Annotated in this window: 21 protein-coding genes and 2 pseudogenes; 18 read left to right on the top strand and 5 right to left on the bottom strand. The window is 48.4% G+C overall.

Features of this window, described 5'->3' with window-relative positions; translation table 11 throughout:
• A pseudogene (locus tag Q1Q75_RS16170) lies at positions 1-658 on the top strand (hypothetical protein); the annotation flags it as partial.
• A gap of 181 nt (positions 659-839) precedes the next feature.
• Here the strand turns inward: Q1Q75_RS16170 and Q1Q75_RS16165 are convergent.
• Both Q1Q75_RS16165 and Q1Q75_RS16160 read right to left on the bottom strand, forming a co-directional pair.
• A complete protein-coding gene (locus Q1Q75_RS16165; protein ID WP_300672722.1) occupies positions 840-1,442 on the bottom strand; it encodes an alpha/beta hydrolase in 603 nt (200 codons plus the stop codon).
• A gap of 15 nt (positions 1,443-1,457) precedes the next feature.
• Positions 1,458-3,209: a GH3 auxin-responsive promoter family protein gene (locus Q1Q75_RS16160; RefSeq protein WP_300672720.1), complete on the bottom strand. Its 1,752-nt coding sequence runs from the start codon at positions 3,207-3,209 to the stop codon at positions 1,458-1,460.
• 873 nt (positions 3,210-4,082) lie between these two features.
• Between Q1Q75_RS16160 and Q1Q75_RS16155 the strand changes: the two genes are divergently transcribed.
• The 5 genes from Q1Q75_RS16155 to Q1Q75_RS16135 all read left to right on the top strand — a co-directional run bounded on the left by Q1Q75_RS16155 (position 4,083) and on the right by Q1Q75_RS16135 (position 14,903).
• Positions 4,083-4,295 carry a hypothetical protein gene (locus tag Q1Q75_RS16155; RefSeq protein ID WP_300672718.1) on the top strand — a complete coding sequence of 71 codons (213 nt, stop codon included), beginning with the start codon at positions 4,083-4,085 and terminating at the stop codon, positions 4,293-4,295.
• A 513-nt stretch (positions 4,296-4,808) separates the two neighbouring features.
• Complete coding sequence (locus tag Q1Q75_RS16150; protein ID WP_300672716.1) at positions 4,809-5,720, top strand: omptin family outer membrane protease; 912 nt, start codon at positions 4,809-4,811, stop codon at positions 5,718-5,720.
• A gap of 134 nt (positions 5,721-5,854) precedes the next feature.
• Complete coding sequence (locus Q1Q75_RS16145; protein ID WP_300672714.1) at positions 5,855-9,346, top strand: caspase family protein; 3,492 nt, start codon at positions 5,855-5,857, stop codon at positions 9,344-9,346.
• Positions 9,347-9,554: 208 nt separating this feature from the next.
• Entirely contained in the window at positions 9,555-12,593 is a 3,039-nt protein-coding gene (locus tag Q1Q75_RS16140) for a caspase family protein (protein WP_300672712.1), read from the top strand.
• 486 nt (positions 12,594-13,079) lie between these two features.
• Positions 13,080-14,903, top strand: coding sequence for an MBL fold metallo-hydrolase (locus Q1Q75_RS16135; RefSeq protein ID WP_300672710.1), 1,824 nt, complete (start codon positions 13,080-13,082; stop codon positions 14,901-14,903).
• A gap of 68 nt (positions 14,904-14,971) precedes the next feature.
• Here the strand turns inward: Q1Q75_RS16135 and Q1Q75_RS16130 are convergent, their stop codons facing one another.
• Positions 14,972-17,989 (bottom strand): PAS domain S-box protein, encoded by a 3,018-nt coding sequence (locus Q1Q75_RS16130; RefSeq protein ID WP_300672708.1) that lies wholly within the window; start codon positions 17,987-17,989, stop codon positions 14,972-14,974.
• A 2,377-nt stretch (positions 17,990-20,366) separates the two neighbouring features.
• Here Q1Q75_RS16130 and Q1Q75_RS16125 point away from each other — a divergent pair.
• The 10 genes from Q1Q75_RS16125 to Q1Q75_RS16080 all read left to right on the top strand — a co-directional run bounded on the left by Q1Q75_RS16125 (position 20,367) and on the right by Q1Q75_RS16080 (position 35,413).
• Entirely contained in the window at positions 20,367-21,077 is a 711-nt protein-coding gene (locus tag Q1Q75_RS16125) for a hypothetical protein (protein ID WP_300672706.1), read from the top strand.
• Position 21,078: 1 nt separating this feature from the next.
• On the top strand, positions 21,079-21,675 hold the full coding sequence (locus Q1Q75_RS16120; protein WP_300672704.1) for a hypothetical protein: 597 nt from the start codon (positions 21,079-21,081) through the stop codon (positions 21,673-21,675).
• A gap of 1,058 nt (positions 21,676-22,733) precedes the next feature.
• A complete protein-coding gene (locus Q1Q75_RS16115; protein WP_300672702.1) occupies positions 22,734-24,518 on the top strand; it encodes an adenine deaminase C-terminal domain-containing protein in 1,785 nt (594 codons plus the stop codon).
• An 11-nt stretch (positions 24,519-24,529) separates the two neighbouring features.
• Positions 24,530-26,275 (top strand): adenine deaminase, encoded by a 1,746-nt coding sequence (ade, locus tag Q1Q75_RS16110; protein ID WP_300672700.1) that lies wholly within the window; start codon positions 24,530-24,532, stop codon positions 26,273-26,275.
• A 28-nt stretch (positions 26,276-26,303) separates the two neighbouring features.
• Positions 26,304-27,860 (top strand): hypothetical protein, encoded by a 1,557-nt coding sequence (locus Q1Q75_RS16105; RefSeq protein WP_300672698.1) that lies wholly within the window; start codon positions 26,304-26,306, stop codon positions 27,858-27,860.
• Between the two features lie 402 nt (positions 27,861-28,262).
• Positions 28,263-31,478 (top strand): transporter substrate-binding domain-containing protein, encoded by a 3,216-nt coding sequence (locus Q1Q75_RS16100; protein ID WP_300672695.1) that lies wholly within the window; start codon positions 28,263-28,265, stop codon positions 31,476-31,478.
• A 26-nt stretch (positions 31,479-31,504) separates the two neighbouring features.
• On the top strand, positions 31,505-32,677 hold the full coding sequence (locus tag Q1Q75_RS16095) for a response regulator (RefSeq protein ID WP_300672693.1): 1,173 nt from the start codon (positions 31,505-31,507) through the stop codon (positions 32,675-32,677).
• On the top strand, positions 32,674-33,045 hold the full coding sequence (locus tag Q1Q75_RS16090) for a response regulator (protein ID WP_300672691.1): 372 nt from the start codon (positions 32,674-32,676) through the stop codon (positions 33,043-33,045). Before Q1Q75_RS16095 ends, Q1Q75_RS16090 begins: the two co-directional genes overlap by 4 nt.
• Positions 33,042-35,093 carry a response regulator gene (locus Q1Q75_RS16085; protein WP_300672689.1) on the top strand — a complete coding sequence of 684 codons (2,052 nt, stop codon included), beginning with the start codon at positions 33,042-33,044 and terminating at the stop codon, positions 35,091-35,093. The genes Q1Q75_RS16090 and Q1Q75_RS16085 overlap by 4 nt, the downstream gene beginning before the upstream one ends.
• Positions 35,094-35,251: 158 nt before the next feature.
• The gene (locus Q1Q75_RS16080; protein WP_300672687.1) at positions 35,252-35,413 is read left to right on the top strand and encodes a hypothetical protein; all 162 of its coding nucleotides are present in this window, start codon (positions 35,252-35,254) and stop codon (positions 35,411-35,413) included.
• Between the two features lie 287 nt (positions 35,414-35,700).
• On the opposite strand, the gene Q1Q75_RS16075 is transcribed toward Q1Q75_RS16080, so the two are convergent.
• The gene (locus Q1Q75_RS16075; RefSeq protein WP_300672685.1) at positions 35,701-36,807 is read right to left on the bottom strand and encodes a GGDEF domain-containing protein; all 1,107 of its coding nucleotides are present in this window, start codon (positions 36,805-36,807) and stop codon (positions 35,701-35,703) included.
• 886 nt (positions 36,808-37,693) lie between these two features.
• Between Q1Q75_RS16075 and Q1Q75_RS16070 the strand changes: the two genes are divergently transcribed.
• The gene (locus tag Q1Q75_RS16070) at positions 37,694-38,626 is read left to right on the top strand and encodes a peptidylprolyl isomerase (RefSeq protein WP_300672683.1); all 933 of its coding nucleotides are present in this window, start codon (positions 37,694-37,696) and stop codon (positions 38,624-38,626) included.
• A gap of 492 nt (positions 38,627-39,118) precedes the next feature.
• Entirely contained in the window at positions 39,119-40,132 is a 1,014-nt protein-coding gene (locus Q1Q75_RS16065) for a 3-oxoacyl-ACP synthase III family protein (protein WP_300672681.1), read from the top strand.
• Positions 40,133-40,273: 141 nt separating this feature from the next.
• Here the strand turns inward: Q1Q75_RS16065 and Q1Q75_RS16060 are convergent.
• A pseudogene (locus Q1Q75_RS16060) lies at positions 40,274-40,463 on the bottom strand (glucose-6-phosphate isomerase); the annotation flags it as partial.

Below are 40,463 nucleotides of genomic sequence, written 5' to 3'. Positions count from 1 at the left end.
CACAAAAGGCACGGAGTTCCCTGAAGGCCAACTGGAGCACTACCGAGAACGGTTTTCAAGCTTGTCCTGGTATGTAAAGGATATCAAGCAGACCTTTTCACGGATCTATAACCGGAAAAAGAATCGCCGGGGGACCCTCTGGGGCGAGCGGTTTAAAAGCGTGATAGTAGAGAAAGGTGAGACAGTTATTAACTGCTTGGCCTATATAGATTTAAACGCTGTGAGGGCGGGTATTGTAAAGCGGCCGGAGGACTACCGCTGGTGCTCCATCGGGCACCATGTGCAGACGGGAAACCGAGATGATTTTCTCTCCCTGGACTTCGGGCTGGTGGAGTTCGGGGTGGAGAGCGCTGAACGACTGCAAAAATACCGTGAATTTCTCTATCATGCGGGGTCGGTTAAAAAACGGGGCAAGGCCGCGATTGTGGCGCGGGTGTTTCAGTCAGAAAAGGAGAAAAATTTTGAGCTGGATCGCATCCGGCAGTTCAGGTCCCGAACCCGGTATTTTACCGACTCGGGAATTATCGGCTCCAAGTCTTTTGTTATCGGAACCTATGAAATCTTTAAGGATCGGCTTTATGGGAGCCGGGAACGCGTGCCAAAGCGGGTCAACGGCTTTGACGGCATGTACTCCATGAAACGATTGAGAGAGGCTTGACGGTTTTCTGTCGCTGCATAGCAAAAGTCTGCAATTGATAAGAACGAATTCAGCACCCATTCCTGTTGACGTGAGGGCATATGTCCTTCGCTATGGCATCTGGAAGGGCTGTTCCTGCATTGGCCTCTTCGGGCATCGATTTACAATTACACATTAACTTTAGATAGAATCACCGGGGTTATCATTTTTTTTGTGCTGGAATCAGCTGAGAAGAACACCTCATGATATGAGATTTACGGACCGGTGCCTGGTGCCTGTCCCTTGGTTTCTGTACCGAGTCCTGCAGAAGAAAAAGAGCCCGCAGATCCCCCCGGGCAACAGGCAAGGTGAGGGCCTCATCATCGGACAACATGCGTTCGAACATGGAACCCCGGATGACGGTGGATTCGCCGCACCCTATGCGATCAAAGGCGTAGACCGTGTACCCCTGATCATAAAAATCTTCTGCTGTACCATTGAACCATCCCCGGTGGCTTTGAAGACCGTGGTTATAAATAATAACCTTTCCGTTTGCGTTCTCCGCAGATGGCTTCCACCTTGTGTAGCGGATAAGAAATCGGAATCCGGAGTCTGGAATAAAGGGGATCTTCAGATACTCCTGGGTAAACTCAAAGGGCTCCCCGTTGATCCGCTCCTCATCAAAAGGGTTGTTCAACTGATGGTCGCTTGAAAAGGATCGGACCTGATGCAGGCATGAATGGTCCGCCCCCAGGGCGTCACCGGGCTGCAGCACGGCCAGCCAAAGCCCCAACACAAGCAGGTTGATCTGAACGAAATGTTTCATAGTCCCTCCTGGAATTTAGCTCGCTTTCTGATAGTCCGGTTGGATCACCCGAATGACCTCAAAGCTTTCGATCATGGTTATGTCCTGGGTGAGCAGGGTGGGTTTGAACTGAGCTTCGCGGCACCCCTGGCTGATTTTTTCGAGTCTCATTTTTTCGTAGGCCCCACTCGCCAGTTCCCGCAGCTCCACGGGGTGCAGCCGCATGGAGTCCCGTTTGACTCGGTATTCCATATTGACCTCCTTGAGGTTTTCATCAAGCAAGGCCGTGAATTTGGTTTTGGCGTTTTCAGGGGGAGAGGGCGAAAACTCGATATAGAGTACGTAGCGGCTTTTTTCTACATGGGCCAGGCCCATGTAGAAGGTGGTTTTGACGCCGAGGGTCGCTTTGGTTTTTTCCACGGCGTCGATAAGCTGCTGCTCGTAGAGTTTTTCGCCGGTGATGCTGGTGACCCCGCTTCCTTTTTGAACAAAGCGTATGGTGGGGACCTTTTCGTAGAAGCCCGTCACTTCGATGATGTCGTTGATGCGGTATCGGTAGAGACCGGCCAAGGTGGTAACGAGGATGTCATATTGTTCGCCCTGTTTCAACTGGTCCAGGGTGAGGACGTCAGGCTGGCTGCCATCATCGGTGAGGGGGACAAACTCGAAAAAATTCTGATCGAAGGTCAGGATTCCGGCATTGGAATCGCGCCAGAGGGGAATGGATCCCCGCACTTCAGAGGCGAGGTATCCGATGTCTCGGATGGTGATCTCACCGTACCAGGCTTTCATCTCCTGAAGGTAGATGCTGGAGTTGCCCCCTGTCCAGCATCCGGCCAGGAACAGGCTCGGCCAGTAGTGCTTCGGCAGCAGGCGGTTGTCCGGCTCTTCCCTGATGAGCCGTTCCAATCTCTCTGCCAGGTTGGGCCGGGGGGTGAGTCGTTTTTCAACAAGGGTTCTTGTCTTTTCGTCAAGGGTAAGGGTCTCGCAGAGGGTTCCCGATCGAATATCGCGGATCAGACGATCTTTCCATTCATCGGCTTTTTTTGCGAGGAGGACAAGGGTGCTCGCGTTGGCTGAATTGATCATGGTGATATCCTGGTCCAGGGAGCACCTGAGAATGGCATAATATTTCGAGCTGTAATCTTTGATGGCGAAGATCTCATAGGGCACCGGGTATTTATGCCGAATCACAGAGGGCAGTCCTTTCACCAGGTGACCTGATGTGGAACCGTAAGGCGTTCCGTCTTCCACGACACCCTCTTCAGCAGGTGAAACCACGGCGAGAATCTTGCCATTTTTCAACTCCGGGTAGTCTTTGTGGGTCTTGTAGGTAAAGATCCTGCCGGTGTTGATGTGGGACTTCTTCATGATCTCGCTGGTGATGGGGATGTATTTGGGGCTGCCCGTTGTACCGCTTGTGGCGGCATAGGAAACGGGCTTCCCGGGCACAAGGGCATTGCTTCCGCCGCTTGTATGGTGTTTGACATAGGGCGCTATGGTGTCCCAGGTTTGGACGGGAACCTGTTGTCGGAAATCCTGAATGGATTGGATGTGGCGAAAATTGTGGTCCATCCCAAATTGCGTGTTCCGATTTTTCCGGAGGATTTGCCTGAGAAGTTTTTTCTGATGCACCATGGGGTGCTTGCTTTTTTTCTTTAACCTGCGATACAGCACCCCCCCTGATAAATAGAGCGAAACCACAAAGATGAGGTGGATGATTTTCTGGGTGAGCGTTTCCATGACCCGTGACGGGATCGTGGGCGAGTTGCTGCTGTTTACTTTCATGACATCTCCTTCCATCATAATTCCATGTAGGGCAGGTTTATTCTCCAGCCTTTTGCAGCGTTTTCGCTGGCCAGCGGTATCAGGTGAGCGTCGCCGTTTAAACACCGGAACGAATAGATTTTTCAGGTGTGGCTCTGTTTCTTACGTCACGCCTTATGGCTGCGCAGGGTTCATAAAAGGATCGCATTGCATCGTGTCTGTGGTGTCGGTTGTCACTGGCAATGGTGTCGTCATTACCCGGGTAGGGGAGGCCCGGTTTCGTTAGAATCTCAGGTGAGGCAAGGGCAACCGCCCTATAAAATGAATGGTGCCAATGTAAGGTGATCATCGGCTTGGCGCAGATGTGCTACAGCGCTCATTTACGCCGGATTTGATGTGGAGCCAGCCGTCGCAGGATGTACAAATGAGTCACTGCCTGGGCCCATATCGATGAATCTTGCGCATTTTTCAAAGCATCATTTGTGCCATAAACAGATAAAGCGTGCCACAAATGCGGTATATGTCCGTTCTTATGAGGTATTTTATGGAGACAAAAGAAAAACGCTGAGAGTCAAGAAGCCGGAGCAGGGCTGGGGAAGACTTCCTCAGCCCTGTGTTTGATTGTTTTCAAAACACTGGTCATTGAAGGCCTTGGGATATTTTGGGGGAAAACCACCCAAAATGGGGGATGATTCCTCAGGGTATACATGGCAAAGGGCGCCTGTCGGAATAGAAGAGGTCTAACCCGGATATTTCATGAGAAAGCGATCATGCCAATGCAATAAGTATTTATTACAGTAAGTTATTATAAAAAGTGCAGATATTTCAATAATACAAAATGTAACCCACATTTTTTGGCTCGATTTTCTAACCCTTCGGGCTAAGGAACGAACATTGAATAACGTAGCCAAAATAGCCTCCGGCGGCCCTGCCGGGGGCCAAACTTTTGAAAAGTTTGACAAACAGGTTTTAAAAAGATTGCGGGCACCCGACACTAAAGACAACCTCGACATATTATTTATAATTGCTTTCACTATGCCTTCCCACCTTGAGGCAGAAGAGAAAGGTATTTCATCGCAAAAGTTTTTGCGGCTTGTCACGGCGTAGCCTTTAGGCGAAGACGGGAGCTTTTTTCAAAAAGCGACCCGCCGGAGGCAGGTTTTTTGGTCAACTTATTATGTGGTCGTTCCTAAACCATTGAGAACGTATCTTGCCTGTCCCCGCTACCCCTTGTCCTCAGCAGGTACAATGCCAATCCACTAAATTCATCATTTGACAATCAAGTAATAAAAAAGATAGAGAAGCTCCATTGACTAACAAGTATGAGGGCTTTTTTCCATAGGCCCGCCGCGCCCCACGTTAAAGGGGCAGGTGAGGGGCAGGGCAGCCGTTGATGCTATACTCCATAATGTGTAAGGAGATCTCAGAGATATGGAGACAACCCATCGCAATCCAACTCAATTCCAGCCACACCTGTCAAAAATAAAGAAATGTCATAATGCATTTTTGTCATGTCTGCGGGAATGTTCGCCGGTAGGTTTTCTTTTTTCCAACACCCCCATGATGCCGAGGCGCATAACCGGCGTGGCCCTGTTCCTGATCTTGGCAGGAACGCTGAACTTGCCATGCCAGGCGGTTGCAGCAGCCGTAAGCCCCACCCAACGTGTTGAATGGTTCTCCTCGTCACACCATTCCCTTTCCATGAGCCTCAACGCGGGAATTGTTAACGGGGAGTCCCATGAGATCGTCTATGGTGATGTCGGGGAAAAAGTCAGCGAGTTGATTTGGCGCCTTGAAAATGTTCCCGTGGTCGGCCTGTCCGCCTCGATTCCCTTGCCTTATGAAGCCACGCTGTCCCTCTCCGCATGGTCTCGCGTCGGGCGAGCTTCCTCCCTCGGTGATGACTACGATTGGTTGTCGGAACAACACCCCACAGATTGGTCAGATTATTCGGTCAGCCCCACCGTCCTGACCGACGGAGAGATGGCCGACGTGCAGCTCCGCATCCCTTTTTTTAAACAAGAGACCTGGGGGATGTCCGGACTGGTGGGTTTTCGATACGACCATTGGGGCTGGGAGGATCACGGCGGGACGTTCATCTATTCGTCCCCGGAAGGGTTTCGCGATCAACACGGCAACTTTGAAAACATTCCGGGGATCGCATTCGAGCAATGGATGTATGCACCTTACCTTGGATTTTGCGCCCACCTCAAGGTCCGCGACCTGACCCTGACCGGCAGCTTCGCGAAAAGCAACTGGGCATGGGCCAAAGACGAAGACCATCATCTTCTTCGCGGTATGGTCTCTCAAGAGACCTTTGACAACATCCGCTACCAGATGGTCGCCCTCGGGCTCTCGTATCCCCTCACGACCCACCTTGCCCTTTCCTCCAACCTGAGGATTCTCAAATACAGCCGAACCACGGGGGACATCTCCGTGGCAATCGCTGAAGGAACCTTCCGCTTCCCCGACCAAGCCGGGTTGCAACACAGTTCCTGGATGGGGTCTGTCTCCCTGGTGTACGGATTTTGATCCAACCGCCCGGCGGAGACCGATGGTAATGGCAGTAGGGGATGTCGTAAGGCACAGATGAAAGTCATCTTTTTACACATAGCGGAGCACTTATGACCACCAGGTATCGGGCATTGTTTCTTTTGGGATTATGTTTGGTTTTATCCGCATGTGCCAACCTGCAAACCGTGCACATTGAAACATCAGAAAAATCAATAAAAAATGGCCGCCTGGAAATGGCCCTGCCGGTTTTTCAAATCAACAGTGGCGTTGATTTTGGCAGCAACGCCTCCGAGTTAAGTATCGATAAAAAAATATTTTATATGGTCTCTGGGGATGGCCGCACGATACTGCTCCGGGACACCGCCTCTGGCAGGTTGTTGCAGACCCTCAACCTCCCCATAAAAAATACCATCCTGACATTATTGGAGATCAAGAAAGACACCTTACTGATCTCGGCAACAGACAGGCTCCTGGTCTTTAATGTCCGTACCGGACACATACTCTACGACAAAAAAAACAAATACTCTTTCTTCAAAGCAACCCTTAACCGAGACCGGACACAGGTTGCGCTTTTTAAAGGGGCCTATTTCCGGAAGGGAGGGATGATTACGGAGTCAAGGCTTGGCAGCAAATCTGACTACTACCCGTTTGTAGAGATACGTGACGTCAATACCTTGGATATTCTTCATATTTGCCCGGCTTTGGAACGATACGCATCATCCAGGCCATTTGTTCCCAATGCCGTAGAATTTTTAAATGACGGGACCCTGCTTATCGGATATGGATCGCACCTATACGCGTATGACCCCGCATTAAAAAAGAGAAAACGACTCACTAGTTTTTCAAATGATATCGAAAGCATCGTCAGCTTGACGCCCGAGCGTTTGATTGTTGTCACCGCCGGTGATGAGAATCAAACAACCGGTCGTTCCTATTTGTATCAGATGCCCGGTTTAAAAGAGGTTCGAAAAGATGAATATGTCATGAAGGAAACGGCTTTTGAAAAAAAAGATTGCCGCATGGTTCATACCGTGCCGGATCCCGTCTTCATTAACAATGCCTTGTTTGCGGCTCAAACGGGCAAAGCAGCGGCACCTCAAAATGGAAACGTGACCAACACAATAGGTGTCTTTGAGCTCAAAACCGGGCGCCTCCTTCGTACCTTGCCCAACAGGCATAATGATTCAATCAATGCCTTGTTCTACGCAAATGGAACGATCATCACAAACAGCAGGGCGTTGATTTCCAGTAACCCCTTAACCGGCAAACGGGTGTTTAATACCCCGCCGGCTTTTCCCCAGGATCAATTTACAGTTTACGATCAAACCGGGGTTGTTTTTTCACATGTCAAAGAGGGGCGTTTTGTCTTATACAAGCGAGGCAAAAATTCCAGTATCCATTTCATGGATGTGAACCTCAAAAAAAGATCCGTAAAAACATGTTCCCGGGACAACATAAAAGACTTCAGATATTCGGAAGGTATCCTCACGGTCTTAACCGAAAATGGATCCATCGAAACCCTCACCGATTTTAATGCCCCCAATCAAACCCCAAAAAAGAAGCCACCGTCTTTTGTGGGGAAAGACAGTCGCCTTCTGGATGGAAAGACGGGCGCATATGACTATGAACGCCGCACGATTCGCCATTATTTACCGGGGCATTTGGGGCGACCGACAGGGCTCAAGCTCCCCTTACCGGGGTACAATGAAAAGGGAGGTATTTTTGATGATGATTACCGGCTGGCTTTATCCAGAAGTGGCCGTTACCTGGTCATTTTTGGCGTATACATAGAAGAAGATTTTTTATCTTCCCTGTTTCATACGTCCGGAATTCATTCGTATCCGACCTTAAGCATCGTCGACCTGAAAAGCAAAAAACGGGTTGCGACCCTTGTGGATGAAAAAGAAGATACAAGCTGGGATTTTCGTCCCCCATGTTTTGCTTTTTCTGAAGATGAGAGCCTTTTCGCGGCGGGAACCCGATATGGGCGTGTTCATTTGGTCGACCTTGAGAAGGGCTCATCACGTGACATCAAAGTGGATATGCCCTTTATCAGAGATCTTGCGTTGAACACAAAAACGCAGGAGCTTGCCATGGTCCACAAATCCCTAAAAATTGTTTCCCTGAAGAATGGGAACGAAATTTCCACCCATGAATCAAATGGAAACCACATTGCTCATGTCACCTCCTCGGATGGGTATTGGATCACAATCGGTTTTGATCAATCAATCAATATCCTTTCTGGTGACAGTCACGAGCCCCTTTTGAGCGGATACATTAATTATCAGCAAGGGAATAATTCCGGTGTTATCTTTTCGACTCCGGACGGGTATTTTGATTTTATTGGAAATCCCGGGGATTTCATCCACTTCTCCATACCTGAAAAGCGGGTGTGGTACTCGTACAATCAATTGTACGAGCTTTTTTTTCGCCCTGATATCGTTAAAAATGTCTTAAATAAAGGCCCTTATGAACAGGATGTACGCCTCGTTAATCTGAAAGACTCCCTGCTGCTTCCCCCGCCTGAGGTAAACTTTTCGGTGAAACGTTCAAAAAACCGCCACCAGGCAACGCTTAAAATTCGGGCCAACAATTCCGGGGGAGGGATCGGCGATATCAGGGTGAAAAACAACGGGAAATTTGTTTACAGCTATCAGGGTCATTTTCGGTTAAATGAACCAAAAGACACGGCTTCACCAAAGGTTGTGGCTCAGGCAAACGCCCATCGAGGTCTCACATTAAAAGGGGCTGGAAAAACCGGGAAGGCTCCCGCTTCCAGCATAAAAATCCCGAACCCACTCAGCGTCACCGTGCCGTTGGCGTCCGGTAACAACCAGATCGTCGTTCAGGGCTTTAACGGTGCAGGGACCGTGTTATCCTCGCCTGTAGATCGTGTTGTAAAGGGCGGAAAAAACAAATCCCGGCCGAGGCTCTTCGTGTTATCCATCGGTATTGATCAATTTAAAGAACCCAATGCGACCCTTAAAAATGCGGTCAAAGATTCAAACGATGTTGAAGCCCTTTTACGGAAACATGCCGCTTTCAGGATTGGCGAAACCCTTGTATTGAACAACGCCAACGCTCAAAAAGAGACGATTATAAACGCCTTCAATCGCCTGGCCGAACAGATGAACCCGGAAGACTATTTTGTCATCTATTTTGCGACGCACGCTGAAGCGATCAACAACAAGCAATTCAGGTTGTATACCCACGATTACGATGGTGAAGCCACCCACGCCAATACCATCCTTTATGATGAATTGATGGCGATGCATGCAAAAAACCCGGCGCAACATCAATTGTTGATTTTAGACACGTGCCGGGCCGGTGGACTGAACCTTGCCATGGCTGATGTCTACAACATTCAAACCGAAACCTTTGCCTACTCCACCGGTATACACGTCATTGCAGGCTCGTCAACCTATCAGGACGCTCTTGACAACTACCATGACAACGGGTTGTTTACGCATGCGTTGCTGGAAGGATACCGCCATTTTTCGGATTCCGATATAAACAGCGACGGATTTTTAAGCATCGTTGAACTGGCCGACTATGCGAAAAAAAAGACGAACCAGTTTTCTCATGGCAGGCAGCAGGCTGTAAGCCATCACTTTGGTGATGATTTTCATATCATCAAAAAATAGTGGCCTGAATCCCTTGGCGCCATACGTTCATCCCTATTGGAATTCATGGCAAGATAGTCTTCGTATACCGGCAGTGAGGCACTCATCTCGAGAAATATCCGGGCTAATGGCGTATTCAGAAAACAGTTTCAACCTTATGGCCGGTAAGAACGTCATTCAGATTGGATATGAAATCGATTGCATCCGTTTTTTAAGGAGGGGGAAATGTATGAGGTATTTTAGGGTAATTGCTGTGGCTCTGTTATTTTTCACACTAACGGGCTGTGGCTTGCCAACGGTTCCCGTGCCTGATTATTACCTTCAGGCAGAAAAGATTAAATCAACAGACGTCTTTAAGAAACAGACCGTCGACCTGCATAAAAAGATAAAAGCAACGCTTGTCATTCAGCAACTTCATACGGGCAGTATTGGAACGCGTGCAACCGCTTTAGAATACTCGCCGGACGGGGAGCTTATTGTCACCTGCTCAGAAGATGGCCTGATAAAAATATGGGATGCTGAAAGTGGAAATCTTCTGCAAGATTTCGAAAATAAGGTGAAACGTGGCAAGGACAAAGAGATCAATGATGTTTCTTTTTCACCTGACGGAAAATACATAGTGACTGCAGGCGGCGATGGCCAGATAAAAATATGGGACATTATCACCGGGACCCTTCTTAAATCCTTTTCTCTTGACCCTTTATTTGCCCCTGAATACAAAAAAGACTATCTCTGGGCAAGGTGTGTTGATTATTCTCCTGACGGAAAAAGAGTGGTTGCCGGAGGGTGCGCGTCGGTTGGAGATTATATCTCTTATTACCCTTTAAAGGTTTGGGATATTTCCAGTGGCAAAGAGGTCCTTTCCATGGAAGGTATTACAAATGCCATCGGTAGTGTTAAATTCTCTCCAAACGGGAAACTTATTCTGTCAGGCTGTGACATCTTTGGCACCTACATGCAACTCTGGGATGCGCAGACGGGTTCGCTCTTAAGCACGATGAGTGGTCCAGACGATGCGGAAAGTGTCGCTTTTTCCCCGGACAGTCAGTTTGCTGCCGGGGGATTTCGAGGTGGCAACATCAGTGTTTGGAATCTTAAAACAGGGGCAAAGGTCCTTTCCCAAAAAATGGGTCGCAATGTTTCTCAAGTTAAGTTTTCACCTGACGGTCATTCTCTTTTTCTATGTGGTAGTTATTTTGATAAAATAAATTTGGCAAACGGGATGTCAGAGTCTATCGTCGGTAAAACAGGGGGTCGTGAATTCGATCTTTCCCCCGACGGAAAACAGTATACCGTTATAGATAGTGGCGAGATAACCACATGGACTATTGATAATAAAAAATTAGCCTTAAAATTTAAAAACAGCTCGGCTGGCACCTCTGGTGGAATCACTGAAGATGCCATCAGAAAAGGTGCAAGCAGAAGGGACTGTGGATTTTTTCATGGCTCAGATCAGCTTTTAATTGCAGAAGGTTTTGTAGATGGGCATTATTCCAAACACCATGTGAATGTCTCCAGAGGGGGTAAAATTATTTTATCCGTAAAGATACCTTTAGTGACCCAAATGGAATTTTCCAAAAATGGCGACTATCTTTTTGTATCTTCACATGGTGGCATGAAACGAATAGATATTAACAATCGAACGGTATCGGATTTCATTCATTGCAATGGCACTATTTTCGATTTTTCTCCGGACGGTAAATTTGTTATCAGTGGTAATGTCAATTCGGGCCTTGGGGGTATTGGGCTATGGAATGTCTATACCAATAAGCTTGTCAAGGCCTTTGACGGGCACAACGGGCGAGTTTACACCTTAAAATTTACTGAAAACGGCAGACGAGCCATCTCTACCGGTGCTGACGGGATGACCCGCTACTGGAATGTGGAGACAGGGAAGCTGATCTGTTCCAAAATGGAAAGCGAAAAGAAGAACGCGAAAGGCAACAGAGAATGGCTGGTTGTGACACCTTCCGGTCATTATGATAAATCGCCTGGCTTTGAGGGGGTTCACGTTGTCAAAGGGCTGAACGTGCTGGAGCTGGATCAGCTTTTTGATCTTTTTTATATTCCGGGCTTAATGGACCAGGTATTGAAAACAGGCGGCGCCCCAAAAATGGTCGCCGGAAAAACAATCGACATCATGATGGAGTCGCCTCCGCCGACAGTTACCATTCTTTCTCCCGAAGCACTGACATACGGAGGGAAAGATATTGCCACCAGCACGAAGGCCACCCTGGAGGTTGTTTTAAACGTTAAAAATAACGGTGGGGGGATCCAGGAGATTACCCTGTTTCATAACGGAAAACCTGTTGAGGGAAAACAGCGTGGGCTCAAAAAAGTCAGCCGTACTGACAGCAGGTCGCAGACCGTTGCCTTTCCGGTAACACTGCTTGATGGTGAAAACACCTTTATGGCGGTTGCAAAAAGCAAAACCGGCATTGAATCAAGGCCGTTTAACGCGTCTGTTTTATATAAAAATCCCGAGTTTGAAAAGCCGGATGCCTATTTTGTCATCGTGGGCATTAACAAATATAAAAATACAAAATACAACTTGAATTACGGCAGGGCAGATGCTGAAGCTATCAGTGCAGTTTTTCGAATGAGATCCAAAAAACTTTTTAAAACCCTGCATGTCACTGAACTGTTCGACAAGAAGGCAACAAAAAACAATATAAGCCGGGCACTTGATAACGTCGTTACGTCTGCAAAACCGAAAGATGTGTTCGTGCTCTATTATGCAGGCCATGGTGTCATGGTGGAGAATGAAAAAGGAACACCACATTTTTATATTGCGCCCCATGAAGTGACCTCCCTGTACCGGGAACAACATATCTGGGCAAACGGAATATCGGCTGAGCAACTTACCGGATATTCGAAAAAGATCAAAGCCAGAAAGCAGATGCTGATCATGGATGCATGCCAGGCGGGTGGTTTTGAGCAGACCTTTGCCATGCGTGGTGCCGTTGAGGAAAAAGCCCTGAAGCAGCTTAGTCGGTCGAGCGGGATTTACCTTCTGGCAGCCACACAGTCCGAGCAGTTCGCAACGGAATTTGCCAGTTTAAAACATGGTGTCTTCACCTATGCTCTCTTAAAAGGCCTGCAGGGTGAAGCGGACGGCAGCCCAAAAGACGGCAAGACAACCGTGCGTGAGTTGTCGGCGTTTATAGAAGATAAAGTGCCGGGACTCACCGAAACCCATCGCGGCAATGCGCAATACCCCAGCATTTACGGGCGGGGGCAGGATTTCCCCATACTTCTTTCCCACTAGCAGGGTCTCGTCCCCTCATTTCTCATCATTAAAAAAGCCCCGAACAGAATGACCTGTTCGGGGCTTTTTTAATAGTGACCCTGCGACTAATCGTTACCGGGTTTCATGGAAGTCCATGGTGTCGGGATGCGTGAAACGATAAGGCCAGAGACCAGGAGACGGGCAGGGAAGGGGGAAAGGGGGACAGGCACCATGCGCCAAGAACGCCAAACGCCCTCCGGCTTCATTCCGGAGGGCGTTTGTTGGTTGTGGGTGAAAGAATATAGACAACATGGAGAAAGAGCGTATATTGCCTAACCCTATATCTGCTATAACCCAGGGCAAGGGCTCCATCACAAGGGTTTGTCTTGGCGTTGAAATCGTTCTTTTTATTTTTTCATCACATCATGATTTAGCTTTAAATAACGACATGTTTCATAGAACCGTGTCTCTCTTCCAGACCAAGAGATACAACGCAGTCATAAAAAATAATTTGTGGGGTTCGCTTTGCTTAATGAAAAAATTTTAGTTGAAAATAATAAATGGCAGGACGTTTCAGGGACAAAACAGGCAAGAATTTTCCCGCATATGGTCACACCGGATATCATGTCTTCAAATTCTTTTGCCATTGAATCTGCAAACCAGTTCATCATCATTGATCCCGGCGGTTATACCACCCAGTGGGACTACCTTACCGGCATTGTGACTCCGCTATCTGAAAAAAAATCATTGCCCCTTATGATCTATCTTACTCATTGCCATGTGGATCACTGTCTGATGATCGGAAGGTGTACCGAGCTTAAAGCGACAAGGGATGTAAAGGTGGCAATACATGAAGCCGGTGCACAGATTCTTGCCAAGGGGGAGACAAAAATGTCCATGGCTGAGTTGTACGGATATTCATTGTCACCCTTTACACCGGATATAGTGTTGTTTCAAACAGAACAAAAAGCCCAAGCGCCTCTTTTGTCCTCTGATTTTGATGGTCAAATTGATGATCTGCACGATCAAACAGGCAGGCAATTTCTAAGACAACGCATGGATCTGGGCGGAGGCGATTTTTTAGAAATCTATCATACGCCGGGGCACAGCCCGGACAGTGTCTGCTACCGAATCGGTACACTCATTTTCATCTCCGATATGCTCTCAGCGGTAAATCCCATGGTGGCCGGTATTGTTGGGTGGGACAGGGAAAATTATATTGATTCCATCCGTAATCTGATCTGGCTTCTGGATTCATCTGATATTCAACTTTGTTTTCCCGGTCACGGAGGTCCTGTGACTGCAGAAAACGCCAAAAAAAAGATGATGCGGATTCTTGATAACTTAAAGGGGCTTGGCAGTTTAAAGGAATTCAACCGAGACAGTTTGACCGATGCAAAAATATACGCCCTTGATCTACTCGAAGAAGTCAGTGATGTCTTTACGATTCTTGCAGGCCGCCTCTATGCTCTCTCTTATCATTTGGATAAACTGGGAGAATCTGAAGAAGCAGAAAAATACCTGAACATGTTTGATGCCGATCAGGTTGAGTTTTATATCATTGATTTTAAAAGCGTGGTTGAGCAAGTAAATCAGGGCGAACTGATCGATCTTCATCTTGTCTTTGAAGCGGCCAATGCCATCCGGAAAATTATTAAGGTGTTTGACCAGAAAAAATTTGATGTCATTATCAGCAAATCCTACCTTCGGCGCGTCTCTTGCCTGCTGAAGGATTTTCTTACGGTGATAAGGGGCGTGGACGATGCAATAGACCTTGAAGAAATCAATCTAAATCATTTCTCCAATACGCTGATTAAGGAGATAAAAACCTGCCTTTACGATGACGAATCGATTTTCGATGCCCTTGGGGATGATTTTTTAACAGCCCTGGCAACCCGAATTGCCTACGTCCCGATTTTCAAAGAGCTTCAGATAGACGTCTTCCACGGAGAAGATATAAAACCTGTTTTTACAGATTACCAGCGATTTTCAGATGCCTTTAAAGGATTATTGGAGCTGATTGCTGTTGCGAAAGTGAAAAAATTGTCCCTATCAACATTCAGTGATGAAAATAGGACTGGCATAAAAATCATGATAGATGACTCCAATAACGACATAATCATGGAACGAAAATTTAAAATGCAGGTCAGAAAATTCCAGGTTTGTCAGGCTCTTTTATCCAGGATACACACCCCAGGGGAAAGAGGTTTTTGCCTGTCTTTTTGTCCTGATCGGTCAATGTTGGGGGAGGGGACCGCGATAACCAGGCACCCACAGGAGGCCCCAGGGGAGGGTGACGCTGTTCAAAAAGGGACAAAGGTTCGGCGTTTCGTGAAGAACGCCAGGTAGTTTTCAAACGAAAACTACCTACCCCGATGCCGAATGAACGAGTTATCTTCCTGAGCATCCGACGGGTCTCAATCCAAGGCATTTCGAATGGCTTTCGCCAGTTCATTTTGAACAATTGGTTTGTAAATAATGGCCTTCACACCCATTTCAGAGGCTCTTTCGGGGGAAATATTTTTGTTATAGCCTGTGCACAAGATGACGGGCATCTCTGGCTTTTCTTTAAGAATTTCGGCTGCCAATTGATCGCCGGTGAGCTTTGGCATGGTCATGTCAGAGATGACGAGATCATAGAGGTCGGGTTTTAGGAGAAAATGATTCAATGCTTCCAGGCTGTCGGTAAAGGTGGTTACGGAATAGCCCAAGCGCTCCAGGGTCAGTGCTCCCATTTTTACAATCGAGAGTTCATCGTCTATGAACAAAATTTTCTCCTTGCCTCGAAGCCTCTCTTTTGGCTCCAACAAAGGGTTTTCTTTTATATCTTTGACGACAGGAATATAGATCGTAAATACGGTCTTTTCGCCAGGGATGCTGTCAACGTCGATAAGGCCGTTATAACTGGTCACAATACCGTGGACCAAAGCCAGTCCCATGCCTGTACCTTCGCCAGGGTCTTTGGTCGTGAAGTACGGTTCAAAAATTAAATTGACGATATCAGGGGGGATCCCTTTGCCTGTATCAGAGACTTTTATTTCTATATAGTCCCCGGATGCCTTTTTTTTATCCTTCATCCGAGGCGCTTCATCAAGAACCACATCCTTAAGGCTTACATCAAGGACACCCCCCTTGTTCTCCATGCCATGAGCGGCATTTGTGCAAAGGTTCATAAAGACTTGATAAATCTGAGTTGGATTTCCCCTTATCAATGAATGACTCTGAATGTTCGATTTAATTTCAATTGTGGCTGGGATCGAAGAACGTATAAATTTGAGGACTTCTTTCGCGATGATATCAATCCGAATAGGATGGATTGCTTCATCTGATTTTCGAGCGAATGTAAGGATTTGTTTAACCAAATCCTTGGCTCTCTTTCCAGCAAAAAAAATTTCTTGTAAATTGTCTTCAAGGGGGCTGCCCTTTTTTACCTGTTCAATCGATAATTCGGTAAAGCCAATGATGGCGGCAAGAACATTGTTAAAATCATGGGCGATGCCGCCTGCAAGCGTTCCGATTGACTCCAGCTTATACGCCTGCTGCAGTTTTTCCTTTAAACGTTTTTGATCCGTGATATCGATACCAATACTAATGTGGGTTCCATCTTCCAGACGAACATTTGACCACATACATTCAATAGAATGGCCATATTTTGTTTTTACCTTAAATTCCTTCCATTCATTGGTTGCCCTCTGCATATATTCTATGGCTGTGGCACGATCATCCGGATCTGGATAGCAGGCTTCGAAAATATCAATTTTCTGAATTTCTTTATTTGTCCATCCAATGGTCGATTCGAATGATTTGTTTATTAAAACCAAATTGGATTTTAGATCATAAAGAGTTATTAAAGCCGGAATGTTATCAATAATGGCGTTTAAAATTTTTTGTTGGTGGATCTTTTTTCTTTCTGCGTCTTTTATTTCAGTGACATCACGTACGGTCACCACCGAACCCACACACAAATCATCTTTGTCTCGAATAGGCGCAAAATTATAACTGCCGATCCATGTTTCCCCTGTATCTTTGCGTCGAAGAGTGCGTTCCGCATTGATGACTAATTCACCTCGCAGCGCTCTTTTTACCGCCCACCTGTCAATCGGCACCAAGGTCCCGTCTAACAGGTAAATATCAAAAATATCCGTGTATTCAGGCAATTTTTTAAGGCACTCCTCCTTATTTACAAATCGATAGAAGGTTGCAAAAGCCTCATTGAATTCGATGGGCTGTCCTGTGATATCACTGATGAACACCGCGTCGGTCATGCTTTCCAATGCTGCTTTTAAGTGAGTCTGACTCTTTATTAAATTTTCCTCCGCCCGCTTGCGTTTTCTAATATTCATCGTCAGGACCAGAATGAATATGGCTTCGACAAGGGCAAACAGAAAAAAGCTCACAATATAAATCTTGTACCGGTCCCAAACCGTTTGGGTCTTAAATAAAATAGTTTTTTCATCAGGGATTCTCTTTATATCTATTCCAAAGCGCTTCAATTGTTGCCAATCGTACATATAGATACTGGGACCCAATGATAATGGCTGAACGGTGTCCAGGCTTTCGCCATTTAAAATACGAATGACCATGTTATTAACGCTTTTTGCAAGCAAATCAGTGCTGCACAAGTACCCTCCAATAATTCCATGTCCTACATAGGTATCCCATAGCCCATAAACAGGCACACTTGAAGATCGCGAAATGGCGTTCAATGCGTCTCTGGGGACAAAGGACTTGCCGGTCGCATCTTTAATGGTCAACAAATACAGAACAATTGAATGGGGAGGTAACTTTTTGATTTTCTTTAAAACATCCACCATGGGTAAGTGTGACAAATAATGAAAATTTAGTTGATCGGATAATTGTTGAAAATTTTGTTTTGCCTGTGCCTCCCATGAACGTCCCAGGCGAGATGTTCCCGCGACGACATAAACATCCCGCGTTTCGGGTTGAATTAATAAGGCCGATGTTAACGTCTTAAGTAAATCAATATGGAGATTGACACCGGTGACTTTTATTTTCATATTTTCAGGATCTATTTTTTTATCAATCAATGCATAAACAATGGGCGTTTTATCAAAGGTAGTCTTGCAATATTTTTGAATAAAATCCAATGCGGGAGACATGACAGCAATGACAATATCGGGCTTATTTATCCGGTATCGATGGTTTACTAAATCGGCCTGCTGTTTGATACTGGCTTCATCTTTGAATCTGGATTGTTCTAAATATTCTGTAAAATATTCCACCTGGATGTCTTGACTTAATTGTAAATTCCGGAAAGTTTGATCTAAAACGTCATAGGCGGGCATGCGTGGCTGTAATGAATATAAAATGAGTATTTTCTTTTTAGTCACTGCGGCCGAAGGCATGGCTGTGAACAAAAAAAATAGTAATAATATATTTATCAAGTGTATCTTAGGTGTCTTATTGCGGGTCATTTTATAATTTTTCCCCACCGTTGGAAAAAAGACTGGACGAGTTCTTAGTTTTCAGGTGACTTTTTGTATAGATTTAGGAAAAGACAATAGTAACGATTACAGCTTGTGCCTCCGGCGGCCCTGCCGGGGGCTAAACTTTTGCCTGATTTATAAAGGCGGGTTTAACAAACAGGCATCAAGAAATAATCCTGATTAAATTTCATCCTGCGCAAAATCCTCCGGCGTGACAAATCCGCCTGCGCCCATGTCATGCGTCTCCATTCGCCCCACGCCAATGGGCGATGGAGCGACAAGCAATCCGTCTTCACTCAGCTACGCCGTTACAAAGGGGAAAAACGCATTCGCAACCTGCTTTAAAGGTGTGGCTCTTGCCATCGGAGGCTTTTTTTGGAGCTGAATAGTTACAGACAAAAAACCTTTATTTATAGCCAGGCCACGACCAACGTGCACTTAAATTATATCTAAATATCATGATTTTAAGAAGGATAAATATTTTATGATTTTTGCGTGCCTTTGCCCTGAACCCGGTCAGGCTTTGTATTGAGCTCGCCGAGGCCCTAAGCCCAACGCAACGCAACGCGTCACCTGATGGACGCAGAGACTTGGAAGCGATTGGTGTATGCCGGGAACAACAAAATCAGCACGCATTCCGTTGTCGTGGGAATCATACGATTCATGTTTTATCCTGCGATATGGCAACAGTGATGGCTGTTATTTCATCGGCCTATTCAGGCATAGATTCACACTTATATATTAAGTTCAGACCGAACCACCGGTGGTTGTAAAGTTTTTTTGGGGGCAGGAATCACTCAAGAAAAAACCTCATGACATGAGATTCAAAATCAGAAGCTTTTCGCCTGTCCCCTAATTTCTGATTCTTTTCGTTCCCTGATTCTACCTTGATTCATGAAAATCTCAGCACTGTGGTCCAAAAATTTATCGGGGCAAAAAGTGGGATTTTCAGGAGCGGTGTGCCCGTCGCAACTAAATGGCTCCAATATCAGGGTTATCTCTTTTGAAGAATTGAATGACAGGCCTCTTGAAGTGTGCATCGACTATAGGGACCACTGGCAAGCCAGCCGTGAGAAGAGCGTCAATGCTTTTATGGGGCAAAGATATGTATAAAGGGTGACATGCACCCTTGACAAGACACAAAAATTACATAGAATAAGGTATGTTACATATAGTGATATTAAATCACTCATCATCGGCCACACACCGAAAACAACCCCAAGGCACGACCCTTACGGATAAAGTTTCCCGAGGTGTTTTACCATGTGACATCCCGAGGAAACGAGCGAAAGAACATTCATAAGTGCAAACGCGACCAGAAGAAATTCCTCTATCCCGGCTCGCCCGAAGGGTGAGAAAAGCGAACAGATAACCGTAAATTACATTTTGTATTTTTGAAATAACTGCTCGTTGCTTTGGGTCGATCGTTTTCTCATGAAATATTCGGGATAGTCTCCTGACGAGACGGATGAATGCTATGGCGCGATCATTCATGCTTATTGCCTGTTGACCAACCGCCACCATTTTATCATTGAGCCTCCTGATGGATCATGAGCGTATCAACAGATCCTACACCATGTATTTCAATGTCAAAAGGAAACGGTTTGTCCACCGATTTCAAGGACGCGACAATGCGTATCTGGTTTTCAAGGACGATCATGCGCTGGAGTTGTCACGATACATTCATTTATACACTTTAAGGGCCGCCATAGTTGAGGTTGCAGAAGGGCATGTCTGGTCGACATATATGGGGCCGTATATCGAAAGATTTCAGGCCTCAAATTCACTGGAAAAAGGCTATATTTATGGCTGTTTCGGTAAACGGATCTCACAGGCCCGGAGAGAGTATGAGAGGTTTGTCTCAGACAAAAATCGGCTGCATGATCCGAGTCCTCTGAAAAAGGCGGCGAAGGCCATTTGGGGATAGGAGTCTTTTATTAAAGGTATTTTTGAAGGACGGCGCAGTGATCGTGAATTGCCGGCTTTTCGAGCCCTTGAGAGCCTCCCATCGTTTGAGACCATTCCACGTGCCGTTGATGAGGTAGCGAAAGAGTTAGCCCGTAAGATGAAAATGTATCTCATGAAGCGATACTCCGAAGCGACACTGAAAGAAATTGGAGAAATCCGGTTTGGGGGAGCCAGCTGTCTCTCAGGTGTGCAGACGGTTTTGTGTCTTCGTCGGTAAAGATAAAGTTGTCCTAAAATCATTGCATATACCTCAAGAAATTGGTTTTTTAAGATGCGTAGGGCTGACCTCTTCTGCCGAAAACTCATTTTTGGCAACCCCTGTTCACGGCCTTCTTGGTACTCACCGGGTATAGCTCCTTTTACGCTGAAATAAACCTTGTCAAAAAGAGGTAATAACGTGATAGACAAACTGAAAAACGTAATGAATTCTTTTACAAGAATTAGTCTTAAGCAGTTTCCTGCTGTTGCTCTCTTAATGGTTCTCTTTTTTGTTACTTCTTGCGCGACTACCGCGAGACACATATCCTGTAATAGCGTGAAAGAAGACTCAATTATTGCTCATAAAAATATTATCATTATGCCCGCGAGATTGAGGTATGAATCGATCTCTAATGAAGCCGAGTTACCACAAGCCACTTATAAAGGTAAAGAAGCTGGAACTATGTTAGTGGAATATTCCGCGGAAATTCTGAGCAAAGAAGGCTTTGGTGTGTTAAATGCCGATGCATTATCCGATGAAAATTCAAAGTTCAAAACGGCGTATAATAGAATACTCGATGAACAGATAAACTTATTCCAGTCTTCCTTAAGTACTGATTTGGCTAATGACCTTAAAGAATTTAGTGGATTTTCTAATAATACAAATATTTTGGTTCTTTTAGTTAGAGTAAAAGTGGGCCCCTGCGGAACATGGGAACCGTTTGGCGGAGCGATTACATCTGGATCGAGCTACACGAGGTTGAAAGCCGTTTTAGTTGAGACGGTGAGCGGACGTAGCTTATGGAAGAATGAAGTCCAACTTCGAGAGATACCAAAGATAGATAATGCCAACTATAAAAAGGCAATAAACTTACTTTTTAAAAATTTAAAAACATTTAAAGGAGGGTGAAATGAATGAATTATTCGGTAAACCATTTCGCAAATTATTGATTTTTCTTCCGGTATTGATTTTGATGGGATGTGCGGGAGCAAAACAACCGATTTTCTTGAGTAGTACCTTTGGTCAGGAAATGGTCGAAAATATTCTTGTGCTTCCCATCGTTGATCTGAGATTTAACAAAGAACCTGAATTACCAAAACTGGATAAATGGGTTCAACGCGTTGTAAAAGGTAAACTAAAATACAAAAAATATACTTTTACGTTAATTTCGGATCTTTCCATAGTTGATAATATAACTGAAGAAGACTTAAAAGAAGTTGATGCTGAATGGGTTAAAAATTTGGGTCCATCCGGCTCTCGGTGGATCATTATTGTGGCCTTATTGGATGCAAAGTCCAAGCTGACGTTTGGATGCACAGGTAATGCTGAAATCTCAGGTTATTTAATTGACAAAAAGGAGGGCTCTATTCTGTGGCGGGATAAAGGCATTGGCAAAACGGGATATAGCGGTTTGGGAGGTATGCTAATGAAAGGATTTATGCTTGAAGAAGCAATTAAAATGGCAAGCGTAGACTTGATGAAGAGTTTCCCTAAAAACAAAATTTGAATAATAAATCGTAACTATTCAGCTTATGCCTCCGGCGGACCTACCGGGGCTAAGCATCTGAAAAGTATAACAAACAGGTCTTAATTATATATTTAAGATCTATGTTGTCCCAAATGCGTATGTGCTTTAACCCGAGGAACAAGGGTTAAATCGCTGCGGAAAGTGCTATCGAGGTGGCTCCCCTTGCCGCCGGTGGCATCGCTTTTTGTATGTTTTATTTTTGCGTCGGCCCGTAGCCCGGATATTTCACGAGTCGAGTGCATTCATATTCAAGACACCAGAGCTGCAGATGTAGTGGTTTACCTCCATTTATCACTATTAAAAAAGCCCCGAACAGAATGACCTGTTCGGGGCTTTTTTAATGATGAACCCTGCGGCTAATCGTGGTCGGATTTTCATGGCTGTTCATGGGGTCGGGATGCGTGAAACGATAAGACCAGAGACCAGGAGAGGCGCTGTGGACGTGGCAGCCTGATCGTTTTGGCCGCTGCCTTAAAAAAGCCCGAAAAAGAGGGGCTGAAACGGAGCGCCGCACTCCGGTGCGGCTTTTTAGCTTGTCGTTATTCATGCCGCACCAGAGTGCGGCGCTCCAGGGGCCAAGGGTATTCAGGCGGTGGTGTAAAAACGCCGATGGCCGAAAGAATGGCAAAGGACCGCTTCATATATTTCGGCATTTCGACTAAACCAACGAATTGTCATCCTGCTTATATAGGGTGCGCCAGCACGCCATGTCTCACAGATAAATCCTCTCCACCCCCCTCCCTGGCAGACCTGCAACAAAAGCATGACTCGAGAGAGCACCGCATCTCCTACTGCATGGGTTTGCCTTAGGCATGTACCCTTTGAAGGAATCATAAAAAAGCATATCCTTAATTCTAATTGCTCAAAAAGATTGAAATTATTCTCATATAGTTTAATATAACCCCTCATCCACAATGCGGGTTCTATTGCAAGAGCCTGTAATCTTTTATAAATTCGTCGAGATGTGTGTTGCAGGACGGGAAACCTGAGTTGCCAGAAATGGACGGCCTATCTCATAACTATTTATAGGAGGATGTATGCAAAAGGGTAAAGATAGGCTGAAACGACGCATTCGTGCCGGGAGAGGCCTTGTTCCAGCGCACAGGATTGTACAGGGTGGTCACCTGGTCAATGTCATGTCCAGCGAAATCTATCTGGCAGATGTCGCCATCTATGACGACATCATTGTCGCCATCGGTGATGTGAAAGACTATATCGGCGAAGAAACCGAGATCATCGATGCCACCGGCAAATTCCTGGTACCAGGGCTCATCGACGGGCACCTGCACAGTGAATGCAGTAAATTAAGTATCACAAGTTTTGCAAAGGCGGTTGTCCCTTGTGGCACCACCTGTATTGTTTCCGGTCTTGACGAGTATATCTCTGTATCGGGCATTGAAGGTCTGCAGGAGGTCTTTGCAGAAATCAAGAAGAGCCCCTTGAAAGTGTTCTGGGGAGCGCCTTACAAGACCCCGTATACCTTCCCCACATCCACCGTATCCTACAACTTTACCCCGGAAACCCACAAAGAGGTTCAACAGTGGCCTGAGTGTTTCGGCGTGTGGGAAACCGTTCGTGAAGCCGTTATAGAAGAAGACGATGATACCTTGGGTGCCCTGGCTGAAGCCCATGCCAACAGGCTGCCGATTTTCGGCTGTGCGCCCATGGCACGCGGGAAAGAGCTGAACGGCTATCTCTGTGCCGGTGTTCGTCTTGACCATGAGAGCTATGACCATGAAGAGGTGGTTGAGAAGATGCGAAACGGCATGCATATGCTGGTTCGGGAGTCTTCTGTGACCCATTTTCTGGAAGAAAATATCCGCGCCGTGACCGAAGTCAACCCGGCACTTGCCCGCAGGGTGAGCTTCTGTACCGATGATGTCACCGCAACAGATATCATCGAAAAAGGTCACATGGACCATGTGGTTCGCCTTGCCATGAAGGCAGGGGTTGAGCCCATGACCGCCATTCAGATGGGGTCCATCAACAGCGCCGAGGCCTATCGTATTGACCACCTCGTGGGCTCCATTACTCCGGGTAAAATCGCGGACATCCTTCTGGTGGACAGCCCGGAAACCTTCAACGTCGAGGCGGTCATCACAGGCGGAAAGCTGGTGGCAAAGGGCAGGGCGCTGACCTATGAGCTGAACGCGCCCAAGCGCAGTGCTGTGCTTTCGAGCGAACTTAAATGCGAAAAAACCACCCAGGCAGACTTTCAGTACCGTGTGGAGATGGAAAAAGGCACCGCCGAGGTCCTCTCCATGAATGTGGTGGGCCCCTTTGTTCGCAAGCGTCGTGATGTGACCCTGAAGGTGGAGAATAATATCGTTCAGCCAGATATCGATCTGGATGTCCTGATGGTCTCTGTGGTTGAGCGGTTTGGCCGCAATGGGAATAAATCCTTAGCCTTTTGCTCTGGTTGGAAGCTGAAAAAAGGAGCCATGGCCTCTTCAGCAGCTCCGGACGATAACAACATCGTTGTGATGGGTGCCGATGCTAAGGACATGTCCATTGCCGTCAACCACCTGATCGAAAATGGCGGTGGCCAGGTTATTGTGGCAGACGGCAAAATTATAGAGTTCCTTGCCCTCCCTGTGGGCGGCATTGCCAGTGATCTGGACGCCAAGGAGATTGCATATCAGGAAACTCTGCTGAACAAGGCGGCACATGGCCTTGGCTGTGATCTTCCTGAGCCACTGATGTACATGTTCTTTTTGCCCATCACCGCGATTCCCGATTATGCCATCACGGATGTGGGGCCTGTGGACTGTATCGCCCTTAAAACCTTTGATCCGATTCTTGGTTTGAATCCAGAGAAGTAGGGGAGGAGACCATGAAAAAGCCAGAGCTGAAAAAAAGAGCACTGAAAAAACTGATCGATGTGGCGGCAGGCCGTGTCCAGGCCGATCTGGTCATCAAGCATGCCAGGGTGGTGGATGTGCATAACGGCAAAATCACCGAGGGTGATATCGCCGTGGTGGACGGTCTGATTGCCGGTGTTGGGGATTACTCCGCGGCCAACGAGGTGGACGCCATGGGCCAGTATGCGGCCCCCGGTTTCATCGACAGCCATATTCATATCGAATCCTCCTATGTCAGCCCGGAGGAGCTTGGCCGTCTGGTGGTCCCCCACGGGACGACCACCCTTGTTGCCGACCCCCACGAGATCGCCAATGTATGCGGCCTTAAAGGGCTGGATTACATGATCGCGGCATCAAAACTCACCGCCCTTGATGTGCAGATGATGATGCCATCCTGCGTGCCGGCAACGCCTTTTGAGCATTCCGGTTGCACCCTTGATGCGAAATCCATGGAAGATCCCATGAAGCGCGATGAGGTCATGGGCCTTGGCGAGTTCATGAATTTTCCCGGCGTCATCAATGGGCTGGATGATTCCCTTGATAAACTGCTGGTGGCAAGAAACGCAGGCAAACCCATTGACGGACACAGCCCCGGCGTTTCCGGCAATGCCCTGAACGCCTATGCTGCCGCCCGCATCCGCACCGACCATGAATGCTCCACCGTGGATGAGATGCAGCACCGTATCTCTTGCGGCATGTACGTGCTCCTGCGTCAGGGCTCCGCCTGCCATAACCTCAAAGATCTTTTGAAGGGGGTAACCCCTGCCAACAGCCGGCGTTGCCTGTTCTGCGCGGATGACTGCCAGCCCAAGACCCTTCTCAGCATCGGTCACATCGATAACCACCTGCGCATCTGTGCAGAAGAAGCCATCGACCCGATCATGGCCATCCAGATGGCCACCCTGAATGCTGCGGAATGTTATGGGCTCACCGACCGTGGTGCCATTGCTCCGGGTTTGAAAGCCGACATCGTTCTCTTTGATAGTCTGTCGGATTTTACCGTACAAAAGGTATGGATCGATGGCGTGCTGGCAGGGGACAGCGGCAGGTATCTGCCGGAGGTACAGCGCCATGATATTTCTGCAACCAAGGGTCGCTTCAAAGTAAAGGACTTCTCCAAAGAGAAGTTAACCCTCGTGATCAACTCCGAGAAGGCACATGTGATCAACATTCTGCCCGGCGGCGTGGTGACAGAAAAAGGCATTGTCGAGGTTACCCGCAACAGCAAAAATGAATTCCTCTACAACGAAAATCAGGATGTGGTGAAGGTGGCTGTGGTAGAGCGCCACCAGAACACCGGCAATGTGGCCGTGGCTCTTCTTCAGGGCTATGGCATCAAGCAGGGGGCGATTGCCCTTTCCGTGGCCCACGACTCCCACAACATCATTGTTGTCGGGGTTAACGATGAGGACATGGCCTTTGCCGTGGAGTCCCTGATTGCCCAGGGGGGCGGTATTCTCCTGGCAAATAACGGTGAGGTTGTCGAATGCATGCCCATGCCCATTGCAGGCCTTATGAGCGATCAAAGTGGAGAGTGGGTGGATGAACGCCTCACCGCCATTCATGAAAAAGCCCACGAGGTCTTGTCAGTAAACGGTGATGTTGAGCCGGTGATGACCCTGTGTTTTATGTCCCTTGCTGTCATCCCGGAAATCAAACTGACCGATATGGGATTGTTTGATGTGACCCGTTTTGATTTTATGCCCATTGAAGCATAATCACCGATTTGGTTGGAAGGTCCTTAAGATGAGTACAAAGTTACCCTTGTTCTGTAAAGGCGATATTGGTGGCCTCACCTACGTTCTGGCGAACAATATCGTCAACTATATTATTGTGATCGCGACACTCTCCGGTGTCCTTGGCTGGCCAGATGCCATCGTCTACGGACGCGTGATTCCCGGCCTATCCATGGGGCTCATGGCAAGCGGTCTCTATTACGCATACAATGCCTGGCGTTTGGCCCAAAAGGAAGGTCGCAGCGATGTGACCGCGCTCCCTTCAGGTGTCTCCACGCCTGCCATGTTTGTGATCCTGTTCGGCGTCATCATGCCGCTGCACTACGCACTGGATAACCCCGAGCTGGAATGGTCCGCTGCCGTTGCTGCCTGCTTTATCGGGGGGTGCATCGAGTTTCTGGGTGGTTTTATCGGTCCCTGGCTTAAGGAGCGTATTCCCCGTGCCGCACTTCTCGGCACCGTCGCCGGGATCGGTTTTATCTGGATGTCCACCCAAGGGGTGTTCGACCTCTACAGCGATCCCTTGGTGGGGCTGCCTGTTCTTGCCGTGGCCATGATGGGGGTTTTTGGCGGATACCTTTTTCCGAAGCGCATTCCCCCCTTTGCCGTGGCCATCGTGGGAGGGATTGTGTACGCCCTTGCCCTTGGCCGTACCTCCATTGACTTCAGCGGGATCGGATTTTACACCCCGAACCCCGTCCGAGGCTTCGAGGCTCTCCTCAATGGTTTCGCCGTCGTGATTCCTTATCTCTCCGTGATTATTCCCATCGAGGTCTATAACTTCATTGAGACCATGGATAACGTGGAAGCAGCCAATGCCGCAGGCGACAACTACAACGTGCGCAATGCCCAGTTTGCAGACGGTATCGCGACCATGATTTCTGCCCTCTTCGGCGGTGTGGTTCCAAACACCGTATGGCTGGGACATGCCGGTCTTAAAAAGTCGGGGGCCTGCATCGGGTTTTCCTGGGTGGGGGGCGTTCTGCTCGGTCTTTCCGGTATTTTTGGCCTGTTCACCTTTTTCAGCGCCCTGGTTCCTCCTGCGGTGGCGGCCATCACCTATCTCTGGTGTGCCACCATTATGCTTGCCCAGGCATTCAAGGTCTGCAAGCCAAAGCACTATGCCGGAGTTGCCATTGCCATGGTTCCCCCCATTGCAGATTATCTGTATACGCAGGTAACCGGGGCGGTGGGTATTTCCGGGGTGTGGGCCGAGACACAGGCTTCCGGTCTGAACGGGTATGGCTCCGAGGTCACGAAAAATCTGCTCGAAGCGGGCGTGATGTGGAATGGGGTCCCGGCGGTAAAAGCCGGTGCCATCATCATCGGGATTATCCTGAGCAGCTTCGTGGTGTTTATTATCGACCGTCGCCTTGATAAGGCTGCCATCGTCTCCTTTGCCGCAGCGGGTCTCTCCGTGTTCGGCTTTATCCACAGCGCCATGCTCGGCTTCTTCCCAACCTCTCAATTTGTGATTGCCTACGTTATTATGGGCTGTCTCTGCTACCTGCTTCATCTGGGGCGTGGCAAATGGTTTGATGCCGAAGAAGACTTTGAGTATGTGTAAAGAGGGTGCCTCCGGCGGAAAGATGAGCCACCTTGAAAGCATGTTACCCCGCGTAGCTCGGGGTAAATCACATCGGTATTTTGTAAGAACTGTTCATCTGTTTATTTCCTGATGCCTTAACGCAAACAGGGGGACTGGAAAGATGATGAATATCAAACGCCCTTCGGCTTCATGCCGGAGGGCGTTTGTTGGTTTTGGGGGGGGGAGATACCCAGCTGCCCGGTTGTGAGCCGGGTATGGGCAATGACTGTTTATTTGACCACCACTCCTGGTCAAACACTGCAAAAGGATATGAACCCTGTAGAGCATGGAAAATACGAGTCAAAATTTGATTAAACACAAGATATTCTATACACTTGTCGTGTAGCATCAATTGACAGCCTGGCTGACAGGGGATGGTCCATGAAGCAGCTGATTTTCAAAAAACAAGAAAGGCTCAATCATACCCATAAGGCCGGTACGGGCTCTTTGGGGCAGTGGGAGCGCTTGCGTCAAAAATGGAACGGACGCCTGTGGCCGAGGGTTTTTCATCTGGCGATACTGGCGCTGCTCGTATCTCTCGCACTGCCGGCTCATGCCAAAAATGAACGCACCATTCGCGAGGCCTGTTGCAACACGCCTTTATATTTTACCGATAACCCGGAAAAAGCCCCCGAACTCTCCGCGGCCCACCTGCAGGAGATTGCAGCAGGGGGGGATTGGCTGCTTGAGTTTGAATACGGTGGTTGGGCCGACCCATTTAAAAAACGTGAAACGGGCGATGTGGGTTTTCTGCTGGCGATAGCCGACTCGAAAGAACACGACAGGATATTCGATTTCCCTCAGCAACACGATGACATTGCCAAGGCTGTGATCCATTCCCAACCGGGCGTCAAGGCGCCACCAACCATTCTCGATCTTGAAAGGAAACAGGTAGCTTTGACACCCGAGGAGAAGGCTTGGCTAAAGGCGCATCCTGTCCTTCGCCTTGGCTACGATATTGATTGGCCGCCGATCGAGAGTTGGACGGAGAAAGAGGGGCTCTCAGGTCTGTCGGCCGATTACCTGGCGCGGATAGAAAAATTGTTGGGAATCAGAATTGAACCGGTCTCCCCCAGAGACTGGACATCGATGATTCAAGCAGCCCGTGCCGGTGTGTTGGATATCATGTCCTCCGTCGTACACACCTCTCAACGTGATGAGTTTCTCGACTTCACCAAACCCTATCTGCACGTTCCCATGGTAATCGTCACCCATAAAAATGTACCCTATATCGGCGATATGTCCGACCTGCATGGTAGAAAGGTTGGGGTTGGCAAGGCTTACGCCTCACACGACCTCCTCCGAAACAATCACCCGAAGATCGCCCTGGCCCCATCACGGAATATTCACGAGGGCCTGCTGTCGGTGGTCGAGGGTGAGACCTTCGCTTTCGTCTGCAACCTGGCGACCGTCGACCAGATCATCGCCCGTGAAGGACTCGGCAACCTCAAGATATCCGGGGTGACCCCATATACCTATGACCTGGCTATAGGTATCAAAAAAGGTGAACCTCTTCTGCTCTCTGCCATGCAGAAGGCCTTGGATGCGATATCTGAGGAGGAGCGTGCCGACATCTATCGCAAATGGTTCAGTGCCACTGCTGAACACAGTTTTGATTACACAAGAATTGTGCGAACGGCAATCATTGCGGCCTTGTTGCTGTTTGTTTCGCTCTACTGGGTCAACAGGCGCGCGAAGCACAGGCTGCTTGATATCATCGAGTTTTTGCCCGATGCAACTTTCGTTGTGAATACCAAAAAACAGGTCATCGCCTGGAATAAAGCCATAGAGGAAATGACGGGGGTCAGGAAAGCTGAGGTTCTCGGGAAGGGTGACTATGAATATGCCATTCCATTGTATGGTAAGCGTCGCCCAATCTTAATCGACCTTATTGAGAGCCCGGCCCCTGAAACCGAGGCCAAATACGACTTTATCCATCGCCATGGAGATCGGATGCGTGCAGAAGTCTATGTCCCTGCCCTGTTTGAGGGCAAAGGCGCCCACGTCTGGGTCACCGCGTCCGCTCTGCGTGACGCTCTGGGTCGACGATATGGTGCGATAGAATCGATCAGAGACATAACGGAGCGCAAACATAACGAAGAGAAGCTCGCCGGTTATAGAGAACACCTTGAAGATCAGGTAAAAAAACGTACCGAAGAGCTGGCACAAGCCAAAGACCAGGCCGAAACAGCCAACCGGACCAAGAGCGCCTTCCTGGCCAGTATGTCCCACGAACTGCGCACCCCACTCAACGCGATCCTCGGCTTCTCCGAGATGCTGGGACGTGACCCCGGTGCCACCAATGCCCAACAGAACATGATCTCAATCATCAACAACAGCGGCGAGCATCTGCTGGGCATGATCAACGACGTACTGGACCTGTCCAAGATCGAGGCGGGGCGCATCGATCTTGAATCGGAGGCATTCGACCTTCCGGCTATGCTTGAAGACATCGGGCGCATGTTTGATGGGCGGGCCGAGAAAGCGCAGTTGCGCTTCGACTTGGAGATCAACCCGACACGAGCCCACCACATCAAGTCCGACCCCGGCAAACTGCGCCAAATCCTCATCAACCTGCTGGGCAACGCAGTCAAGTTCACTGAACAGGGGGGCGTGACCCTGCGTGCTCGGACCCGGCCAGTGGGTGGCGATCACACCATGGTCATGCTGCAGATAGAGGTGGAGGACAGCGGGCCTGGCATCGCGTCGGAACAATTGGGGCGCATCTTCGAGCCCTTTCATCAGGCGGAATCGTCTCCTTCCACTGTCAAGGGGACCGGGCTGGGGCTGGCCATCAGCAAGTCCTTTGTTGAGCTGATGGACGGTGAGATTCACGTTGAGAGCAAGCTTGGAGAAGGCTCGCTGTTTCGCGTTGAACTGCCGGTGGCCCTTGCTGAGGCGGGGGACGTCGAATGTATCGAGACAAAGGGGAACACGGTGCTGGGCTTGGAACCTGGTCAGCCAGGGTGGCGCATTCTTGTGGTGGAAGACAACCCCGGGAGTCGGCGGCTGCTGACAACCCTGCTGGCACATACGGGCTTCGAAACCCGTGAGGCGACGAATGGCGAAGAGGCGATCACTCAATTCGAACAGTGGCACCCCCACTTCATATGGATGGATATACGAATGCCGGTCATGGATGGCTATGAGGCCACAGCTAAAATTCGCTCCCTGCCCGGAGGAAACGAGGTGAAAATCGTGGCGCTCACCGCAAGTGTTTTCAAAGAGCAACACATGGGCATTCTGGCAGCGGGCTGCGACGAGGTGATGCACAAGCCTTATCAAAGCAACAAGATCTTCGACGCCATAAATAAGCACTTGGGCGCGCGCTATCTCTACGAGGAAAGGACAACAGACAGTGCCCGCCGAGGGACAACACAGCCGGCGATTAATCTCACCGGCGAGCTGGTGGCGGGCCTGCCGGCTGATCTGCGGCAGGCGTTGACAGAGGCGGCGCGCAACCTGGATGTTTCGACGACAGCTCACGTGATTGAGTGCATCCGTATCGATTCTCCCGAAATCGCCGATGGATTGCTGATACTGACAGACACATATCAATTCGGCCAGATTCTGTCGCTTCTGGACGAAAAACGATGAGCTAAAAAATTGAGGGGGCGTTGACGATGGATCCAAAAGGCGAAATCCTCGTTGTTGATGATACCCCCGAAAGCCTGCGGCTGCTGGCCGATCTCCTGCTGACTGAGGGGTACAGAGTGCGTCCGACAATGGATCCGAAGCTGGCGCTCGAATCGGCCCTCGCCAACCCTCCCGAGCTGATCCTGCTCGACGTGAAGATGCCCGGTATGGATGGCTTCGAGCTGTGCCAAAGGCTAAAACAGGAGACGTGCACGGAACAGGTTCCCATCATCTTCGTCAGCGCCCTCCAGGAGTTGCGTGAAAGGGTGCGGGGGTTTGAGGCCGGCGGGGTGGACTTCATCACCAAACCAATCCAGCGCGAAGAGGTGCTGGCACGGGTTTCTGCCCAACTGGAACTGTCCAGAATGCGACAGAGTCTTGAAAAACGCAGTCAGGAGCTTGCCGCGGCCAATCAAAAATTGCAGGACCTGGACAAGCTCAAGAGTCTGTTCATCGCCTCCGTCTCCCACGAACTTCGCACCCCCTTGAACGCCATCATCAGTTTTTCGGGAATCCTGCTGCGAGAGATATTGGGTGGCCTCAATGAACGGCAGCGGGACAGCCTGGAACGTATCGACCGTGCCGGTCGGCACCTTTTTTCCCTGATCACCGACGTCATCGATATTTCCAAGATCGAGGCAGGGCGCAGCGACGTCTATCCCGAAACATTTGGCCTGCAAGAGTTGGTGGAGGAGGCCCTGAACACAATTCGTCCCCAGGCAGAGGCCAAGGGCTTGACGGTGACGGTGTCGGTGTCGGCCGTCACCTGGCCGGTCCTGCATACAGACCGCAGGCGCCTGTTGCAGTGCCTGGTCAATCTGCTCGGTAACGCCGTGAAGTTTACTGAAGAAGGGGGGGCAACGGTGCTCGTGAGCGACACGGGCGAGGCCGTGGAGATCGCCGTACGGGATACGGGAATCGGTATCGCGGAAGGGGATCTGTCCAAACTGTTCAAGGCTTTTGAGCGCCTTGACAGCCATCTTCGCGTTAAAGCAGGTGGAACCGGCCTCGGGCTATACCTGACCAGAAAACTTGTTACTGACTTTCTGAACGGAGAGATCTCTGTAGATAGCCAACATGGAGAAGGCAGTACGTTCTGTCTGACTGTTCCAAAGGTGATTGTGAGTACCGAGACGCTTTCGGAAGGGGAATTATCATGAACATAGCATTGATGATCGAAGACAACGAAGACAACAGGGTGTCTATGGCGATCTTACTTGAAAATGGTGGGTATCAGGTTGTAGAGGCTGAGACAGGTGACGCCGGCTACCAAAAGGCCGTGGCAGAGCAGCCGGATTTTATCCTGCTGGACATCCAGTTATCAGACATGAACGGGATCGAGGTCCTCAAACGCTTGCGTGCCAATTCCCGGACCCGGCAGATTCCGGTGATCGCTGTCACCTCATATGCCATGTCCGGTGATAGGCAGAGATTTCTCGCGGCAGGCTGCAACGGCTATATAGAAAAACCGATCGATCCCTTGCGGGTCATCAGCCAGATCCAGACCATATTGGAGAAGAAACCATGAGGATTCTTTTTGTTGATGACGATGAAGATGCCAGGCTCTCCATGGCGTTGTTACTCCAAGAGCTGGGACATGAAGTCAGCACCGCTTCGAATGGGCTGGAGGCATTGGAACGTTCACAACAAGTCCTCCCGGCAGTGGTCATCTCCGATATCCTTATGCCGAAGATGGACGGTTTTGAGCTCTGTCGGCAAATGAAATGCAACCCCGATTTGAAACGGATTCCTTTTATTTTTTATACGGCATCCTACGTTGAAACACGCGATGAACAGTTTGGCATGGAGCTCGGTGCAGCAAGCTTCTTGATGAAACCAGCCGGGCCGGAAGAGTTGGCGGCGGCAATAGAATTGTCCCTGTCCAAACCACAGAAAATATCCGCCCGGCTTGCAGCTGACCCACTGCAACAGGCGGGGTTTATTGAAACCCATCGTGACCGATTAGCGCGGAAACTGGAACAAAAAGTCCTGGAATTAGAAAGGGAACGACAGCAGTTACGTCGAAGTGAAGAGAAATACCGCCGACTTGTGGAAAATCTTCAAGAATACTTTTTTTATTCCCACGGCACCGATGGCGTTTTCACCTACCTCAGCCCATCGATTCAGCAAATCTTAGGCTATTCGGAACGTGAATTCTGCTCCCACTATACAGAATATTTAACCGACAACCCCATGAACCAAAACGTAAAGCGAACGACTGACCTTGCGATTCAGAACATAATCCAGACTCCCTATGAAATCGAAATATTACACAAAAATGGTTCTAAACATATCTTGGAAGTGAGCGAATATCCTATAGCTAATGAGAAAGGAGAGGTTGTCGCCGTTGAGGGGGTTGCCCATGATATTACGCCCCGCAAGCAGGCTGAATTGAAGCAGAAGAAACTGGAACGGCGTCTGCAGCAGGCCCAAAAGATGGAGGCCATCGGCACACTGGCAGGGGGCATTGCCCATGATTTCAATAATATTTTGACCGCTATTATAGGGTATACGGAACTGGCGCAAGAAGACGTTTTTCCTGGAACGCCCGTTTCAGAAAAACTTGAGGAAGTGCTTACTGCCGGCAACCGGGCGAGGACGCTTATCCGGCAGATCCTCGCCTTCAGCCACCAATCCCCACAGGAGCGGATACCTATCCAGATTCATCTTGTGGTGAAAGAGGCCATTAAATTGTTGCGTTCAACAATCCCGACCACCATCAAACTGAAGGATAATATTGATCCCCAATCTGATAGTGTTTTAGCCGATCCGACCCAGATTCACCAGATCGTCATGAACCTGGCTACCAACGCATATCATGCCATTCGCGAAACAGGCGGAGAACTGGCAATTACCTTGAAGCCTGTTCAGATTGAAAAAGAGGATGCCGTATCCTGTGATAATGAGTTGCTTCCCGGCCGTTATGTGAAATTGGAGGTAAGCGATACGGGCCACGGAATGGATAAAGAAACGATGGAGAATATTTTTACCCCTTACTTCACAACAAAGGAAAGAGAAGAAGGGACAGGTCTCGGCCTCGCCACCGTGCAAGGCATTGTTCAAAGCAGCGGTGGCCATATCTTAGTTAACAGCAGGCAGGGAAAGGGATCAACATTCCAGGTCTACCTGCCTCAAATAGATTCTGAACAGGGTTCTGAAGAAGGCGAAAAACAAAGAGTGTGCCCAACCGGAACTGAACACATTCTCCTTGTGGATGATGAAGTGCCTATAACCCGAATCCTGCAGCAGCTGCTCGAAAGTCTGGGTTATCGGGTTAATACTTTTATCCGTGGCAAAGCGTTGTTAGAAACATTCCAGAGGACACCGGATGATTTCGATCTTGTTATCACCGACATGACAATGCCGGAGATGACTGGCGTCGAACTCAGTCGCAATCTTCTTGCTATCCGGTCTGATATCCCCATTATTCTCTGCACCGGCTACAGTGACCTGATCAACAAAGAAAAAGCCGAAGCACTTGGCATTAAGGGATACATCATGAAGCCAATTTTTATAAGAAAGCTGTCCATGATCGTCCGCAGAGTCCTTGACGAAACCAAATCATGTGCTCTTTAACCCGGCCACTTAAATGAAATATCAGGCTGCAGAGACGACTGATTTGAAAGGGAACAGAGCCGCTCAATAGTCACGCATTGAACTGCAGGGTTCATCCTACCAGATATTCCTGAAAACATATTTCCGGATGATTCTCAGTGCGCCAGTGGACACTTTTCGTGTCACCCTCTGAAAAAAGGAAGAATCTCTTTCTCTCAGTCGGTTTCTTCCCCACCTCTCAATTTGTGCTTGCCTATGTCATCATGGGCTGTCTCTGCTGCCTGCTTCATCTGGGACGTGGCAAATGGTTTGATGCCGAAGAAGATTTTGATTATATCTAACCCGAAGGGTGAGAAAAGCGAGCCGAAAACGGTGAATTACATTTTGCATTTTTGAAATAACCGATTTTTTTCCATGTAACCGTCTGTAATAATGTTTTATCTCTATAGATTGGTCGTTTTCTCATGAAATATCCGGGCTAAGGCATAACAGGGCTATACCATAAACATGATGAACGTCAAACGCCCTCCGGTATGAAGCCGGGGGGCGTTTGTTGGTTCTTGAGGAAGAGAGGAAACTGGGGGCATAAAGAAATCGTGTATGTTTCCTGACCTCTGCGGCTGTTTTTCTATGATACGGTTTTAACACAATTTTTCCCTGCTGCTTTTGCGGCATATACGCCTTGATCAGTCGCCTTGATTAACTCTTCATAGCTCTTCATATCTGGCAATCGAGACGCAAAACCGATGCTGATACTTCCATGCCAAGGTTCGCCACCCGTGGGGACTCGAAGTTCCGACACGGCCTTACGGACTATCTCAGCAATATGCCTGCCACCCTCTTTGTCCGTATTAGGACAGATAATAAAGAACTCATCACCACCAAGACGACAGACGACATCATCATTTCGAAAGGAATGCCGAAGGGTATGAGCCAATTTTATTAACACCCTGTCCCCGGCATCATGACCATAAACATCATTGACTGCTTTAAAGTGATCCGCATCGATCATCATACAAACCAATGGAGAATTTTTATGCAATTCTTCATTCCAAAGCCCGGCAAGACTCCGCACGGCATGACGGCGATTGGGGAGCCCGGTCAGAGCATCCGTTAACGACAACTCTTTAAGATGCAGGTTGGCATCAGAGAGTTCTTTGGTCCGTAATACAACTTTCTTTTCAAGAGACTCGTTGAGTTGTTTCAGCTCTTTGTTTTGCATCATCACCCGCTCGAATAAGCCATTCAAGGCTTCGAGCAATGGTTCCGTTGCGTTGGCTCTTTCCATTTCCAATTTGTGGTATGCCTCCTGGGGACTCATACCAGATTGAATGGCCTTAACCTGGCAGGCCATATCCATATCTTTGCCGAGAATATGATAGGCAAGCCAGTGGATGAGAAATTTCAGAAAGATATGGTTCTGCTCGAGGTTACCTATAGAAATGTCGGAATTGATTGATGTCACTTCATCCAAAAAGCCATGATGTTCCTCAATATGTCGCTTCATGTGACGGGCATCTATCCTGGCTCGCGACATAAATTTTTCTTCTTCCTGAAAATGGTATATCGCATAGTCGGAGAGCTGATTATACAGACGATTTACATCGTCGCTATCGATGACATTCTTAACCAAAAGACTGCCAAACTGGTTAATGATATCGACAAGGTGACTGTGTTGTTTATCAATGTCTGTCAATCCAGTTTCAAAATGTGGACCCCATTGAAACGATTTCATAGTTATTTACCCTTGTTTTGATGGAGAAGGAGGCCATAGTCACTGTATATAAAGCATTGGTATCGTTTAGAATAAGGGCTAAAATATTGAGGAGATATTGGATAATAGCCAACAATAAAAGGGAAAGAATGTGATAAAAACCATACCGGTTTAGCGGTAAATTCGCATCTTGCGACGGTGCAGGCTGGAACAGCTGTCGTTTTTATTAATAGATATTTCTGAAAATATATTTTCGGATTATTCTTATCGTGCGAGTGAAAAATTTTCGTGTCACTCTCTTCAAAAAGGAAGCATCTCTTTCTATCAGATGTTCACAAACGATCTCGTCTGTTTCATCGCCTAAAATAGCTAAAACCTTAAAATCAGCAAGACAAGACATATTTTTCCTCATAGAATTCTTTGGTTAAAATAAAGCATCCGTCACGGATCACAGGGGCCTTTTCAATCGATGTCAGGGTATCGCTAAACGACAGACTCTTTTTCTAACTGAATACCAGAAATCAGCATCCATGGCCATCAACTTATTTAAAGCAAAAGAAAAAACCGCGAAGATGGGGCCAGGTCCGTACACCTGAATGCTACCCCCTCCGGACGGTGACGATTAATGACAGGGGCAATGTAAGGGTGGATTACGATCTATGCGAAGGCATAGATACCGCGAGCCTGCCGGAAAGGCCCCCGAGTTCTGATAGGTGGTAGGCAGGTTTGCCTTCTAACAGGACGATGCCCCTTTTTTAGATTCGACCCCGTGACAGCCCGCCATTCCTTGGTTTGACATATCGAATGCCAGTGCGTAAAGTGTCAGGGCGCGATTGAGGCAAGAACCTGCCCACATATCCTGCATAACCATGTACACCATCACCTTACAGACATCTGGAGCTCACACATGCTGAAATCTTTCATCAGGCTTCTCGCCGTTACCTCTGCCTTGCTTATAATCTGGACGGGAGGCGCCGGTGCTATGGAGGTTGCCTCCGTGAATGGAGAGGCCATCTCGCTGCAAGAACTGACCTACGCCATGCAGACCCTTCCTGAGTACCATACGCTTCAACAGAAGGTCCTCAATCGTGTTATTATCAACACGCTCTACTATCAGGAGAGCGTGAAAACCGGGGTCAAAGTGAAAGAGTCCCTTGTGGACGAGAATTACCAGCAGCTGATGACGTCGATCACCACCGACAAAGCTGAGTTCGACAAACTCTTAAAAGCTCGGGGAACCACGGAGAAAGCTCTGAAAGAGGGCATTCGAAAACAGCTCATGGTCAAGATCTTCATGGAGGCGCTCGACAAAAAAACCGAGATTGTCATCACCGATGAAGAGGCCAGGCTCTTTTATAATGAACGGCTCGTGTTATTTACCAATCCATTAAAGGTGCGGATCAGCCATATCCATATCGCTCTTCCCACCGATGCCTCGGATGCCGAAGTGAAAAAAGGCCTTGCGAAAATTCAAGGCGTAGAAAAAGAGCTTGACGCCGGGAAGTCCTTTGCGGCCGTGGCAAAGGCCAATTCCGATGCCCCTGATGCCAAGAACGGCGGAGATGTGGGCTTTATCACTCAGGCCTCTCCGGTGCCCAAATCTCTGCTGGACGCTGCCTTTTCGCTGAAAAACGGAGAACGGAGCGGCATTATAAAGTCTTTGAATGGCTTTCACATCATTGAAGTCACCGATCGCATTGCCTCCTCCACCCATGAATTTGATGACGTCAAAAAGTCCATCAAAAAAAATATGACCCTGGAAAGACGCCAGATAAGCCGGTCTTATTTTGAAAAAGCCATGGCTGACAAGGCCGACATCAAGATTTCTCTCAAACAATAGCCCCGCGTCTTCCCATCCTCACGGGGGGGGGGGGGCAGGGCACAGAGACTCCTTTCCAAGCGGGATGCCATCGGCATCCCGCTTTTTTTGTGGGGAGAGTCCCATTTTGCCGGAGCTGCCCTGTTATTTAAATGGATGCTTAAACCGGGAACCGATGATATATTGTAAACATTACGGACGGCATCCCGTTCGAAATGGCTTTACGCCCGCTTTCAGGAACGTTCACAGCCCTTGTCATGGGCGGGTGTGTGGAAGCGAAAAGCCCCAATTGAATTTGACAAAGCCTGCCATTCATTAGATAAGGATGAGATAGCCGGATGAGTTTTTCCGGTTGTTTTGTCTTGTGACTCTTACGATGAGGGTCTTGGAATGAATAGAGGGTGGCTTTGTCGTGTACGAATTAAACCTGGGCCACTCCAGGCGGGTTGTGGGACCTCATTCGTTAACCGTTTACAACCTCATCAACAATACAAACGAAAGGGACATGTATATATGAAACGAAGCGTGATCAAAGGCACCGGTCGCTATCTTCCTTCCAGGTGCGTCACCAACGACGACCTTTCAAAAATGATGGATACCAACGACGAGTGGATCCAGCAGAGAACAGGGATCAAAACCCGCTACTGGATTCCCGAAGGGGAAACCGTTGGCACCTCTGACCTTGCTCTGGAGGCATCCAAAAAAGCGCTTGATAACGCTGGCTGGAAGCCTGAAGACATCGATCTCATTATCTTCGCGACCCTGAGCCCGGATATTTTCTTTCCCGGCGCCGGTTGCTTTCTTCAGACCAAGCTGGGCCTCACCGAGACACCGGCCCTTGATATCCGTCAGCAGTGCACGGGTTTTCTTTATGCCATGAGCACCGCCGATGCTTATATTCGAAGCGGCATGTACAACAAAGTTCTCGTGGTCGGGGCCGAGGTCCACAGCACCGGACTTGATAAAACCACCGCAGGCCGGGATGTCGCCGTGCTCTTTGGCGACGGCGCTGGCGCTGTCTGTCTGGAAGGCATTGAGACAGACAAGAATGTGGGGATTATCAGCACCATTCTCAAGGCTGATGGACAATATGCCGAAAAATTGAAGCTTGAACTTCCGGCCTCTAAATACCCGGAGCGTATCAACGCCGAATTGCTGAAGACCGGTGGTCAGTACCCGACCATGGACGGCACCCGTATCTTCAAGCTGGCCCTGCGAAAGCTTCCCGAAATTACCCATGAGGTTCTCGGCAAGGCAGAGATGACCCTGGATGACATTGATATGGTGATCCCGCATCAGGCCAACCTGCGCATCAATGAAGCGTACCTGAAGACTCTGGGAATTCCCGCTGAAAAAATGTTTAATAACATCCAGAAATACGGCAACACCACCGCCGCGACGATTCCCATTGCCTTGGATGAAACCATCGAGCAGGGGCTTGTCGATCCGAAGTCCAGCACCGTTCTCTTGTCGGCCTTAGGGGCCGGACTTACCTGGGCAGCCATGATCTATCGATTCGGCGAATAAAACCTTGCCCGGTATCACTCGATTAAATAAAAACGGAGCCACTTCATCCTGAAGTGGCTCCGTTTTTTATTGGAACTCTGTAGCCATGCCCGTTCTTGGTTTTTTAACGAAGGCCTGTAAAACTGAATAAACCAGGCAGCCCTACATGGGAAGGCCCCCGGCAAAGAGGCGTTCCAAATAAAAACGGGTAATTTCATCCATGTGGCTGAAATTGTAGTCTTCGTCATTGTTTTTTGCGACAATTTCACGGCGAAGATCGTTGGCAATGGTCTTTCCCAATTCCACCCCGAACTGATCAAAGGGGTTGATATCCCAGATAAAAGCCTTGTAG

It is taken from the genome of Desulfoluna sp., assembly GCF_030145185.1.
In the GTDB taxonomy this organism is placed as follows: Bacteria; Desulfobacterota; Desulfobacteria; order Desulfobacterales; family Desulfolunaceae; genus Desulfoluna.
Note: the sequence above shows the minus strand (reverse complement) of the source record. Positions and strands in the feature narration are given on the sequence as shown.

Bases quoted from the DNA above. Each gene is read 5' to 3' on its own strand.
- Q1Q75_RS16165 (WP_300672722.1), bottom strand. From the start codon at position 1,442: ATGAAACATTTCGTTCAGATCAACCTGCTTGTGTTGGGGCTTTGGCTG.
- Q1Q75_RS16160 (WP_300672720.1), bottom strand. From the start codon at position 3,209: ATGAAAGTAAACAGCAGCAACTCGCCCACGATCCCGTCACGGGTCATG.
- Q1Q75_RS16140 (WP_300672712.1), top strand. From the start codon at position 9,555: ATGAGGTATTTTAGGGTAATTGCTGTGGCTCTGTTATTTTTCACACTA.
- Q1Q75_RS16130 (WP_300672708.1), bottom strand. From the start codon at position 17,989: ATGACCCGCAATAAGACACCTAAGATACACTTGATAAATATATTATTA.
- Q1Q75_RS16120 (WP_300672704.1), top strand. From the start codon at position 21,079: ATGAATGAATTATTCGGTAAACCATTTCGCAAATTATTGATTTTTCTT.
- Q1Q75_RS16115 (WP_300672702.1), top strand. From the start codon at position 22,734: ATGCAAAAGGGTAAAGATAGGCTGAAACGACGCATTCGTGCCGGGAGA.
- ade (WP_300672700.1), top strand. From the start codon at position 24,530: ATGAAAAAGCCAGAGCTGAAAAAAAGAGCACTGAAAAAACTGATCGAT.
- Q1Q75_RS16105 (WP_300672698.1), top strand. From the start codon at position 26,304: ATGAGTACAAAGTTACCCTTGTTCTGTAAAGGCGATATTGGTGGCCTC.
- Q1Q75_RS16100 (WP_300672695.1), top strand. From the start codon at position 28,263: ATGAAGCAGCTGATTTTCAAAAAACAAGAAAGGCTCAATCATACCCAT.
- Q1Q75_RS16095 (WP_300672693.1), top strand. From the start codon at position 31,505: ATGGATCCAAAAGGCGAAATCCTCGTTGTTGATGATACCCCCGAAAGC.
- Q1Q75_RS16090 (WP_300672691.1), top strand. From the start codon at position 32,674: ATGAACATAGCATTGATGATCGAAGACAACGAAGACAACAGGGTGTCT.
- Q1Q75_RS16085 (WP_300672689.1), top strand. From the start codon at position 33,042: ATGAGGATTCTTTTTGTTGATGACGATGAAGATGCCAGGCTCTCCATG.
- Q1Q75_RS16075 (WP_300672685.1), bottom strand. From the start codon at position 36,807: ATGAAATCGTTTCAATGGGGTCCACATTTTGAAACTGGATTGACAGAC.
- Q1Q75_RS16070 (WP_300672683.1), top strand. From the start codon at position 37,694: ATGCTGAAATCTTTCATCAGGCTTCTCGCCGTTACCTCTGCCTTGCTT.
- Q1Q75_RS16065 (WP_300672681.1), top strand. From the start codon at position 39,119: ATGAAACGAAGCGTGATCAAAGGCACCGGTCGCTATCTTCCTTCCAGG.